Annotated in this window: 62 protein-coding genes, 3 tRNA genes and 1 other RNA gene (1 of these 66 only partly in view); 34 read left to right on the forward strand and 32 right to left on the reverse strand. The window is 59.0% G+C overall.

The genetic code is table 11. The annotated features are described in order from the left end of the window. Together ACZ42Y_RS08115 and ACZ42Y_RS08120 are read right to left on the reverse strand one after the other, a co-directional pair. Nucleotides 1-1,381 carry the 5' portion of a helicase C-terminal domain-containing protein gene (locus ACZ42Y_RS08115; protein WP_058370475.1) on the reverse strand. It extends 473 nt beyond the left edge of the window, so 1,381 of the gene's 1,854 nt are visible here — the first part of the coding sequence; the start codon lies at nt 1,379-1,381; the stop codon falls past the left edge of the window. Nucleotides 1,382-1,426: 45 nt separating this feature from the next. Further along, complete coding sequence (locus ACZ42Y_RS08120; RefSeq protein WP_058370474.1) at nt 1,427-2,095, reverse strand: cysteine hydrolase family protein; 669 nt, start codon at nt 2,093-2,095, stop codon at nt 1,427-1,429. 81 nt (nt 2,096-2,176) lie between these two features. On the opposite strand from ACZ42Y_RS08120, the gene ACZ42Y_RS08125 reads away from it, so the two are divergent. Continuing rightward, complete coding sequence (locus ACZ42Y_RS08125; RefSeq protein WP_338052270.1) at nt 2,177-2,395, forward strand: DUF5622 domain-containing protein; 219 nt, start codon at nt 2,177-2,179, stop codon at nt 2,393-2,395. A 121-nt stretch (nt 2,396-2,516) separates the two neighbouring features. Further along, a complete protein-coding gene (locus ACZ42Y_RS08130) occupies nt 2,517-3,152 on the forward strand; it encodes a DUF1028 domain-containing protein (RefSeq protein WP_464735458.1) in 636 nt (211 codons plus the stop codon). On the opposite strand, the gene ACZ42Y_RS08135 is transcribed toward ACZ42Y_RS08130, so the two are convergent. Together ACZ42Y_RS08135 and ACZ42Y_RS08140 are read right to left on the reverse strand one after the other, a co-directional pair. Next, the gene (locus ACZ42Y_RS08135) at nt 3,149-3,880 is read right to left on the reverse strand and encodes a DUF357 domain-containing protein (protein ID WP_058371359.1); all 732 of its coding nucleotides are present in this window, start codon (nt 3,878-3,880) and stop codon (nt 3,149-3,151) included. The genes ACZ42Y_RS08130 and ACZ42Y_RS08135 overlap by 4 nt on opposite strands. A gap of 96 nt (nt 3,881-3,976) precedes the next feature. Then, nucleotides 3,977-4,597 carry a YkgJ family cysteine cluster protein gene (locus ACZ42Y_RS08140; protein ID WP_058370472.1) on the reverse strand — a complete coding sequence of 207 codons (621 nt, stop codon included), beginning with the start codon at nt 4,595-4,597 and terminating at the stop codon, nt 3,977-3,979. 115 nt (nt 4,598-4,712) lie between these two features. On the opposite strand from ACZ42Y_RS08140, the gene ACZ42Y_RS08145 reads away from it, so the two are divergent. Further along, nucleotides 4,713-4,788, forward strand: a tRNA-Thr gene (locus tag ACZ42Y_RS08145). A gap of 132 nt (nt 4,789-4,920) precedes the next feature. On the opposite strand, the gene ACZ42Y_RS08150 is transcribed toward ACZ42Y_RS08145, so the two are convergent. The 3 genes from ACZ42Y_RS08150 to ACZ42Y_RS08160 all read right to left on the reverse strand — a co-directional run bounded on the left by ACZ42Y_RS08150 (nt 4,921) and on the right by ACZ42Y_RS08160 (nt 7,978). Beyond that, entirely contained in the window at nt 4,921-5,058 is a 138-nt protein-coding gene (locus ACZ42Y_RS08150; RefSeq protein WP_168371233.1) for a hypothetical protein, read from the reverse strand. A 981-nt stretch (nt 5,059-6,039) separates the two neighbouring features. Next, the gene (locus tag ACZ42Y_RS08155; protein WP_464735459.1) at nt 6,040-6,753 is read right to left on the reverse strand and encodes a hypothetical protein; all 714 of its coding nucleotides are present in this window, start codon (nt 6,751-6,753) and stop codon (nt 6,040-6,042) included. A 610-nt stretch (nt 6,754-7,363) separates the two neighbouring features. Further along, a complete protein-coding gene (locus ACZ42Y_RS08160; protein WP_464735460.1) occupies nt 7,364-7,978 on the reverse strand; it encodes a hypothetical protein in 615 nt (204 codons plus the stop codon). 252 nt (nt 7,979-8,230) lie between these two features. Between ACZ42Y_RS08160 and speE the strand changes: the two genes are divergently transcribed. Beyond that, nucleotides 8,231-9,160 carry a polyamine aminopropyltransferase gene (speE, locus tag ACZ42Y_RS08165; protein ID WP_236698106.1) on the forward strand — a complete coding sequence of 310 codons (930 nt, stop codon included), beginning with the start codon at nt 8,231-8,233 and terminating at the stop codon, nt 9,158-9,160. A 117-nt stretch (nt 9,161-9,277) separates the two neighbouring features. On the opposite strand, the gene ACZ42Y_RS08170 is transcribed toward speE, so the two are convergent. The 3 genes from ACZ42Y_RS08170 to ACZ42Y_RS08180 form a co-directional block, all read right to left on the reverse strand. Continuing rightward, nucleotides 9,278-9,697, reverse strand: coding sequence for a MarR family transcriptional regulator (locus ACZ42Y_RS08170; protein WP_058370468.1), 420 nt, complete (start codon nt 9,695-9,697; stop codon nt 9,278-9,280). A gap of 143 nt (nt 9,698-9,840) precedes the next feature. After that, on the reverse strand, nt 9,841-11,481 hold the full coding sequence (gene lysS / locus ACZ42Y_RS08175; RefSeq protein WP_058371358.1) for a lysine--tRNA ligase: 1,641 nt from the start codon (nt 11,479-11,481) through the stop codon (nt 9,841-9,843). 188 nt (nt 11,482-11,669) lie between these two features. Then, complete coding sequence (locus ACZ42Y_RS08180) at nt 11,670-12,605, reverse strand: transcription initiation factor IIB (protein WP_058370467.1); 936 nt, start codon at nt 12,603-12,605, stop codon at nt 11,670-11,672. Nucleotides 12,606-12,866: 261 nt separating this feature from the next. On the opposite strand from ACZ42Y_RS08180, the gene ACZ42Y_RS08185 reads away from it, so the two are divergent. Further along, a complete protein-coding gene (locus tag ACZ42Y_RS08185; RefSeq protein ID WP_058370466.1) occupies nt 12,867-13,376 on the forward strand; it encodes a hypothetical protein in 510 nt (169 codons plus the stop codon). A 71-nt stretch (nt 13,377-13,447) separates the two neighbouring features. Here the strand turns inward: ACZ42Y_RS08185 and yciH are convergent, their stop codons facing one another. After that, entirely contained in the window at nt 13,448-13,747 is a 300-nt protein-coding gene (gene yciH, locus ACZ42Y_RS08190; RefSeq protein ID WP_058370465.1) for a stress response translation initiation inhibitor YciH, read from the reverse strand. A 205-nt stretch (nt 13,748-13,952) separates the two neighbouring features. Here yciH and ACZ42Y_RS08195 point away from each other — a divergent pair, with 205 nt between their 5' ends. After that, complete coding sequence (locus ACZ42Y_RS08195; protein WP_058371357.1) at nt 13,953-14,099, forward strand: TFIIB-type zinc ribbon-containing protein; 147 nt, start codon at nt 13,953-13,955, stop codon at nt 14,097-14,099. A 17-nt stretch (nt 14,100-14,116) separates the two neighbouring features. Here ACZ42Y_RS08195 and speB read toward each other — a convergent pair whose 3' ends face one another. Then, entirely contained in the window at nt 14,117-15,055 is a 939-nt protein-coding gene (gene speB, locus ACZ42Y_RS08200; protein WP_070807812.1) for an agmatinase, read from the reverse strand. Between the two features lie 92 nt (nt 15,056-15,147). Between speB and glyS the strand changes: the two genes are divergently transcribed. From glyS to ACZ42Y_RS08215, 3 genes are all read left to right on the forward strand, one after another. Then, nucleotides 15,148-16,920 (forward strand): glycine--tRNA ligase, encoded by a 1,773-nt coding sequence (gene glyS / locus ACZ42Y_RS08205; RefSeq protein ID WP_058371355.1) that lies wholly within the window; start codon nt 15,148-15,150, stop codon nt 16,918-16,920. A gap of 81 nt (nt 16,921-17,001) precedes the next feature. After that, nucleotides 17,002-17,400, forward strand: a complete 399-nt coding sequence (locus ACZ42Y_RS08210; RefSeq protein WP_464735461.1) for a hypothetical protein — start codon at nt 17,002-17,004, stop codon at nt 17,398-17,400. Between the two features lie 169 nt (nt 17,401-17,569). Beyond that, nucleotides 17,570-18,007, forward strand: a complete 438-nt coding sequence (locus tag ACZ42Y_RS08215; protein WP_058370464.1) for a hypothetical protein — start codon at nt 17,570-17,572, stop codon at nt 18,005-18,007. Here the strand turns inward: ACZ42Y_RS08215 and ACZ42Y_RS08220 are convergent. Continuing rightward, nucleotides 18,004-19,572: a B12-binding domain-containing radical SAM protein gene (locus ACZ42Y_RS08220; protein WP_464735462.1), complete on the reverse strand. Its 1,569-nt coding sequence runs from the start codon at nt 19,570-19,572 to the stop codon at nt 18,004-18,006. The genes ACZ42Y_RS08215 and ACZ42Y_RS08220 overlap by 4 nt on opposite strands. Nucleotides 19,573-19,716: 144 nt before the next feature. Between ACZ42Y_RS08220 and ACZ42Y_RS08225 the strand changes: the two genes are divergently transcribed. The 3 genes from ACZ42Y_RS08225 (at nt 19,717) to ACZ42Y_RS08235 (ending at nt 21,556) form a co-directional block, all read left to right on the forward strand. Continuing rightward, nucleotides 19,717-20,412, forward strand: coding sequence for a DUF47 domain-containing protein (locus tag ACZ42Y_RS08225; RefSeq protein WP_464735463.1), 696 nt, complete (start codon nt 19,717-19,719; stop codon nt 20,410-20,412). A gap of 41 nt (nt 20,413-20,453) precedes the next feature. After that, a complete protein-coding gene (endA, locus tag ACZ42Y_RS08230; protein ID WP_058370461.1) occupies nt 20,454-21,002 on the forward strand; it encodes a tRNA-intron lyase in 549 nt (182 codons plus the stop codon). A 122-nt stretch (nt 21,003-21,124) separates the two neighbouring features. Beyond that, entirely contained in the window at nt 21,125-21,556 is a 432-nt protein-coding gene (locus ACZ42Y_RS08235) for a hypothetical protein (protein WP_058370460.1), read from the forward strand. A gap of 27 nt (nt 21,557-21,583) precedes the next feature. On the opposite strand, the gene ACZ42Y_RS08240 is transcribed toward ACZ42Y_RS08235, so the two are convergent. After that, nucleotides 21,584-22,192, reverse strand: coding sequence for a UbiX family flavin prenyltransferase (locus ACZ42Y_RS08240; protein WP_464735464.1), 609 nt, complete (start codon nt 22,190-22,192; stop codon nt 21,584-21,586). Then, nucleotides 22,083-22,964: a methyltransferase domain-containing protein gene (locus ACZ42Y_RS08245; RefSeq protein ID WP_464735465.1), complete on the reverse strand. Its 882-nt coding sequence runs from the start codon at nt 22,962-22,964 to the stop codon at nt 22,083-22,085. Before ACZ42Y_RS08245 ends, ACZ42Y_RS08240 begins: the two co-directional genes overlap by 110 nt. 150 nt (nt 22,965-23,114) lie before the next feature. On the opposite strand from ACZ42Y_RS08245, the gene ACZ42Y_RS08250 reads away from it, so the two are divergent. Next, nucleotides 23,115-23,660 (forward strand): class I SAM-dependent methyltransferase, encoded by a 546-nt coding sequence (locus tag ACZ42Y_RS08250; protein WP_058370458.1) that lies wholly within the window; start codon nt 23,115-23,117, stop codon nt 23,658-23,660. 2 nt (nt 23,661-23,662) lie between these two features. Here the strand turns inward: ACZ42Y_RS08250 and ACZ42Y_RS08255 are convergent, their stop codons facing one another. Together ACZ42Y_RS08255 and ACZ42Y_RS08260 are read right to left on the reverse strand one after the other, a co-directional pair. After that, nucleotides 23,663-24,418, reverse strand: a complete 756-nt coding sequence (locus tag ACZ42Y_RS08255; RefSeq protein WP_058370457.1) for a 5-formyltetrahydrofolate cyclo-ligase — start codon at nt 24,416-24,418, stop codon at nt 23,663-23,665. Between the two features lie 2 nt (nt 24,419-24,420). Beyond that, on the reverse strand, nt 24,421-25,128 hold the full coding sequence (locus tag ACZ42Y_RS08260; RefSeq protein ID WP_058370456.1) for a YraN family protein: 708 nt from the start codon (nt 25,126-25,128) through the stop codon (nt 24,421-24,423). Nucleotides 25,129-25,235: 107 nt separating this feature from the next. Between ACZ42Y_RS08260 and ACZ42Y_RS08265 the strand changes: the two genes are divergently transcribed. Further along, complete coding sequence (locus tag ACZ42Y_RS08265) at nt 25,236-26,219, forward strand: deoxyhypusine synthase (RefSeq protein ID WP_464735466.1); 984 nt, start codon at nt 25,236-25,238, stop codon at nt 26,217-26,219. Here ACZ42Y_RS08265 and ACZ42Y_RS08270 read toward each other — a convergent pair. From ACZ42Y_RS08270 to ACZ42Y_RS08305, 8 genes are all read right to left on the reverse strand, one after another. After that, nucleotides 26,216-27,403 carry a radical SAM/SPASM domain-containing protein gene (locus ACZ42Y_RS08270; protein WP_058370454.1) on the reverse strand — a complete coding sequence of 396 codons (1,188 nt, stop codon included), beginning with the start codon at nt 27,401-27,403 and terminating at the stop codon, nt 26,216-26,218. The two genes, ACZ42Y_RS08265 and ACZ42Y_RS08270, sit on opposite strands and share 4 nt — an antisense overlap. A 54-nt stretch (nt 27,404-27,457) precedes the next feature. Further along, nucleotides 27,458-28,471 (reverse strand): Lrp/AsnC family transcriptional regulator, encoded by a 1,014-nt coding sequence (locus ACZ42Y_RS08275; RefSeq protein WP_058370453.1) that lies wholly within the window; start codon nt 28,469-28,471, stop codon nt 27,458-27,460. A 48-nt stretch (nt 28,472-28,519) separates the two neighbouring features. After that, on the reverse strand, nt 28,520-29,791 hold the full coding sequence (locus ACZ42Y_RS08280; RefSeq protein ID WP_070807811.1) for a TIGR04053 family radical SAM/SPASM domain-containing protein: 1,272 nt from the start codon (nt 29,789-29,791) through the stop codon (nt 28,520-28,522). Nucleotides 29,792-29,945: 154 nt separating this feature from the next. Beyond that, the gene (gene aspS / locus ACZ42Y_RS08285; protein ID WP_058370451.1) at nt 29,946-31,274 is read right to left on the reverse strand and encodes an aspartate--tRNA(Asn) ligase; all 1,329 of its coding nucleotides are present in this window, start codon (nt 31,272-31,274) and stop codon (nt 29,946-29,948) included. Nucleotides 31,275-31,316: 42 nt separating this feature from the next. Next, nucleotides 31,317-32,291 (reverse strand): helix-turn-helix domain-containing protein, encoded by a 975-nt coding sequence (locus ACZ42Y_RS08290; RefSeq protein WP_464735467.1) that lies wholly within the window; start codon nt 32,289-32,291, stop codon nt 31,317-31,319. 43 nt (nt 32,292-32,334) lie between these two features. Continuing rightward, nucleotides 32,335-32,772 (reverse strand): DUF61 family protein, encoded by a 438-nt coding sequence (locus ACZ42Y_RS08295; RefSeq protein ID WP_058370449.1) that lies wholly within the window; start codon nt 32,770-32,772, stop codon nt 32,335-32,337. Between the two features lie 116 nt (nt 32,773-32,888). Then, entirely contained in the window at nt 32,889-33,605 is a 717-nt protein-coding gene (locus tag ACZ42Y_RS08300) for a fibrillarin-like rRNA/tRNA 2'-O-methyltransferase (protein ID WP_058370448.1), read from the reverse strand. 67 nt (nt 33,606-33,672) lie between these two features. Next, nucleotides 33,673-34,941, reverse strand: a complete 1,269-nt coding sequence (locus ACZ42Y_RS08305) for a C/D box methylation guide ribonucleoprotein complex aNOP56 subunit (protein ID WP_464735468.1) — start codon at nt 34,939-34,941, stop codon at nt 33,673-33,675. A 106-nt stretch (nt 34,942-35,047) separates the two neighbouring features. Here ACZ42Y_RS08305 and ACZ42Y_RS08310 point away from each other — a divergent pair, with 106 nt between their 5' ends. Further along, nucleotides 35,048-35,401: a hypothetical protein gene (locus ACZ42Y_RS08310; RefSeq protein ID WP_058370446.1), complete on the forward strand. Its 354-nt coding sequence runs from the start codon at nt 35,048-35,050 to the stop codon at nt 35,399-35,401. Between the two features lie 25 nt (nt 35,402-35,426). Here ACZ42Y_RS08310 and ACZ42Y_RS08315 read toward each other — a convergent pair whose 3' ends face one another. Continuing rightward, nucleotides 35,427-35,837, reverse strand: coding sequence for a hypothetical protein (locus ACZ42Y_RS08315; protein WP_058370445.1), 411 nt, complete (start codon nt 35,835-35,837; stop codon nt 35,427-35,429). Between the two features lie 148 nt (nt 35,838-35,985). On the opposite strand from ACZ42Y_RS08315, the gene ACZ42Y_RS08320 reads away from it, so the two are divergent. Next, nucleotides 35,986-36,720: a hypothetical protein gene (locus ACZ42Y_RS08320; RefSeq protein WP_058370444.1), complete on the forward strand. Its 735-nt coding sequence runs from the start codon at nt 35,986-35,988 to the stop codon at nt 36,718-36,720. Beyond that, nucleotides 36,695-37,342: a tRNA-wybutosine modification methyltransferase TYW3 gene (locus tag ACZ42Y_RS08325; RefSeq protein WP_168371227.1), complete on the forward strand. Its 648-nt coding sequence runs from the start codon at nt 36,695-36,697 to the stop codon at nt 37,340-37,342. Before ACZ42Y_RS08320 ends, ACZ42Y_RS08325 begins: the two co-directional genes overlap by 26 nt. 71 nt (nt 37,343-37,413) lie before the next feature. Here the strand turns inward: ACZ42Y_RS08325 and ACZ42Y_RS08330 are convergent, their stop codons facing one another. Beyond that, nucleotides 37,414-38,304, reverse strand: coding sequence for a geranylgeranylglycerol-phosphate geranylgeranyltransferase (locus ACZ42Y_RS08330; protein ID WP_083494451.1), 891 nt, complete (start codon nt 38,302-38,304; stop codon nt 37,414-37,416). A gap of 241 nt (nt 38,305-38,545) precedes the next feature. Between ACZ42Y_RS08330 and ACZ42Y_RS08335 the strand changes: the two genes are divergently transcribed. From ACZ42Y_RS08335 to ACZ42Y_RS08355, 5 genes are all read left to right on the forward strand, one after another. Continuing rightward, on the forward strand, nt 38,546-38,719 hold the full coding sequence (locus ACZ42Y_RS08335; RefSeq protein WP_464735795.1) for an SWIM zinc finger family protein: 174 nt from the start codon (nt 38,546-38,548) through the stop codon (nt 38,717-38,719). Between the two features lie 93 nt (nt 38,720-38,812). Further along, nucleotides 38,813-39,715 (forward strand): methyltransferase domain-containing protein, encoded by a 903-nt coding sequence (locus tag ACZ42Y_RS08340; RefSeq protein WP_058370441.1) that lies wholly within the window; start codon nt 38,813-38,815, stop codon nt 39,713-39,715. A gap of 68 nt (nt 39,716-39,783) precedes the next feature. Beyond that, on the forward strand, nt 39,784-40,608 hold the full coding sequence (locus ACZ42Y_RS08345; protein WP_058370440.1) for an S-methyl-5'-thioadenosine phosphorylase: 825 nt from the start codon (nt 39,784-39,786) through the stop codon (nt 40,606-40,608). Further along, entirely contained in the window at nt 40,575-41,507 is a 933-nt protein-coding gene (locus tag ACZ42Y_RS08350) for a MurR/RpiR family transcriptional regulator (protein WP_058370439.1), read from the forward strand. Before ACZ42Y_RS08345 ends, ACZ42Y_RS08350 begins: the two co-directional genes overlap by 34 nt. A gap of 71 nt (nt 41,508-41,578) precedes the next feature. After that, nucleotides 41,579-42,466: a RimK family alpha-L-glutamate ligase gene (locus ACZ42Y_RS08355; protein WP_464735469.1), complete on the forward strand. Its 888-nt coding sequence runs from the start codon at nt 41,579-41,581 to the stop codon at nt 42,464-42,466. A gap of 102 nt (nt 42,467-42,568) precedes the next feature. Here ACZ42Y_RS08355 and ACZ42Y_RS08360 read toward each other — a convergent pair whose 3' ends face one another. Continuing rightward, nucleotides 42,569-43,351, reverse strand: a complete 783-nt coding sequence (locus ACZ42Y_RS08360; protein ID WP_070807810.1) for a DNA polymerase sliding clamp — start codon at nt 43,349-43,351, stop codon at nt 42,569-42,571. Between the two features lie 124 nt (nt 43,352-43,475). Between ACZ42Y_RS08360 and ACZ42Y_RS08365 the strand changes: the two genes are divergently transcribed. After that, the gene (locus tag ACZ42Y_RS08365) at nt 43,476-44,342 is read left to right on the forward strand and encodes a polyprenyl synthetase family protein (protein WP_058370436.1); all 867 of its coding nucleotides are present in this window, start codon (nt 43,476-43,478) and stop codon (nt 44,340-44,342) included. A gap of 54 nt (nt 44,343-44,396) precedes the next feature. After that, the gene (locus ACZ42Y_RS08370) at nt 44,397-45,458 is read left to right on the forward strand and encodes an NAD(P)-binding protein (protein WP_464735470.1); all 1,062 of its coding nucleotides are present in this window, start codon (nt 44,397-44,399) and stop codon (nt 45,456-45,458) included. 430 nt (nt 45,459-45,888) lie between these two features. Here ACZ42Y_RS08370 and ACZ42Y_RS08375 read toward each other — a convergent pair whose 3' ends face one another. Beyond that, nucleotides 45,889-46,629, reverse strand: coding sequence for an HD domain-containing protein (locus tag ACZ42Y_RS08375; RefSeq protein WP_058371353.1), 741 nt, complete (start codon nt 46,627-46,629; stop codon nt 45,889-45,891). A 236-nt stretch (nt 46,630-46,865) separates the two neighbouring features. Here ACZ42Y_RS08375 and cca point away from each other — a divergent pair, with 236 nt between their 5' ends. The 4 genes from cca (at nt 46,866) to ACZ42Y_RS08395 (ending at nt 49,619) form a co-directional block, all read left to right on the forward strand. Then, nucleotides 46,866-48,296, forward strand: a complete 1,431-nt coding sequence (gene cca / locus ACZ42Y_RS08380; protein WP_058370433.1) for a CCA tRNA nucleotidyltransferase — start codon at nt 46,866-46,868, stop codon at nt 48,294-48,296. Then, nucleotides 48,236-49,009 carry a hypothetical protein gene (locus tag ACZ42Y_RS08385; RefSeq protein WP_058370432.1) on the forward strand — a complete coding sequence of 258 codons (774 nt, stop codon included), beginning with the start codon at nt 48,236-48,238 and terminating at the stop codon, nt 49,007-49,009. Before cca ends, ACZ42Y_RS08385 begins: the two co-directional genes overlap by 61 nt. A gap of 36 nt (nt 49,010-49,045) precedes the next feature. Then, entirely contained in the window at nt 49,046-49,468 is a 423-nt protein-coding gene (locus ACZ42Y_RS08390; protein WP_058370431.1) for a hypothetical protein, read from the forward strand. A 63-nt stretch (nt 49,469-49,531) separates the two neighbouring features. Continuing rightward, a tRNA-Leu gene (locus ACZ42Y_RS08395) sits at nt 49,532-49,619 on the forward strand. Nucleotides 49,620-49,622: 3 nt separating this feature from the next. On the opposite strand, the gene ACZ42Y_RS08400 is transcribed toward ACZ42Y_RS08395, so the two are convergent. Next, entirely contained in the window at nt 49,623-50,225 is a 603-nt protein-coding gene (locus tag ACZ42Y_RS08400) for a DUF367 family protein (protein WP_070807809.1), read from the reverse strand. 136 nt (nt 50,226-50,361) lie between these two features. On the opposite strand from ACZ42Y_RS08400, the gene ACZ42Y_RS08405 reads away from it, so the two are divergent. The 6 genes from ACZ42Y_RS08405 to ACZ42Y_RS08430 all read left to right on the forward strand — a co-directional run bounded on the left by ACZ42Y_RS08405 (nt 50,362) and on the right by ACZ42Y_RS08430 (nt 54,091). Beyond that, complete coding sequence (locus ACZ42Y_RS08405; RefSeq protein ID WP_058370430.1) at nt 50,362-50,607, forward strand: Lrp/AsnC ligand binding domain-containing protein; 246 nt, start codon at nt 50,362-50,364, stop codon at nt 50,605-50,607. Between the two features lie 35 nt (nt 50,608-50,642). Continuing rightward, nucleotides 50,643-51,884 (forward strand): TiaS agmantine-binding domain-containing protein, encoded by a 1,242-nt coding sequence (locus ACZ42Y_RS08410; protein WP_058370429.1) that lies wholly within the window; start codon nt 50,643-50,645, stop codon nt 51,882-51,884. 487 nt (nt 51,885-52,371) lie between these two features. Continuing rightward, complete coding sequence (locus ACZ42Y_RS08415) at nt 52,372-52,563, forward strand: preprotein translocase subunit Sec61beta (RefSeq protein WP_058370428.1); 192 nt, start codon at nt 52,372-52,374, stop codon at nt 52,561-52,563. A 110-nt stretch (nt 52,564-52,673) separates the two neighbouring features. Further along, the gene (locus ACZ42Y_RS08420; RefSeq protein WP_201783077.1) at nt 52,674-52,919 is read left to right on the forward strand and encodes a MazG nucleotide pyrophosphohydrolase domain-containing protein; all 246 of its coding nucleotides are present in this window, start codon (nt 52,674-52,676) and stop codon (nt 52,917-52,919) included. A gap of 73 nt (nt 52,920-52,992) precedes the next feature. Beyond that, nucleotides 52,993-53,403 carry a zinc-binding protein gene (locus ACZ42Y_RS08425; protein WP_058370426.1) on the forward strand — a complete coding sequence of 137 codons (411 nt, stop codon included), beginning with the start codon at nt 52,993-52,995 and terminating at the stop codon, nt 53,401-53,403. Then, nucleotides 53,348-54,091: a phosphoglycerol geranylgeranyltransferase gene (locus tag ACZ42Y_RS08430; RefSeq protein WP_058370425.1), complete on the forward strand. Its 744-nt coding sequence runs from the start codon at nt 53,348-53,350 to the stop codon at nt 54,089-54,091. The genes ACZ42Y_RS08425 and ACZ42Y_RS08430 overlap by 56 nt, the downstream gene beginning before the upstream one ends. Nucleotides 54,092-54,117: 26 nt before the next feature. On the opposite strand, the gene rnpB is transcribed toward ACZ42Y_RS08430, so the two are convergent. Next, nucleotides 54,118-54,439, reverse strand: an RNA gene (gene rnpB / locus ACZ42Y_RS08435) — RNase P RNA component. A gap of 179 nt (nt 54,440-54,618) precedes the next feature. After that, nucleotides 54,619-54,694, reverse strand: a tRNA-His gene (locus tag ACZ42Y_RS08440). Nucleotides 54,695-54,909 lie beyond the last annotated feature (215 nt).

Here is a 54,909-nt window from a genome sequence, read left to right on the forward strand (position 1 = left end):
CCTGCTCTAGACGTGCAAGCTGCTGGAGCTGGTCGAGGACCTGCTGCATGAACTCGTAGCTGGGGTACACCACCATTACCACCCTGGTGGTGGCCCGGTAGGCCTCTAGTATGTAGCGGGCGTAGAGGCTGTACATCTCACGGCTCCTGCTAGTATACCTGGAAGTCAGCTCCGCCGCCACCAGGGTGACCTGGTTCCGGGGCGGGAACACGGGGCCGTGCAGCAGCTCCACATCGTAGACGCGTAGAGGCTTCTCTATGCAGAGGAGGTCCCTCAGCAGCGTGGAGGCTGGGAGAGTGCCGCTGGCCAGCACGGCGGCCCTGGACTCGTTGAGAGGCCTGCGTGTGACAAGGCAGGGCTCTAGGGGGAGCACTGTGGCTCCGACGCGGCCGCCGCTCGTGTAGCTGTAGGCCCCCATGCCCTCTGCCGCGAGCATCTCGGCGAACCTTGCAACCCTGGTGAGGGCTACGCTCAGCCTAACAGGCTGGCCCTCCTCAAGCCTCTCCCTTATTTTGGCCATTCTCACCTCGTGGGCCGCGTCCCACCAGGCCTCGGGGTCGCCCAGGAGCCTTAGGAGCCTCTCCCGGTCCAGGCGGCGTAGCTTCCCCTCTCCGGGCCTGCTCCTCGAGACCAGCGAGGCTAGCTCCTGCAGGGCCTTGCCCATCTCCTCTGGGAGGCCGTACTCTTCCACCTCCCTCTGAGCGCTCCGGAGATCGTCCACCGAGACCCGGGCCTCGAGCAGCCCGGGTATGTTGAGAAGCGAGTGTGCCTCATCCACCACTACCACAAAGTCCCTATAGTCTAGCGGGTCGAATGTGCCCTGGAATATGTCGGGGCGGAAAAGGTAGGGGTACGTGGCCACCACGAACCTGGCCTCCGAGGCGAGCAGCTTGAGGGCAAAGAAGGGGCAGTAGCCCTGGCCGGCTAGGAGTTCCGCCACCCGCCTGGGCATCGGCCCCGCGTGCCCTATGGCCTCCTCCACGTCTGTGGCGCTGATCTCCTCGAGCCGGGCGTAGTAGCTGCACTCGCCTCTTAGGCGTAGGAGCCGGCATGTCTCCCAGAAGTCCTCGTGGCTAAGGCCCTCGCCGGCCAGGGCAGGGCACATTCTCCTGGCGCTGTAGAGGAAGCTGTACCCCTTCACCCCGAACCGTTTAAGCTCCTTGAGCACTGGCTGTATCTCGTTCCTCGTCCTCACAACGTACAGTACTCTCTCCACGCCGGCCTGGAGGAGCCCGTAGATGATGGCCGATGTCTTCCCGAAGCCTGTCGGCGCATGGAGTATGAAGACCTCTCCTCGAGACACCGCCTCTGCTATGCTCCTGGCCGCCTCCAGCTGGCCCCTCCTCGGCTTCTCGTAGGGGAAGCCCCCGTCCTCACCCATACCCTCTCTCCGCCACTACCGCTGCCCGGGGCCCTGGGGGCCTCCTTAGGCTGTCACCGCGCCGGCCTCCACGGCCTTTCCGCGCTTCCAGGGCCCCTCGCCTGTGAATCTTATCCCGTCCACGCTCTTCAATATGGTACCCCGGTAGAGGAACGATATCTGGCGCAGCGCCGCATGGTAGTCGAAGTCGTTAAGCGCGCTGATTCCGTCCATAGGCACGTAGACCTTGTACCAGCGTAGGGCCGCGCTCGCCGCCGTGTGGAGGACGCATATGTTGGCGACAGTTCCTACAACCACTACATGCTCTATGCCGTAAACCCTTAGGAGGTCGTCGAGAGGCGTACCGTAGAACGCGTCGTAGCGCGTCTTCTCAACAACTATCTCACCGTCGACAGGCTTGAGCTCGTCGATTATTTCCCAGCCCCAGGTTCCCCGGAGCACATGCTCGCCCCATATCTTGAACTCCGGGTCGCCGGTGTAGTGAGTGTCCTTTGTGAACACCGTCATTACTCCGTGGCTGCGCGCTCTCTCCAGCAGCCTGCGTATCGCTGGCACCGTGGCCTGCGCTGTAGGCACGTAGAGCTTGCCGCCAGGCTTAACGAAGTCGTTCTGCATGTCTACTATTATCACTGCTGTCCTGTCCGCCGGCAAGTCTACGGAGTCCGTCACCGGTATCTCCGGCACCTCGACCTTTACTCTACCAAGCGTTGTCATAACTGCTCCACCATCATATTATTACTCTGGGCTCCACGCTCTAAAGCTTATAGCCAGAGGCGACACGGGGAGACGCGCCGGGTGGCCTACAGGATGGGAGGGAAGCACGGCAAGTACGCCTACGTGCTCCGGAGCGACGGCTGGTATGTGAAGGTTCGCGTGCTTAAGAGCAGGAAGGAGGACGATGCCTCGAAGTATATAGTTGTTGGCCCCAAGAGGAGGGATGTACCGCCCTCCTTCCCCGTGATAAGGGAGGACGAGGTACCAGAGGAGGTGCGGCGCCAGGTATACGAGGCCTAGCCTCTCCCCGGGGTGCATGGGCCGCCGGGCTTTTACGCGTAGCCAGGTTTAACCTAGTGCACCCCTCCTAACACGCCCCGGTGGGCTCCTCGGGGGAGCCCTATCTCCCTGCTCGGGGCAGGTGGCGGTATTGACCTATAGCGTTCTGGCCTACGATCCCCTGCTGGGCCAGGCAGGGGTCGCAGTAGTCTCGGGAAGCATAGCGGTGGGCTCCAGGGTGCCCTGGGGGAGGCATGGGGTAGGCGTGGTGGCTACCCAGGCCTACACGAACCCGGCGCTTGCCCCCATGGTGCTGGAGCTCCTCACCAAGGCCTCGAGCGCTGAGGAGGCGCTGCGCGCCGCTCTGGCCCGCGACCCTAGTCCCGCCCACCGCCAGGTCGCGGTGATAGACTACCGGGGCGACGTGGCCGTCCACGACGGGGAGTGGGCGCCTAGCTGGCACGGCTACATAGTTCACCCGAGAGAGCCTCTGGTCTGCATAGCGAACCTCGTGAAGGGGCCCGAGGTCTGCAGGGCGGCTATCAACGCCTTCCTCTCGGCCAAGGGAGGGCTTGCAGACAAGCTGCTCGCCGCCATAGAGGCGGGGCACCGGGCCGGCGGGGACCGGCGCGGGGACCGGTCGGCGGCTCTACTCGTGGTGGGGCAGACTGAGTACACGCCCTACTACGACCGGGTGGTGGACCTGAGGGTGGACTACTCTGACAGCCCGGTGAGGGAGCTGAGGCGCATCTATGCCCTCTACACTGAGGGCTACTAGCCTTGAGAGCCCTGGCTCCCACACATGCCGTACCTCTCTACGATCTGGGCGGCTCTGCAGGCTATGCTGGTGGCGCTGCAGAGGCTGCACTCCTTCTTCTCGCTGAGCCTCTCTATCCTGGGGTTCAGCCCCTCCTCGGCCAGGCGCTTCCTTAACCAGTCCTCGCTGGCCCACTGGTCGGGGCCCAGGAGGATTATGTCAGGCCTCAGCTCGCGTATCGGGTCCAGCACGTCCCTCTCGCTGCCGAGGATGGCTTTATCAACGTAGCGTATGGCGGAGACGACCTCCAGCCTCTGCTCCTCCGGCACTATAGGCTCCCGGTTCTTGAACCTGCTCACCGAGCTGTCCCGCGCGACAACCACGTAGACGCGGCCCCTCAGCCAGGCCTGTCGCAGCAGCTCTATGTGCCCTGGATGGATGAGGTCAAACGTGCCGGCCACGAGCACCTTGGGGCGGGCTAGCAGCCTGCTCGCCGGCTCCCAGTCCAGCTCCACGAGGCCGAGCCAGCGGAGCGCGTCGACCAGCCCCTCAGCATAGGCCACATCCGCGAGGGCTGTGAACACGTCGCCACGCTGGAGGTAGTAGCGGGCATCACTGACATACATCCTTGCAAGCTCAAGCAGCCTAGCAGTCCTGCCCGCGAGGCCCCTGGAGCCAAGCTTCTCCAGGGCGAGCTCCACGTTCGCTATATAGGCCTCCACGCGCTCCCCAGGAGGCAGAGCTGACATGTCCTTCAAGGCCGCCGCCGCACCCTAGAAGCTCTTCACCACTCCGGAGCCCTCTCCCGCCCAGGCGCCGTTATAGGGTTCCCTCCCCTGGCACTGCTAAACTGAGCCCAGGCTTGCAAGGTAGTCCAGGTCAGCCCAGCGGGCCCCTCTCTCAGCCTCTTCCCAGGCCTCGTCAAGGGCACGGTAGAGCGCCTCAAGGGGCTCCATCCCCTCCTCCACCACCAGGCGGTGGAGGCGGCGGTAGTGCTCACGCCTCTCCCAGACATACTGCTCTATGAGCCTAGAGGGCGGCCTCCTCTCCGGGCCGCTCCCGACCCCGGGCGAGCGGGGGTCAAGGTAGAGGCTCGGCCGCAGACCCTCCACTAGCAGGGGGTAGAGACGGCATCTCATCGGCCTGGCCGGGTATATGACGCAGAGCTTCACCCCGTCGTGGCGCTCGGCCAGGAAGAGGCACCTACCCCTCTCGTCACCGCGGAGGAGCATGTGGGGCATTATATCAGCTATTATAACCTTCACGTAGCCCCGGAGGAACCCACGCCAGCTGATCCTCAGGAACCTGGCCATACGCACCGCGTCGAACACGGTAAGGGATACATTAGGCCCGCCGCTGCAGCACCGCCCGCACCTGGTGCAGCGGAAGCGGAAAGCGCCCCCAGGCTTCACTGGTATGAGGCGCCTCGTATACTCCTCCAGCTCATCGATACCCGGCGCATCCATGACCTGCCAGCCCCCAGAGCCCCGGGGGGCTTAGCGCCGCGTAACCGTTAAACACCCCGCCAGGGAGAGGAGGCCCCTCACGGACGCGGCCGCCCCCTAAAGAGGGCCGCCCGGTGCCGCCGTAGCTCAGCGGGCAGAGCGCCGGCCTTGTAAGCCGGTGGTCGCGGGTTCAAATCCCGCCGGCGGCTCCACCACGCTAGATCCCCACAGGATCCACACTACATGGTACATACCGCCGCTCCGGCGAGCCCTCAGCGCCCACACTCTGAGACGAGGGCGTACACGAACCCCTAAAGGAGCCACACACAACATACACCATGCTATCAGCTACACCATAATAGCATCCTTACAGCTACGCAATTACTGTATACCAGCGGCAGCTCCAACTCATCAACATCCAACCTATCCACATACACCAGGGCGCGGTGGAGGACTAGCACCAGCCTACCTAGCCTACACAAGACATTCTCCGGCTCTCTAAGGTTAAGGTTGAGGAGCAATAGCACCTATAGCATAGTCACCCGGATAATCTCCGGGCACAGTATGGTATGGTAGAAGAGGAGCCAGCCCCTAGCCCATATGGACGGGCGCCCAGACCCGCTTCACCCACTCATGCCTCCCAAGATGACCGGCACCGGCGTCACAACGGCTCTCTATATGATGACCCTCAAGCTCCAGGCTGTCCAGAAAAGCTGCCTAAACCCTAGGCGCTATGCCGTGCAGCACCGCGTACTTGCCCTCTATCTCCCAATACCACCCGGTTCTTGCAGGGCTTACGTGGAGGCAATACCCTAGGAGGAACCCACCTCCACCGCCTCCTTAGGAAGTCCTTCACGTCTATAGAGGTTAGGGCTACACGGAATAACAGTCATACTAGGCAGTATAAAATAAATCATATACATCCTGCCCCCAAGAATCATGAGCCGGGGATCCTCTGCGCCACCCCCTGCCAGCCCTGCCACCCGGCCCGGTCGAACCGAGAGGTCCTGAAGCGCTATGCTCGTAGACCGGGATGGCTAGACCTCTCTACCGCATGAAGCCCGCCTGTTGAAGAAGCATAGCCAAGCCTTGACACGCCGTCGCAGCCCATGACGCTATAGAGCATGTGTATAGAGTTCCCTAAGGCTAGTACGCTAGGGTTGAACGTGCTCCTGCACTCCCACCAGTGTGCCCTTCGGCCTGACTACTTTTATGACGGCCCCTCGTAAGGGCTTGTAACAATATACGCGCCGCTTAATCCCATACTTTGTATACTGCTTTAACTCTGGCTCATATTTTCCCGTCTAAAGCGTTCTACCTCTGCCTAAATTCACGCCTAGGACCATGCACGTCTATAGAACCCTTACTCCATTATCTACAGACATATGGTTTATATCGTATAATAGATTATAAAGATATATCACTACTTATTGAGGCTTATATACTCTAGCTAGTTGGATCCATTAGCTCTTTATGTATGTATATGTCTTCCCGTCCACAGTCACCTTTATGAGGAGCATGGGGCTTGGTACGCTAGTTTTGAGGGTCAGGGCCTGGCCCGGGAGAAGTACTTGCGGCAGCTTGCCCTCAGCAATCGAGCGGCCGTTGACTGCTACTTTCTCCAGTGATACGGGGTGAGACGCCACGTTTGTTATGTTTATTATAGCAGTGTACGATGCTAGGCCAGACTTCTCAAGGGTAACCGTCACCTTCACCGGCGGCTGGGAGGCTTCCTGGCCCTGGCTAGCGCCACCGCCAGTGCTAGTGCCATGTGTGCCGCTCTGGCCTCCCTGGGGCAGTATGCCTAGAAGGCCTGCATGTCCTAGTAGCTTTGTGAGCGCTGTGACCAGCCTCGGGGCCTCGTCGCATACCAATGTGTAGAGCTGCAGTATTGCAGCGGCCTGGCTACTCAGCTTGGGCACATTCACATTTGCTACAGTGATGTTGAAGGGGAGGGTGACTATCTTCCATGTTATCGTGTTGAACGCCTTTAGGTCCACCATTGCGAAGCCCTGCAGAGTGACAGTGACGTTTCTCCTCGTGGCGAGAGCCTTCGCTATACCGCACCCAGCCTTATCCACATCCAGTACCAGTGTTAATCTGTGCTCGCTCCAGCCGGGCGGCAGGGCCAGGTAGGGTATAAGCCCATCACCAGCATAGTAGCCCTGTATGTACACTTTGTAGTAGACTAGCCGGGCGAGGACTTGCTCCCCGGAGGGGTTGTAGATTTTTCACGAGGAAGGATATGCGTAGCTGAGTCGGGGACGCGAGGCCTATCCGGGGTACATCAACTAGCTCAGCCCTCCACCCGTGAGACGTCGTGTAGAGCTTGTATACGTATAAGGCGACTCCTATAACTATTATCACGTAGATGATATTCTTTATCAGGGATGTTCGTTGCATGCGGCGCAATCTTGACTCTATCTCTGCAACCCTCTTCTCTATATCGGGCGTCTCTTTATTATGCAACACTCTCGCCATGCGGCGGGTCCCACCCCTTGCCCATATAGGTACTGCTCATATAGGTAGCGGTAGCTAGACTCGCCATGCAGCATAGTGGTTATAGTTTAGATGCAGCATGACGCTTCCGAGCACTAGTTGATCAGCCGAGGGTACTCACCCCATCGCCCCAGGGCTCGGTCCTAAAGGCCTTCATCACGTGCACCGGAATGCAGGGATTGTACCGGGGGCGCGTGTACTCATGGACGCATCTCTCCCACGGTCTTAGCAAGCAATGATATCTACTACACAACATAAGGTTATTGTACAAGATGCTGTAGAGCCGATCTAGCCCGCTGCCTTCCTCCTATGCAGGTAGTGGTACAGGTACACCACTATGGCTAGTACTGAGGCTAGGAGCGCGCCTAGCAATACCCAGCGGAGCCAGGCTACAGCTCCCTCCCCTGCTGTAATATTAATTTCCTCCCGGATCTCCCTGACACCCAGCGATTGTGACGGCATGCTAGAATATATACGTGCCCTGTAATGCCTGAGTATGCCGTCAACGGTACTGTAGATAGCCTCTATGCTTATGCTTAACGGCTTCGTTGCGTTAGAGTAGGTTATGATTATGTTTCCATCTCTCCTCTTTATCTTGAATCCCCCCTCTAGTGACGCATTATAGAGTTTTGATGCATTACAGTAGAACTGGTCGAGGCTCGGCTGCAGCATAGCCCCTTTTTCTACAAGGCTGCATGACGCTGGGTCTATGCTTGCTTTCAGGGTTTTATTGGTGAATCTTATCGCGTTGGAGTAGCTGCTTGGACTAATAGTGACCTTCTTATGGGTTATTGTCGCATAGAGTGTTATATTACCTCCCTTTCCGTAGCGCTTAGTAATGGTTATGATTGTCACTGCGCTCGCCTTTATAGTTTGGTTTGTTGATGGGTTGACAAGCTCCATGCATGTTGACGCAGTGTATGAGTATGTATAGCGTTGAGCTGGGCTGGCTGATAGATAGGCGTAGGATAGTGCCGACAATAATGCTATGACTACAAGTGCTATGAGCCTATTCTTCCCAGGCGGCATTGGCTGCACCGGCTAGCCGGGGCGCTCTCCATAGTAAAAACCGCTAGTATCTTTGCCGCCGCGTGACGCCATGGAATCCCAGGGAGCTGCCTTGTCAGAGGGCTATCTGGGAGGAGTCCTCCGGCAATGTATTCGAGTCACATTAATGCTGCGGTAGCCTCTCAGCAGTTCCGGGCGGGAGCCATGGAGCTCGAGGAGTTTAGGCTTTCGCTATACCAGCCCGGCGGCCTCATGGGTACTATATATGCTGTTGATGAAGTGCTATATAACTCGAAGTCCCGCTACCAGCATATAATGATTGTGAAGCTGAGGGGATTCGGTAAGACACTGGTGCTCGACGGCCTAATCCAGAGCACCGAGAGTGATGAGCACATCTACCACGAAGCGCTTGTACACCCCGCCATGACAGTCCATCCAAATCCCAGGCGTGTCCTAATTCTTGGCGGCGGGGAGGGAGCTACACTTCGCGAAGTACTTCGCCACAGTACAGTGGAGAAGGCCGTTATGATTGACATAGACGAGGAGGTTATAGAGGTTTCCAAGAAGTATCTGCCAGAATGGCATCGAGGCGCGTTCGACGATCCGAGGACGGAGCTGCACATAATGGATGGCTTCGAGTACGTTAAGAGGGCCTCCGAGCGTGGAGAGAGGTTTGACGTCGTTATAATGGACCTCACTGATCCGTATGGATCTGATATAGCGGCCCAGCTGTATTCTCGTAGCGCGTTCGAGCTGATCTCCCGGGTGCTAAGTAGCGATGGCATAGTTGTGACTCAGGCAGGCTGCTCTACGCTCTTCCCGGACGTCTTTAAGCGTGTGTACAACGCTGCGCGCCAAGTCTTTCAGCACGTTAGAGAATACGCGGTATGGGTCCCCTCCTTCGCTTATGCTAACAGCTTCATAGCTATGTCTAACAAGTATCGTATAGACAGCGTCTCCAGAGAGGAGGTTGATCGTAGGCTCGCGGAGCGCGGTGTTAAGACAAGGTTCTACAACGGACTAAGGCACATAGCCATGATAGGTATGGCTGAGATGCATATTGAGATAAAGGCTTAGGGTCAGCCTTCGGGCAGGCAGCCAGCTTGTTAGCGATCCCGGTGAATCATATGCGGCTCCAAGAAATATTCCGGACAGCCTTGCGCGCTACTGGCATGCTGGAGAGACCGTCAGGGGCTAGCCGGCCCTGCTGCCGCCGTTCCGGTTATTGTTTACCAGCTCTATGACCTCGCCTACCTTCTCGCAGACCTCCGTGAGCGCGGCTACTATGTGGTCGGGCACTTCGTAGAAGTAGGCTCTGCCGCCGCGCCTTAGAGGGTAGGGCCTCCTTACCACGAGGGATTTAGCGTGTAGGCCGCGTAGGGCGCGGCGTACTACCTCGGGGTTGCGGCCTAGGGCCTCGGCGATATCCTTCGCTATGGCTCCACGGCCGCGGGTTATGAGGTATGATAGTACATGGGCCTCCTCCTCGTTGAGTGAGAAGGCGCACTTGAGTATGCACTTTAGGCGTGCAGCATTGGCTTTTGCAAGCATGCTGGCCTGCTCCACTCCGCTTCTATACCATGTGGCGTAGCCGGGGCGTGTTATAGTCTGCAAGATGTGGGCACACCTCCCAGCCGCTTTATCCCGCGTTAAAGGCTGCTGGCCTCTCTAATATCTTTGACGCTCGTTAATGATGGTTGTCGGGGGTGGCTGCACAGCTATCATCCATCGTAAATTGTTGGAAAAATTGTCGTACCTCATAACCCCAGGAGGCGGCTCAGTACAAACTCCCTGTCGAGCAGTGAGAGGAGCGGCGCCGCCCTAGGCCCGCTCTCCCTGCCCACGAATACCAGGTAGAAGTAGCGGTAAAACTCTCTCCGCTCCTTGCTGCTCCAGCCCCTAGTGTACTCCACCATAGTCTGCTTGATGGATTCCTCACTCCAGTCGACGAGCCGGGAGAGCCTCTCGCCGAGGCCGCGGAGCTTCTCGCGCATCCCTGGAGGTATTCTCTCCAGGATCTCGCCGGGCGGCTCCTCGAGGATCCTTATCCTCATATGCTCGGGGGCGTACTGCTCGGCCCACCTCTTGGCCCGGGGGAGGAGGCTCAGCAGCCTCTCGAGATCATGCTTGCTGGGCTTCTCGGGCAGATGGCCGCTCCTCTGGAGCCGGCGGGGTGCCTCCTCCCGCCACCGGTCCTCGGGGAGCACCTGGGCCAGTATTGCAACGTGGCTGTATGGCGGCTGGGCTGGCATCTTCTCCGGCGGGGCGCCTCGGGTGTAGCTAAGCTCGTAGCTGCGGGCTAGGAGAAGGTCTTCCTCTCTCCTCCCAGTAGACTCGGCCCGGTAGTAGATCCTCTCAGCCCGGTAGTACTGGTCGTAGTAGAGGGGCACATCGTGGAGCCCTAGGCTCAGCTTCCTCATGGGGGGCGTGCGGAGGATGAGGAAGCGGAGCACCTCTGGATGCGCCACCTCAAGCCACTCGCGGGGCGTGAAGCCTATGAAGTCGCTACTACTCATATCAGCCTCTCCGTCACGCGTCTTCACGGCGACCCACTCGTAGGGCAGCCCCTCCGGCGGCTCTATCCCATACACCTTCAGCGCCAGCTCGTTAGCACTATCCCTGCTCCCACCCGGGGTCGCGTGGTCCTTGCCGTAGGGCTCAAAATCTACGCCAAGGGCCCACCAGACGCCCACCCACTCTATGCGCCAGTTCAGCTTCCCGTCCCAGAGCGGGGCCCAGCCCTCGTGGCCGCAGCTGCGGCACCGGTAGCGGACCATACCCTTCTCCAGGTTCGCTTCGAGGGCCTCGGTCGAGTCTATCCTGCCGCACTGCTGGCACCGGGGCTCGAAGGGGATCCAGCCAGGCGGGTATGGCCGGCGGCCACGGTACTTGTTCACGACCTCACGTATCTCCTCGCGACGCTCTATAGAGAGCCGCACGAATTCCAGCAGCTTACCACGATACATGTCAGTGGTTTTTACCACCTCTATGCTCCCGTCTGTGAACTCGCCCAGGTAGGGGCCGAAGTCGGCCCAGAACCTGTCGACCCAGCTGGGGAGCTCGCCTCTGGGATCAGGGACATTTATCAAGGGCCAGCCAGTGTAACGCTTGGCGTCCTCGGGGTCCGGGAAGACCCTGCGCTGGCTCTCCTTGCCCTTCCACGCGTCCTGCGTGTACAGGGTTAGGTACTGCTTAACCCGGAGGCCCCTCGCCTCAAGTATGCGGCGGACAACCTCGGGGATAACCACTTCTCCCCGGAGCCTGCCCACATGCTGCAGCCCCGAGACCGAGAGGCCCCCGTTAAACACGTAGACGCTCTTACTCCTGCGGCGGAGCCGCTCCTCGAGCCAGTCTGCCAGAGCGTCTATCCAGTGCTTAAGCTCGCCGCGGGACTCCACCACCGGCTCGCGGAGGAATCTAGCCTTCCTCACGTCATCTATACCCTGCCCGGCCACACCTTAGCCACCGAGGACGTAGAAGCCCGGAAGGATATGGGTTAACAGCCCTTCCCTCGCCCAACGGCCGGTTGGGAGCCTCGGTAGGGAGGGGGAAAAGAGCCCGGGGACGGCGCCCCCGTGCATGGGGGCTACTGGGCTGGGAGCGGTATGTTAAGCTTCTGAACCAGCTCCTTGTAGCGGTTCCTAACCGTAACCTCTGTGACGCCGGCTGCTGCAGCTATCTCCTTCTGAGTCCTCCTCTCCCCAAGCTCCAGAGCGGCTATGTATATAGCCGCTGCCGCAAGCCCCGCTGGATCCTTGCCGGCTGTAAGCCCCATCTTACGCGCCTGGACGAGTATCTCCGCAGCCCTCCTCTCCACGGCAGGGCTCAGCCGGAGGGCCGAGACTATCCTGGACACGTAGCGGACCGGGTCAACTATAGGCATGCGGAGCTTCAGCTCGCGGACTATGAGGCGGTAGCAGCGGGCAACCTCCTTACGGCCACCCTTCACGACCTCCGCTATGTCGTCTATACTCCTGGGTATGCCGCGTATACGGCAGGCAGCATAGACAGCTGCCGCAGCCATCGACTCGAGGCTGCGGCCGCGGACCAGGCCCTTCTCCGCCGCCTGCCGGTAGATCATCATGGCGGTGTCAATAATGCCACGGGGCAGGTTGAGAGCCTCGACCAGCCTGGTTATCTCACGGGCCGCCTGCTCTATGTTCTTCTCTATACTAGTGGTTGCGCGAAGCTTCGCCTGGAGCCTGCGTAGACGGCTGGCCTCAATGCGGAGGCGCGCCTCGAGCTTACGGCCGTTCGCGTCACGGTAGCCGGAGATAGTGGTGAGTATACCATAGTCGGGGAGAGTGTGGGTAAGCGGGCTGCCCACGCGGCTTCTGCGGGTCCTCTCCTCAGGTGTGTAAGCCCTCCATTCGGGCCCTGTATCTATAACCGTCTCCTCAACTACCTCTCCCGTAAGCGTGCAGATGTACTCGCCCCTCTCCTCGTCGAACACTATATATTCGGGGGGACACCCTTCCTCCTTCTCCCCCGAGGCCCTAGGGGCCTGCTCCTTAGTCACCAAGGCCGGGCCACCTGTATATACGGCCTTAGAGGCTGAGGGCGGGCCGCAACTAAGATGCCCGCAACCCTTAAAGCCCCGCCCATACTATTCCGAAAAACATCCTTAAAAAATTTACTCCCAGCCTACGAGTTCCTCAAACAAGTCCAACCCTAAAGCTGTATCCTGTAAGGAGGCTAAGCCTTCACCCTGGGAGGGAGAGGAGCAATACCCACCGACCGGTTCATAGCGCTAAGGATAGTAGCCATACACCACCTGATCCGCATGTACGGCTCCAGGCCCATAGCATGGGCTATAACAGCCTGGCCCATGGAGCAGCTGGCAGGCGAAGATCTCGACGAGAAGCACTCGAAAGCACTCAAAACGCTGCGCAGAAATCTCTACGCCTACCTCTCCCGGAAGGGAGCTGAATGGACGGAAGTGGACGAGGAGACGGGAGGCTTCAACATACTACTCCCGGGAACCTACGAGGACGCGGCAAGAGCGCTCCAGGCGCTCTGGCTCAGCCTCCACCTCGTATACATGGTTAGCTCTAGAGAGCCTTCAGTATGGCCCGAAGCCACAGAGGTCTACGAGATACATAGGTCGTATCTTGAGGTGATTGAACATATAGGGGTGCGGCAGCTCACCTTCAAGCAGGCCAACCAGATTGTTGAGACCGCTTCATATATAGCGCTGCTGAGCACCCCGCTCTTCCCGGAGCTGTTCGAGCTGCTGGCACTCGATAAGCCGGTGGCCGTTGTGCTGCACGCGCTATCGCTCTACTCAAGCTAACCTCGGGGCGCCGGTACGGGAGGAGGACTGAGATGCTACTGGCTCAAGGAGGATGCGTACCTCAGAGAGCATTACTCCACTATTATAATGTTCTCTTCGGGGAACCCCATCTCAACCAGGATCTCTTTAACCCTGTGGCGGTGGTCTCCTTGAAGCTCTATACGCCCCTTCTTATAGGTGCCTCCCGTGGCTAGCTTTGACTTCAGCTGAGAGGCCAGCTTCTTGAGATCAACTTCTCGCTCGTCCAGACCCTCGATTATTGTTACCTCGCGCCCGTAGCGGCGTCTCTCGAGCTTTATCTTGATCACCTGCTGCTCGCGGGCCAGCTGCTCGCAGAGCTCGGGCGGGAGACCGCCACAGAGGGAGGACATATCTCCACTCATAGAGCCCTATCCCTTCCTTCTAGCTTTTCGCCTTCTATGCCTTCAGGGGGATGTGGCTCCATAGTGAGCTAGCTGGAGAGCTATTCTTATAAGGATTTCGCATGCCTGGAGGCCTCTTACCGGGCGAGGCTCTATGGAGCTTTACGAACCCCGCAATGGGGAGGAGGAGACGGGCGTCATAGAGGATAAGGCCATGATACGCTACAAGTGCGGCCGCTGCGGCATGGAGTTCACAGCCCTAGACCTGGAGTACATGCCTAGCGTTAAGTGCCCCTACTGCGGCTATAGGGTAGTCTACAAGGTTAGGCCGCCGGGCCGTAAACTGGTAAAGGCCATATAGGATCGCTTGGCCCTCCACTAGCCTCCCCTGGCCCCGCTCTTCTGGACCTGGTAGGCGGCGAAGAGCTCTAGCAGCGTTTTCGCAGCCAGTATTGAGGTAATCCCGCTGTAGTCGTAGGGCGGCGAGACCTCCACAACATCCACCACCCTTAGCCTTGCACCACTCTCAGCCACTACCTTGAACAGGATATCGAGGAGCATCCAGGGCTCCAGCCCCTCGGGCTCCGGGTTGGCTACACCCGGTGCGTAAGCTGGGTCGTAGCCGTCCATATCTACGCTTACATAGAGCGTCTTGCAGCCTACTCTCCTGATCCATCTGGCAGCCCGGGCGACAACCTCCCTGACGCCTAGCAGCCTCACGCTATGGCTAGTTACATACTCTATATGCTTCTCCCTAGCGTACTCTACCTCCTCCCCCGCAAAGGCCCTGACCCCTATGTAGAAGAGGCGCTCACTACCATAGGCCTCGGCGATCCTTCTCATCACACTAGCGTGGCTATACTTCTCCTCCATGTACTCGTCGCGGAGGTCGAAATGTGCGTCCGCCACCAGGAGGCATGGCTCCTCCTCCACGCGAGCCACGGCCGAGAAGGAGCCTAGAGTTATACTATGCTCGCCTCCTATCAACGCCACAAGCTTCCCTGGATACCTCCCCAGCACCTCAGCCACTACCGCCTCTATCCTCTTCACAGCCTCCTGCGGCCTCACCGGCAACACAATGTCACCGAGGTCCGCCACCCGGTACGCCTCAAGGTCAAGCCCCGCCCGGAGCGAGTAGAACTCTATGTTAGCTGCTGCCTCCCTAACCGTTCGAGGCGCGAAGCGGGAGCCTGGACGATAGCTCGAGGTTGCGTCATAGGGAATACCTATTACCAGCATGTCGGCCTTCTCCGGCTCGGTCTCTACACCGCCGAAGTAGAGAGGTGCTCTGGACACGTAGAGGTCTAGAAGACCCATGCCGAGCCCTCCCCCGGGCGACTGCAGCTGCCCGGGGGAGAACCACTATAACACTCTTCAGACGGGGCTATAGGGCCGCGAGGATGCAGGCTATGGCGGCGAGCAACACTATAGCGAAGGACAGGTATGATAGGGTAATAGAGCTGGCTAAGAGGAGGGGCTTCTTCTGGCCGAGCTACGAGATCTATGGCGGTGTCGCAGGCTTCTACGACCTCGGCCCGCTCGGGGTAAGGCTGAAGGAGAAGATAGTGGCTCTCTGGCGCGACTACTTCATACGCCGCCACAACCACATAGTTGTCGAGATAGAGACACCAGTCATAGCCCCTGCCAAGGTGTTTGAGGCCAGCGGGCACCTAGAGCACTTCACCGACCCAATTGTAGAGTGCCTCCGCTGCCGCCGGAAGTTCAGAGCCGACCATCTTATAGAGGAGAAGACTGGGATAAGGGCTGAGGGACTCACCCTCGAGGAGATGACGAGGATAATACGGGAGCACGATATAAGGTGCCCCGTGTGCGGCGGCCCCCTCAGCGAGGTAAGGGCGTTCAACCTCCTCTTCAAGACTACAATAGGCCCCTACAGCGAAAGCGTGGGCTACCTGCGGCCGGAGACCGCGCAGGGCATGTTCGTATCCTTCAAGAGGGTCTTCGAGGTCAGCCGGCAGAGGCTGCCTCTGGGCATAGCGCAGGTAGGGAGGGTTGCCAGGAACGAGATATCGCCCAGGCAGGGTATTATGAGGCTCCGAGAGTTCACTATAGCCGAGATGGAGTTCTTCTTCGACCCGGAGGATCCCTGGCACGGGGGCGTTCTAGAGGAGCTTCTAGGGAGTGTTGAGCACCGTAAGCTACGCATACTCCGCGCCGAGGCCAAGGCGCAGGGAGAGGAGAAGCCCGAGGAGTACGGGGTCCGCGAGGCCATAGAGGAGGGGGTTGTCAGAACCCCCTGGCTGGCTTACTGGATGGCTATAGCGCGCGACTTCGTCATGGAGTTGGGCGTACCCTACGGGGACATGTACTTCGAGGAGAAGGCGCCGGAGGAAAGAGCCCACTACGCCGCCCAGACCTTTGACCAGCTGGTTAGGGTGAGCAGGCTAGGCTGGGTGGAGGTCTCCGGCCATGCCTATCGTACAGACTATGATCTGCGGAGGCACATGCAGTACAGTGGACATGATCTCCGTGTCTTTAAGCAGTACCAGGAGCCCAAGATAGTCAGAAAGAAGATGGTGCTCCTAGACCGTGCCTGGGTTGGCAGGACCTTCCGGAAGCGTGCCCGCGAGATACTAGAGGCAGCCCGGTCGCTAGACCCCGAGACTGCCGAGAAGGAGCTGAGGGAGAAAGGCTACATAGAGGTGGCCGGCGAGAAAATACCGGCAGAGCACATAAAGATCATAGAGAAGGAGGAGAAGGTTACTGGGAAGCGCTTCCTACCACACGTAGCAGAGCCTTCATTTGGCGTGGAGAGGCTCATCTTCGTAGCCCTCGACCACGCCTACAGCGAGCGTGGCGAGAGGGTTGTGCTCCGCCTGCCCCGGAGAATAGCCCCGATCGAGGCCGCTGTGTTCCCGATAGTGCGTGAGGAGAGTCTTGTCAGGATTGCTAGAGACATATGGAGGAAGCTCCTGGAGAATGGCATGTACGCGATATACGATGATGATGGAAGCATAGGCCGCAGGTATGCACGTGTAGACGAGATAGGAGTGCCGGCCGCGATAACCGTAGACTACCAGACGCTCGAAGACAACACCGTTACGCTGAGGGATAGGGATACGTGGAAGCAGGTGAGGGTCCCCGTAAACCGCATTGCAGAGGCTGTGAAGAAGTTCATAGAGGGGGCTAGCCTAGAGGAGATCGGAACCCCCACGTCCTAGGGGGCTACTTGCACGACACACAAGCACGTTGTAGAATATAGAGTAGCTATTAAACCTGCTACGTGGAACTATCCCCACCTCTTGGAGGTAGAGGCTATGAGCGAGGAGGAGGCTAGGAGAGAAGAAGAGCAGCAGGAGGAGCTTCCCAAGAAGAAGATAGATGTGAAGACTGCGATCTCAATGATACCCCCTGCATCCCAGGTGCTTGGAAGGGAGAAGAGGCAGCGGGAGCGCAGGGTGAGACTACGCTTCCACAATGAGTTAAAGGAGGGTATAGCCAAGGTTAACCCGGAGCTTCTGAAGGAGATAGGTGAGGGCGAGTACATAGAGGTTGTGGTTGCACGCAGGCATAGATTCCGCTACCGTGTCGAGAAGGATGATAGTGTTCCTCCTAACGAGATATGGGTTAACGGCACTAACCTACCGGAGTACGGGGTCTCCGACAACACCATAGTGACTGTAAGGATAGCCCGGAGCTAGCTCCTAGGCTAGCCATCTTACGCGTTTTTGGGGACAGGGTGCTAGCTCAAGGCTACGCTGTGGAGAGGACGCCTGGAGAGGCAACCGCTTATAGACGAGAGGGCCGGCCCCGTTATAGGAGCCGGGGAGTCCCTTCCTCTCCTCCGGCGGCTCCCAGGGTGGCTTCGGCATGGCCGAGGCTGTAGACCCCTACAAGCTGCTGCGGACGCTTGAAGACGTGGCGGATAGACACGCCAAGATAGTGCGGTCGCTTAACCGAGCCCTCTCGAGGCTTAGGAGGGATACTGGAGACGAAGAACTGCAAGCGCTCGTTCTCACCTACCTAAGGCGGTTGAGGGTGCTGCGCCAGAGGCTAGAGAATAGCCTCCAGGGCCCCGTGAACCTGGACTCTGTGGCGTCAGAGGTTAGGGACAATATAGCGACGCTAAGCGAGTACATGATTATAGTCGGTATGGAGTATGAGCGCGATCTACTAAACAAGGCGCTTCTACTGGCGAAGCGTGGAGCCAGGCTGATAGAGGAGAGCCGGGAGCTGATAGAGGAGGACCTAAACAAGATAGAGGAGCTGGCCAGCAAGCTGCAGGTAATAGTCGACAAGTACTACTAGACGGCTCGGCCCACCATGTTCAGCATAGAGCCCTCTATTATCCTATCAGAGTAGACCCCGGTTATCCTGACATCAACTATGTCGCCGGGCTCTAGCCCCTCTTCCTCCAGCAGGACTACCGGGCCGTGATGCAGCGGGTAGGCTACCCATCTGTGAAGCCTGGGGTGCCTAGCGACCACTATTGCCCGGAGTTTCCAGCCAATCATCCTCTTCTTGGCCCTCTTGTTTATCTCAGCCGCCTTGAGCTTCACGGGGTGGTTGGGCAGGCAGTCTAGCTTTCTCCCGGCCAACTTGCCTAGGGCCGAGCCTGGCAAGGGTGTAAAGCGATAGGCCGTGATCTTCTCCGCGCCAGCACGGTAGAGGGCCTCCATTAGTCTCAGGGTTTTCTCAACGACTCTACCAGTCTCGCCAGGGAGACAATACATTATGTAAACATAGGGCCTCAGCCCATGGCGTCTGAGCCTCCTGACAGCCTCTATAGTCTCCCTTACAGTGGCTGGCCTCCCCAGCACCTCTAGCAAGCGCTGATCGCCTGTCTCCGCTCCTACATGGACCGGGGTGCCCTTGAGATACCTGCCGAGCGTTCTAGCCGCCTCCTCGGTGACAAGGTTAGGTTTCACATTCTCCACCATGATCGCCGCTTCTCCGGAGGAGATCTCCGGTATCGAGGAGAGCCTTGAGAGAAGGCTCTGTACCGCCTCGAGGTTTGGGCCAGGCCTCCTGGGGTCTACTAGGGGCCCCGGCTCGACCAGCCAGTCCCTTCCATAGTCGAGGAAGTCGGGGCCGCTCAGCACTATGCGGCGGACGCCCTGGTTTATCAGCTCCTTTACCTCCCTATATACTAGCTCGATGCTGCGGCTTCTCGCATAGCCCCATAGGCTTACTACGCTACAGTAGGCGCAGCCCGGCACGGGCCTCGCGGGGAGCAGCTCCTCGGGCAAAAGCCCCTCTAAGCGGGGTATAGTGTAGTTGCTACACCCGCGCACGACTTCCACGTAGACGCGGGCGGCCCAGTAGAAGGGGTAGCCTCGTATTAGACGGGTGCTGGGGAAGTATTTTTCCCAGACCCGTCGCGGCATTACTGGGCAGCGCTTGTTCACCACTACCCTGCCCTCCTCCCGGTATGCTACCCCGCAAAGGCTCCGCAGCTTCTCCTTGTAGAGCACGCCAGAGTCTATTGCTCCCTCGGTGAACAGCTTCTCCACGACGGGCTCGGCCTCGCCGTGGACTCCCACGTCAGCTCCAACACGGGCCAGGAACCATGGGTCGCTGGAGATAGGGCCTCCAACCACTACGGGCCTCCTCCCGCGCCGTCGGCGCCAGGCCTTGACTATCCTGGCCACGCTACCCTCGTCAACACTCATAGCACTTATCATGAGAACATCATAGTCTTCCAGCATACTCGGCTTATCCAAGACGGTTTCAGCAGTAGTTAGCTCAACACCTATTCCGAGCTGCTCGAGTACTCCTGCAACAGTGCGGGGACCCGCACCTATAGCGTCGACTGTAACTATTCTCCTGCCGTAGCTGCCCCTGGCAAGAGCGTCTACCACTAGAACGTCCATGGAGCTGCTACCCTCTGAGCCTGAGGCACTCTCACGAGAGTTGCACGGCCTGGAGCCCTAATAGCGCGTACTACACACGAGGCCGGGGAGCATTATTGTTCTAATACCCCATCCAGTCTAGCTAGGAGGGCACGGGGCCTCCATATGGCAGAGGACTACTATGACTACGACATGGAGAGGCGGCGCCGCCGGTCGCTAGCGGAGGAGAGCCTCAACGAGCAGCTCCTAGGCATAGCGAGGGCCTTGTCTGACAGCATTATTGGGCTAAGGGAGGTGGTAACAGCCCTAACAAACGTCGACGATAGGAGGCTGAGAGAGCTGCATCGGCGTGTAAAAGAGGCTAAGGAGCGCATCGAGTCTATGAAGGAGGACGCTTTAATGTACCTTGCCCGGCTAGGAGACCTGCTTAACACGGGCACGCTCTACAGGGATATATTCCTAGCTCTCACGCGCGTGGCGCAGATGGCCGAGGGAGTAGCATACCGGTCCTACCTCCTAGCGTCTAACACCAATATGTCCAGCTCTACTGTAAACGAGCTACTATCATCTATGGCCGAGAACCTGCAGAAGGAGTTCAACCAGCTCGAGGCAGCTATACAGTCGCTGACGTCCAACCCCAAGAAGAGCTACGAGAATGCTCAGCTCGTGACCAGCGTCGAGGACGATGTGGATAACCTCTACCGGCGGCTCACACTAGCCATGTATAGGGAGCTGCGCGGCGACACCGTGGCGCTCATGCTGCTACGCGACATAGTGGATATGATAGAGGATATAGCTGACATGCTGAGAGATGCCGCGGAGAATGTGAAGTTCCTAGCCCTCTACCGGGTGGCACACTAGCCCCGGTGGTGCCACCGCAGGGTGGTACAGGGGTACAAGGTATGGTGTTCCACGGTGTCCTGCTGGGCTTGCGTGTTGTGGTATTTGATCCCCGGGAGGCCCGCGAGCTGTATAGGCTGGGGTTCTACGGTAAGCCCCTGGGCATCCCAAAGCCCGGGGGCGCTGAGTTCGATGCGCCGCTTGAGCTAGGGCTAGTGGAGGCTGTATACCTGGCCGAGAAGGGGGTTCTAGAGGTCAGGGATGAGGAGGGGAGGCCTGTCGGCCCGGGAGAGCTTGCTGCGCGGGCACGCTCGGCAATACCCCGGTTTGGCCTCGTGTACAAGGTGTATCGAGAGCTACGCGATAAGGGCTATATCGCGCGCTCGGGGCTGAAGTATGGCGCAGACTTCGCAGTCTACGAGAAGGGGCCTGGGATAGACCATGCCCCATACCTGGTGCACGTGGTGGAGGCGGGCGGGGAGATAGACCCGTTAGAGATAGTGCGCGCCGGCAGGCTAAGCCACAGCGTCCGCAAAGCCTTCATCCTGGCCGTGGCGGGGCCCGGGGAGACACCGGTGAGATACCTCATGTTTAAATGGAGTAAGCCCTAATAAGATGCCCTCGTGCCACTGAGCCTGGCGTGAACAACCCCCTCCGGGAGGGGCCAGCGTAATGGCACGCGCCGGGCCGCGCCAGGTAGCCAGCCCTGCACCCCGCTACGAGGTGGCAGGCTATGTCGTTCCGCCGGGGCCGTGCACCGCCTAGAGAGCCCGGGAGGCCGCGTAGGGAGCCCAGAGGCGCCCACGGCGGGAAGCCGAGGCCCATGCCGCTCCCAGACGGCAGGTGCAACCCGCTGTGCCCCCACTTCCGCTGCCTGAACAACGCGCTGACCGTGGTCAGGAAGCCCGTGCACGGCAGGATGCAGCGCGCAGCCTACTGCCGCTGGATAGGCGACGAATGCATAGGCGGCGCCTGCCAGTACGCCGCATGCACGCTGAAAGCTCTGCTGCCGGACGGCACATGCCTCTACGCCAGGGAGAAGCGGCAGAAGGAGGCCGGGACAGAGGATCTAGAGAAAGAGCTCGAAGCCGAGGAGGAGGCCATGCAGCGCGTGGAGAGGCTAATGAGGAAGAAGGGCTACAATATAGACGACGAGCTGCTCTAACCCATGCCAAGACACCTAGCAGAGGTTTCAGCCCCCGCCCAGAGGCCCAGGCTCCCCCAAACGCCACCTCCTGTACAGCCCGTGCTCAATCCCAAGGGCATCCAGAACCTTACCTACTATAAACATCACCATATCCTCTATGGTTCTGGGCCGGTGGTAGAAGGCCGGCGAGGCAGGGAGCACCGTGGCCCCGTTCTCGGCTGCCAGGAGCATGTTGCGTATCTCCGCCAGGCCGAGAGGGGTCTCGCGCACCACTAGGACGAGGCGGCGGCGGAGGCGGAGGGTTGCCAGCGCCGCCCGCGCCACCAGGTTATCGGCGATTCCGTGGGCAACCGCTGCCAGGGTGCGGGTGCTGCAGGGGGCTACGGCCATACCCCCCGCCGGGATCCTGCTACTGCTGGCGTATGGCGCATCCAGCTCGTCATCACGGTAGACTGGGGCATCGAGCCCCCCGAGCAGGTCTACCAGACTACGCCCCATCTCCTCTCTCGCCACGAGCTCCGCGCTGCGCGTATATATCACCGCTTCAAGCATCTTCATCGAGTTGAGGGTTTCCGCAAGCCTTACCCCGTATACTATCCCGCTGGCCCCCGTTATAGCTACCAGCACCCTCCTCGCCGAATATTGCTGCGACATACCCTAATCCTCCGAGCATATACTTGCGCATATGCACAACAGCAGCTCTATTTAGGCTCTGCGAAAGGTGCTCCACGTAGTGCCCAAGCTCCTCTACATCGCACCACCCCCTTATGGTTATGCATAGCCCCCGGTACAGGCCCCAATACCTCCTAGCGAACACGAAGGCGAGGACCGGGACAGCCCAGCATATCCAAGACCTCACAAGTAGCCTCCGAACCAGCTGGCGCGGCAGGAACACGTCTCCTATAACTACGGCCCTTCTAGCAGCAGATATCATCGAGTACAATGCGGAGGATAGCGACCTGAAGTCCCGCGAGGCGTAGAAGCTCGTTACAAAGTCTGCGCCGCCACTACGTACTGGCAGACTCTCCGCTACCGCGGCTACGCGGTCGCAGAGAGGCCCGGTGCACGCTGAGGCTAGAAGCTGGACGGAGGGATCAACGGCTACTACGAAGCTGTAGGGGAGCATCCTACGTATGACTCTTACCGAGGAGCCGGGCCCGCTACCTACATCCACTACAACAGGCTGGCTATGCGCCTCCACGCCTCCAAGCAGCCGGGCTACAAGGTCTACAGCATCATGTCTAACCCTGTCCTCAATGCCTAGCGACATTATCTTATTCATGTAGTCGTATACCTGCTTTATCCTTTCTATCTGGTTTATTATAAGCTGCCACGTAGCGTTGTCTAGACGCCTTTCCTCAATCCTCTCAATCGGATTTGACAGGCTTGTAGCAAGACGTCCCTCGCGGCTACCGGGCTTGCCCAAAGCCGGCCCTCCCAGCACTCAGACAGCGGGGTACACGTTAAGGAATACTAACCCGCTTCTGCGTAATATGTGGGGGCAGCCACATAGCTAAGCCCCTGCTGCGAATACAATATCAGCGGCTCGGATGATCTAGAGTCGGCGGGGAGGGGCATGGTTCTAGGCGTATTCGCTGCGCTGCCACTACCCCTGATAGGGGTCTATGACGTCCCCTGGGTGCCCACAAGGCGGCAGCTGATAGGCCATGTTATGCGCGTAGCTAAGGTTGGAGAGAATGACGTGTTCTACGACCTCGGATGCGGGGATGGTAGAGTCGCGATAGAGGCCGCCAAGAGGGGGGCGAGGGCTGTCTGTGTCGAGATACGCCGCGACTTGATAGAGAAGGCTAAGGAGAATGCTAGGAGGGAGGGCGTATACGATAAAATAGAGTTTATCAACGATAGCTTCTTCAACGTCGAGCTTAGGGACGCCACGGTGGTGTACATGTACCTCCTCACCAGAGTTAACGCCCAGCTTAGGCCGAAGCTAGAGGCCGAGCTGAGGCCCGGGGCACGCGTCATCACGCTAGACTTTGCAGTGCCTGGCTGGAGGCCTGTTCATGTTGATAAGTACCATGTGGGAGGGCTGGCGAGGGTGATCTACCTCTACATAAGAGGTGTGAGCGACCTGCCCAGAGGCTGGCAGGGCCCGCTCCCGTAGAGCTATTCTCTGCAGGGTTTCTCCACACCCAGCCTCCCAGCCAGCTCCTGGAGCACCGGTATCTCTCGGAACTTCTTGCAGGGCAGCATGTCCCAGATTATGCCTGGAGGCTTCTCAGCCGCCTCGAAGCGTATGAGCCTGGTGGGCGTCGCCACTATATCCACCGCTAGGTCGTAGGGCTCCCTGGGTATATGGCTCACCAGCTGGAGGTCGTGTATAGTTGTGGCCACCGGGGTATTCTCGTCTATAAGCCCGAGCCCCCTCATTACGCCATATTCTATCTCGGCATAGCCCTCCCCCTTCCCGACGCGGCGGCCTCTCCGGTCCACCGCCACAGAGCCTGCAACTACGAGGTCTATGCCACCCATTGATCGTAGCTCGTCTATAGTAATCCTTCTCCCGAGCTGGAAGGCGCCTCGTATGGTGGCGGCCTTCTCGTAGAGGGTGCTGGGTATCTCCCCCGGGTCTAGGAGGAGGAAGCCCTCGCGGAGCCTCGGACTAGCCATTACGACTAGCTTGCCCTCGCGGAGAGCCGCGAGCCGGACCCACTTCTGGGGCGCGTCCGGGTTAACCTTCACCACCCGGGCGCGCTTCCACTCCGGGGTCTCGGCCAGGCGGGCGGCAGCCTCCCTGGCGCCGAGGAAGTTTGGTATACGGCCGTACACAGGCCTGGGGAAGGCAGCCACACCGCGCTCCTCGAGCAGTCTCCACACCTGCTCCCGTATCTTCTGCTTCTCCTTGGACGCTGTGGATGCCACGCCTAGACCCCTAGTCTCCCGAGGAGCGCCTCTATCCTTTCAGCACTACTGCCGAGGCTGTCGAGCAGGGCCTGTAGACGGGACCTCTGGAGGAGTATTGCGGCCGCCAAGCGGGCGCCGCGGTAGCCTCTCCGGGCTAGCGGCGTGAGGCGGCGGAGCCACTCAAGCACACCTGCGACCTCGCGGACGCTCTTCCCAAGCATTGAGGCCGCCTCGGCAATGGTCGGGGCCTCAGCCACGGCCCGGAGTAGTTCAACCTGCTCAGGCTTCACCCGGATCGAGGGGTCTAGGAGGAGTCTAGCAGCCTCAGCCACGGCCTCCATGACGGCCCCATAGACTATGTCCTCAAGCTCCTCGGCGTCTACCAGGAAGATGTCCTCAAGCTCTATAACCTCGACGCCTAGCTTCTCTGCCAGCACGCGGGCGGACTCGTCAGCAAAGCCCTTGCAAACCACCAGCGGCCTGGCGTCCAGGAGCACGGCGTTGCTATAGACCTGGCGTACGCCGTGGACGTCGAGCCGGCCGGCCTTAACCTCCACCACATAGAGCTGGCCGTCGGGGCCCTCAGCCACTGCATCGACCTCGCCGACCTCAACGCCGTCTATGATAACCCGCTTGTGCGTCTCAAGTATCTTGTAGCCCCTCTCCTCGAGCAGCCTGAATGCTATCCGCTCACTAGCCATCCACCGCCTAGCGCCGCCGCGCGCCACGGCCTCTGCACCAGGAGAGCCCCCAGCCTCTACCCGCGCCCGGTCTCCAGGCTGGCCTCTAACTCTTAACAGCTGAGCCTGTACCCCTAGGCGCTGGGGGCCCAGCAATGAGCGGGGATCGGGAGAAACTGCTCACAGAGCCGGTAAAGGATGTGGAGATAAACCCGGACCAGCCCCTCTCCAGCATAGTAGAGCTGCTGGACAACATACATGGATTCATGGCAGGCCACGTGGCTAGGGCCATACGCATACTCTCCAGGTGCCTCCCCGAGTCGGATCTACGCGTGATATCCTTCACAGCGAACCTTGTAGCAACCGGCCTGCGCGGTGTGCTAGCCCAGCTGATAAGGGAGGGCTTCTTCAACCTCATTGTAACCACGTGCGGCACCATAGACCATGACGTTGCCAGGGGGACCGGGGGCAGATACTACAAGGGCTTCTTTGAAGCCGACGACCGCATGCTGCAGAGGATGGAGATCCACAGGCTGGGCAATGTATTCATACCGGTGGAGGACTACGGGCCCCGTGTGGAGAAGACGGTCTACAAGGTCCTTGACAGGCTTGACCGCGGCAGGGAGTGGGGGGTCTACGAAATACTCTGGGAGATAGGCAGAGAGCTACGCAGCGACAGGGGGAGCATACTAGCGGCAGCAAGTGAGACGGGCACACCCATAATAGTGCCGGGGTTCCTAGACGGCGCCTTCGGCACAGCACTCTTCACCTACCTGCAGACCCACCGGGACCTCAGAGTAAACCCGTTCAAAGACGAGGAGGTCATTGCCAACAAGTTCTTCACAGCCAAGCGCGCCACCGCCCTCATAGTGGGGGGAGGAATAAGCAAGCACCACACAATCTGGTGGGCCCAGTTCCGCGAAGGGCTAGACTGCGCCGTCTACATGACCACAGCTATAGAGTACGACGGAAGCCTCAGCGGCGCGCATCCGCGTGAGGCGATAACCTGGAACAAGCTTCGACCAGAAGCGGAGAGCGTCGTGGTCTACGGGGATGCCAGCATCCTTCTCCCAGTAATAGCCGCGGGCCTACTAGCGGGTAGAAAGAGCAGAGGCTCAGGAAGGGAGGAAAGAGGCTAGAGCACAGCCCGGGGGTCTATCCCCCTCCTCTTCACTATATTCTCTATGTCAAGGAAGCAGAGCGGATCATCGCCCCACGGGTCGCCAGTCATGGCCAGGGCTCTGCCGCGGCTCCCACCGCCGCAGATACGGCGGAACGGGCAGCTGCCGCATCTGGGGCCGCGTAGGTACTTCTCCGCCTCCAGGAATGGCTTGAGCGCCGGGTTATCGGGGGTCAGTATCTCGCGCAGGCTCTTCTCACGCACATTACCCAGGGTCACCCAGTCTATGAACTGGCAGGGCTTAACAGTACCCTCCGGGTATATGCTTATACTCTTCCTGCCACAGTTGCCCTGGGCGTCAAGCATCTTTATGTAGTCGGCGAACTCCTCATTAGACTTAGCAAGCTTGTCTGCTATATATATGCCCAGGAACTGGCCCCTCACTATGAGTATCTCGAGGCTGTCAGCATACTTTCTCGCTTCGTCTATCAGCGTGTCGGCGAGCCACTTGAGCTGCTCGTGCGTTGGGAGCCAGTCCTTTATCCAGGTGCCGCGGCCGACGGTGTCGAGTAGATAGAGGCTAACCCTCTTTATACCCATGTCGTGGGCCCAGCGGAGTATCTCTGGTACCTCTTTCACGTTGTACCTGGTTATTGTGGTCCTTATGCCTACGTCGAGGCCGGCATCAATACTGTTCTTTATACCCTTGACGGTTGCCTCGAAAGCGCCTGGGACACCGCGGAACTTGTCATGCCACTCCGGCTTTATGCTGTCTATAGATATGCCTACATAGACGAAGCCATAGGAGGCGAGCTTTTCAGCTACGTCACGGGTTATTAGGGTTCCATTGGTGCTTAGGGAGAGCTTTGGCCTCCGCTTGTTAGCCATGGGCTCCATTATCTCCCAGAAATCCTCCCTTACCAGAGGCTCGCCCCCCGTGACAACCACCAGCGGGATACCTATCTCAACCATCTCTTCTGCCAGTCTACGCGCCTCCTCAGTGCTCATCTCGTCAGGCCTCTTGTTAAGCATGGCGTTTATGTAGCAATGAATACACTTTAGGTTGCACTGGTATGTTATATTCCAGAACACTATTGGGCGCAGCGCGTCCGAGAACCTGGAGGGTCTCTTGGGGCCGTAGTGGCCCTTTATACGCGTCGAAACGGTGCCCCTGCCGGTGACCATTACAGTGACTGGTATCATTTTACTCGGCCCCTCCTACGAGGATCGCCAGCTAACCATCCTAATAAATAATGCTTATCTGATCACGCCGGGCAGTAGGTCCTCAAGACTCTTGATCACCATGTAGTCGTCCATGTAGGGGCACCCGCTGAGGCGCTCGAGCACTGGCTTCACCCTTTCCTCGTCCACAGCATGTATCATGAAGTAGCATAGATGCCTCCAGCTGCCCGGCGGGGTGGCAGAGCGCTTGACAACATGGGTAGCCTCCTCGATGTTGTCTACAACCCAGCTGCAGAGGTCCTCCAGCTGGTCCATGTTACGGGGAGCTATGGTCACCATTCCGTTGAATATGAAGCCCAGCCTATGACCGTCGAGAGCGGCGCCGGGGTCGCCTAGTATGCCCTTATCCAGCATCTCCTTCATAGCGGCCACTACCTCGTCTTCCGACATGTTGAATTGCCTTGCTATCACAGCATAGGGGTGTGGCTCCAGCGGCAGAACCCTCAATGCGCGGGCGAGGGCCGTGGTATAGCCGAGGTCTTCCGGCCGAGGCGGACGGAGCGCCACCTTGCTCATAGGCCCGGCCCTGCTAACGCCTCTTTCAAGGTCATACTTCACGCTGAGCCGTAGCGTCTTCTCGCCCCAGAGTACCAGCCACCGGCCGGTGCCGTAGAGCTCGGCGGCGCGCCTGGCAGCCTCCACTATCCTCTCCGGGTCCCTATGCTTACCCACAACCCATAGGTTGTATACTGGGTGGTCGCGGAGATAGCTATGCGTGACATCCTCTAGCATCTCCAGGAGGAGCCTGGTGGCCTCATTCGGCCTACTGGTCTCAATCGCTATGAGGGCTCCGCGTTTGCGGGCCGCGCGGTAGTTGAAGTAGAAGCCGACCCGCTTGAGTATCCTCTTCTCCCTAAGCTCCCGGAGCACCGCCAGCAGCCTCTCCACGCTGACGCCAAGCCTGTCGGCGACGTCACAGTAGGGGGTCGCTGTCAGCGGGAAGCGGTACTGGAGCTCCATGAGCGCTTCTGCCGCCAGCTCGCTCCCAAGCCTCTCGAGGACGCCTGGGGCGAGGCCAGCCAGTGCCATGGAGTACCACCTCCTACGAGCGGCCGGCCATTTATACGCGGGGTAAGGCTAGGAGCCCGGAGATTCGCCGGGTAGGGGAGGGAGCACGTGCCTCAGCCCCTCTATCTCCTCGACAGCCCTCCGGGTGTCTAGGCCGAGCTTTTCAATGAGCCTGGCGAACTCTCCAGGAGTGTAGGGGCACGCGGGGTCCTCACCCAGGGGGTCGGCGCGCAGCACGTAGGCGCGGGCCCTACTGCCACCGCAGATGTCGCGGAACTCGCAGGCGCCGCACCTCCCCCTGAACTCGGCGGCGCGTATCTTCCTGAGCACCGGGTTCTCCCGGTAAATCTTTACTATGCTCTCCCTCCTCACACTCCCCACGGGATAGGGCATGAAGCCGCTCGGGTAGACCAGGCCGTCATGAGAGATGAATATTATGCCCTTGCCGTCGCGCGTGCCGGTGGTCGAAGCCAATGGCTTGCCGCGGGGCTCCCCAAGGAGGCTGCGAAGCCTGGAGACTAGGCGCCGGTAGAGCGGCCCAGGCTTCAACACCTCGTCGGGGTCATAGCCGTGGAGTTCGAGTAGCCTGCGCATTATAGCTACGCGCCTGAACATGGGGCCCTCCGTCGTACGCACTACTATGCCGTACTTAGAGGCCTCGTAGAGGAAGTGGCTTACATCCTCCCACTCCTGGGGTGTTAGATCAAGCTCCCTCTGGGCACGGCCGACGGGTATGAGGTAGAAGACTTCCCAGACGCGTATACCAAGGTCTAGCAGGAGCTTAACCATGTCGGCTAGATCCTCCACGTTGTCACGCATGACGGCCGTGTTTACCTGCACACGTAGACCAAAGCCCATCATCTTCTTTATGACCTCTATGCTCCTATTGAAAACACCTGGAATACCGCGTATGCTGTCATGTATCTCCGGCTTACTCCCATCAATACTTATGCTCACACCGTCAACGCCGAGCTCAACCATCTTACTTATAGCCTCGTTTGTGAGCTTCGGGCTCACAGCAGGAGCCATAGCAACTCTTATCCCGCGCTCCTTGGCCCTCGCTACAAGGCTCCATATATCCTTCCTCATCAAGGGATCTCCACCGGTAAACACTAGTATCGGGGAGGGCTTGCCGAAGCCAGCTATATCGTCGATGAGCCTCACCGCCTCCTCGTGGCTAAGCTCTCCGGGCAGGGGCTCAAGGATCGCGGAAGCACGGCAGTGCTTACAGGCTAGCATGCAAGCCTTAGTAGTCTCCCAGAATATTAGCAGGGGTTTCTCCTCGAAGGGCCAGCGCCGATGAAGCACCACGTGGTGGCTGCTATGCGATTGCCCCATCATTAACCCCGTTTAAATAAGACTGCTCCCGAATAATCATTTATAATCATTCCTCCGTAGCATCCAGGCCGGCGTGATGAGGCTAGACGACGCAGAGGCCAATACCGCCCCGATGAAGAGGCGCTGGGGGCTGACCCAACCCTGCTAGAAGGGTGGACTATGGCACCAGCCTCTCCGGGTCACGTGGAAGCAGCCGTGCCTCACGTATGTTCCCGAGGCCGAGCAGCTGCATTACAACCCTCTCCAGGCCTATCCCCGCGCCTCCATGGGGCGGGGCTCCGAACCGGAACATGTTGAGGTACCATTCGAAGCTCTTAGGGTTCAACCCCTTCTCCTCTATCTGCCTCAATAACACCTCGTAGCGGTGCTCTCGCTGTCCGCCGGTAGCTATCTCGAGCCCACGGAAGAGCAGGTCGAAGCTAAGCGTCCACTCCGGGTCATCAGGCTTTCTCATCGTGTAGAAGGGCCTGGCGCGCCACGGGTACTCGGTAACGAACACCATGGGGGAGCCGTACTCCCTTTCTATTATCTCGCCGAGCCTCCTCTCCGCTTCACTACTCAAATCCTCCCCCCATTCAACCGGTACACCAGCTGACTCCAGGAGCTTGTACGCCTCACGTATGGTTATCCTCGGTATCTCCTTAGGCTCCTCGAGCCTGGCGTCCGGGAAGTACTCCCTTATCCGGTCACCGTAGACCTCTATAACCCGCCTCACCATAGCCCTCACAACGCCTTCAACAGTGTCCATCACGTCCTCAAAGCTGTCTATGAAGCCCATCTCCAGGTCGAGGCTAGTGTACTCTGTCAGATGGCGCGTCGTATGATGAGGTTCGGCACGGAAGGCCGGGCCTATCTCGAAGACGCGTTCGAAGCCAGATATGACGCCCATCTGCTTGTAGAGCTGGGGAGACTGCGCGAGAAAGGCCGGCTTATCAAAGTAAACCAAGCTGAAGACCTCGGCACCGCCCTCTGTAGCTGCGCCGACTATCTTGGGTGTGAATATCTCCACAAACCCGTGCTCGTAGAACCAGTCCCTGGCAGCCCTGGCCATCTCTGCCTCCACTAGGAATATCAACATGTTCCTGGGGTTTCGCAGATCGAGGAATCTCCAGTCAAGCCTCTTCGCCAGTGTAGTCTTCCGATAGTCCCTTATATCTATGGGTAGCGGCTCGGCCTCGGAGTAGACAACTAGCTCGCTAACAACGAGCTCGCGGCCGCCTAGGGCGGCCTTGCTCTCCACCAGAGCGCCTCTCGCAGCTATAACACTCTCCGGGTTCAAGCTCTTGGCGATCTTCCATGACTCCTTTGAGACATTCCTCTTGACGACAAGCTGCATCTTTCCAGTGCGGTCTCTGAGGATAATGAAGACGATGCCTCCATGAGCTCTAACCGTGTCCACCCAGCCGGCTACGGTATACTCTTTCCCCACCTCACCCTTACCGAGGAGATCGGCTATATAAACGCGGTCACGCAGCCTTATCGCCAACCAGGGCTCCCAGGGGGAGCCGACGGGTCGGTAGCCTTCTTTTTAAGAGCTATTACCTATAGGTCGTTCGTGAGCCTCACCGGGCTCCCCAGATTCAACCTCGGAAGCGAACTCCTCGAGGCTCCTATACACCTGGGCGCCATATTCCTCTAGGCCCGAGGCACCGCTCCTCCTGGTTATGGCTATCACTCTGGCAAGTACCCTGGAAGCAACCTTGGCTGCCTCGTAGACCCTCTTCTCCAGCCTGCGTTCCCTCTTACGCTCTATAACTATCAGCATCTTGTCAGCTCCTATCCTGGCAACCACGTCCGGCGGTATACGCTTAGTCTCCACAGCGTCGCCGCCAGCTCTCGCTATAGCCTCCAGCGCCTTGCCTACATCGCCGTGGGGGCTTCCATGCCTCACTAGCATGTGCCGTCTCGGTTCGGGCTTCTCGCCAAGTATCGGTATAGGCTTGAATACCTCCTCACCGAATATTTCCATAAGCTTCAGCGCCGTGCTCAGCGATACATCCACCTCTTCTTGCTCGTACATGTAGACGCTTCTGCGGCTTACGCTCAGCAGCGATGCTAGGTCGCCTAGGCTGTATCCCTTCCGGGTGCGCTCCTCGCGCAGTCTTTCGCCGTTTATCCTCATGTAGTAGTTGCCCTGCCTCTTCACTACATAGACGGAGTTGTCTAGAGCTGCTTCAAGCCCCTCAGTGTTCACCACGTAGACGCCGGACCTCTCGTGGGCAACCATGTAGTCTAGCTCGGTATCGCCGTCCCTGTCGGCAACCACTAGGCTCGCTGCGTCTAGTAGTAGGCTGCACCCACGAAGCTCACGGAACTCTCTGGGCTGGAGGCTTGCAGCATCCTCGACTACCTTCACCAGCAGCGGGCTGCCGCCGCTACGAGAGGCCACTATGTCTATGCTGCGTCTCCTAGGGTCTTCAGGATACACTATCTTCTCTACGCTATAGCCGTGGGACTGTAGCGTCCTTATGGTCTCCCACATTACCTCATCCAGGCTCCGCATTGACCCCATCCTCCTTACAAGCCTCCCTTGCTTTACCCAGCACTCATACTGAAATTGATAGGGAGACGATTATAAGGGTTTTAAACGAGGAGAGCAGGCGGGCCATTTCACTCCTGGTAAGCCTCCACTTCTCGACGGTTATGTCGCCGGCGAGGAGTAGGCCCAGGGCCTTGGCGGCCCACTTGTCCGGACCCGCCAGCCGGTATTGGCCCACTTCGCCCACGCGCGAGTATATGAAGTAAAAGGGAAGCTTTACCAGGCTGTGCATGTACCAGGGGAGCCGCTGGCGAAGCCTCTCGAGGTCATCCCGGTCGAGCACGTGGCGGCTGCCTGACGCCAACCGCACGCTGGGCTTCTCCTCCTCGAGCAGGACGCTGAGGGGCTTGTACTCCACGGGGCGAATAGAGCTGAAGAACTGTTTATCCATATGTATCCTACGGTACAGATGGAGATAGAGCTTGTCTGCGGCTGTAGAATCCATAGTCATAACTCCCGAGGCCCCCCGAGGGGTGGCAAGGGCGTAGCAGGTGCTTGGAGGCTACCACCATACAGATAGCAACCTAGTGGTGCCTCCATGCTAAAACCTTGAGGGGCCTCCTAGGCCCCCTGCTTCTGGGGCCTATACCTTGCATACACCATTGCGTGGTCCCTATCGAAGGGTTCCAGGTGCACCATATCTATTATCTCGAAGCCCCTGTTCTTCAGCTCGTCTATCTGGCTACGGAACACCTCGCTCGGCTCCTTGGTCACATCAATGCTCCTAGCCTTTATAGCCATTAGCAGGTAGCCTCCCTCCCTCAGGAAGTAGTCAGCATTGTCCGCCACTATGGTTGCCTGGTCAGGCTGGGCTACGTCAGCATATATCCCGTCTACGAGTTCAACTATGTGGCGGTACTCGTAGGGCCTCCTAGCGTCGGCGAGCAAGGGGAACATGTTGGGCCTGGTCTCACAGACGGCTATAAGCTCCCTCATTACACGTGGCGCTACATCGAGCGCGTAGAGCTTGCCTCTGGGGCCCAGTAAGTCGGATACATGGCTGGGTGTTGTACCGGTAGCGGCGCCTAGGTAGAGTATCTGGTGCCCAGGCTTTATCGGGAGCTCCTCGATGCCCTTAAGCAGGGCTGCGGCAAGCTTGCTGCGGTAGGGGTTCCACTCGCGCAGCTCCTTGTCTCCCCACTTGAAGAGCCTCTCTCCATAGACCCTCTTCCCTGGAGCTAGGTTGACCGTGGCAAGCCTCGTGGATCCGTCCTCCAGCTCGACCACGTAGACGTTCTTGTAGCGGTCATGCTCATATACATTGACGACCTCAACCATTCCTCTACCACCTCATACTACTCCACGATGGAGCCTGCCCCTGGGCTAGCCGGGGCGTGCAAGGGAGCTACCTCCCCTTTCTTCCCCCCTTCCTGCCCCTGCCCTTACCACCCTTTCCGCCGCGGCTGGGCCGTGCCGGTTTAGCGGGTCTAGCAGGCTTTGCAGGCTTTATCTCCTTCCTCTTGGGCGGCTTCTTATATATCCTCTTTATCTCCTCTATCCTCTTCCTCAGAGCCTCCTTCAGCTTATCGCCGATGTACCTGCCCGTGAAGTAGTCCACCTTAGCTGCTATAGCGAGCTTAGCGGCGAGAGCCCTAGCTATCTTACCACGCTGCCAACGGGGGCTACGATGAATGTCGGGATACTGGAATATCACGCCATGCTTCGGCGGCTTCCCTCCCGTGCGTAGGGCGCGGAAGAGCGCCTTCTCGGCGCCCAGCACCTGGATGGTGCTGGCTGGCATATAGGCTAGCTCCTCCAGGCTGCCTGCAAGGCTTATGAGCCTCGCGCCTAGCAGTGGGCCGACTAGCGCTGTTACATTGGGGGCTACTTCCTTCATTACCTGGGCTATGTAGTCTGAGAGGTCTCTACGCAGCTTATAGAGCTCAAGCGTGATCCTCGCCAGTCTCTGCATAGGCTGTATGTCGAACTCCGGGTAGTCGGCGCCCATGCTCTTAGCGGCCGCCTCTGCAATCTTCTTGGCCTTCTCCTCGCTGAAACCGAGCTTCACTAGGTTTTCAACAGTTATATTGTCACGGTGGCCCAGCTCAGCCACTATCTTCACATAGTCTTCATGCTCGCGGACTAGATCGTCTAGCTCTGGGAAGTGGAGGCTGTACCACTCGCGGAGCCTTGCAGCGAACAAGTTAGTCGTCTTATCTATATCGTCTATGGCTCTTATAGCCTGGGCTGCTAGGAGGTCACGCTTCTGAGCGGCGCGACGTAGCTTTCTCCGGGTCATCTCAATGGTGAATTCATGCAGGAGCTTATAGTACTCGTCTACATCCTTAACGAACCCGGTGCTGGAGGCTATCTCGGCCGCTTGGTTCCTAAAGTGGCGGGCTATCTCATTGGCAGGCCTAACCTCAACCTCAAAGCCCTTGCTAGATGCCACCTTGGCCATCTCAGTGGTCTCAACGACTACGGTGGCGATACCCCTCTCTTTAAGCTTCTCAAGAAGCCTAAGATACGCTGCCGTCGGCTCGCCTCGCTCCACCTTGAGTGCCTCCTCTACTATATCGTCAAGGCTTTTTGACACATGCTCGTATGCCACTAGTTCCCTATCCTCATTGAGGGCGTAGCTGCCGGTAAAATGGTCAACAATATAAACCTTCATGGCCGAAATTACCTCCCTAACGACACCCCTTTAGGGCTAGCCCTACAGAGGAGACTATTTAAGTATTCCATTCCACTATCACCGGGTAAAATCGGTGGTTGGAGCTATGGGTGAGGAGCGTAGAAGCCAGGACACCGGTAATAGTGGGGAGAAGAAACTGGCAATATTCCAGGGGGAGGCACGTATAGGAGAAGTAATGCAGGGCATCCAAGCTATACAGCTGAAGCCGGAGGACTTCAGCAGCCCCGTCGCACTACAGATGGCACTAAGCAGAATATACGACGCTGTGCTCAAGGTGCTTGAGACGGGACCTAAGAAGCGGTACATAGCCGAGGTAAGATTCACGGACAGTATTGGTAACAACGTGGTCTTCGCAGTGGACCTGGGAGAGTCCCCGCCCCCGTTCTCCAGGGACAAGGTGAAGGCACGCATAATGGTGGAGATCTACGAGGAGGACTAGAGCTGAAGCCCCTGGCCCCTGGAGGCTACGGGCACTCCAGCTCTAGTCCGCTCCTCGGTATTATTTGGGCTAGCTTCCTACAATACTCCCTATCCATAACTAGTATGGCTGGCTTGGAGCCGCTGGCAGTTTTGACCTCCGCCTCTACCCCACGGCGGCGTAGCCTCCCGGCAATGTAGCGGGTAAGGGCTTCGTCTAGAAGCTCCTCGAGGCTGCGTATACAGTACACCATGGGCCTGGCCCTCTGAAGAAACCCCTTCCTTACTAGCTGCCGGAGCAGCGATCTCGCAAGCCTCTTGCTCCCAGTTAGTACTGTCAAGACGTCAACCGCTTCTCCCGCGTTTATACACGTGTCCTTGGAGCCGCTCTCTCCCGCATACTTCAATAGCAGGTAGTAGGCTAGGAACTCGCGGCGCTTCGGCCACCGCCTCATCAAGGCTTCTAAGGCCCCAGAATTAGCTGCTCAGATAGGGCGAAGGGTAGATAGAGGCTAGGCTCTCTCATAGCAACTGCCCGATGAGGACCCATGTAAGGGCTGAGCGACGCGATGAAGTGTAACCAGGCTGCTGAGGGGTGCCGATGCCATGCCGCAGATACCTGCTGGCAGCGTTGTATACCTCATAGAGCATCTGCTCTCGGAGCCGGGGAAGCTCAGGGAGGTACTCTCAATAATATCTGGGGGCAAGTGTAAGTGCATGATTGCGGACATGCCGTTCACCGCTGTTCTGGAGAATAACGGGTTCACCGTGGAGCAGGTAGTAGGCGTGGGCAGCATCATATGCCCGCCCGGCTGCGGCGATAGCGGAGTGACAGTCCATGCATCAACATGGGGGTATGGTAGGCTGGTTCCCGGGGATAGGACGTGCATTGTAGCAGCGTCGGAAGAGGTTGCCGCCCTCATACGCTCGCCAGGCATCCGGGTTGTTGAGGTGGATTATGAGGAATTCTTCGAGAACGTGGTAAGGAAAGGCCTGAACGGGGTAATGGTAGTATCCAAGGACTATGGTGGACTCGAAGTGCAGGAAAGGGGTGGCATATGCGGCAACCTGTATTCGCACAACCCGTTGCACCCGGCGGGTGCTGTTGGGAAGCCCAGCCCCAGCTGCTGCATAGAGAATATATACGAGATAGTGGGACCCAGGGCAAGACTTATTAATAAGATACTGTCCGTGAATGACGTCAGCATAATAGGCGAAGTCAAGGGCATTGGGGAAGGGCTGATACTCTTCTTCAACCCCGTAAGGGCCAGCGGCTACGCCTCACTAGCCGCATGGCTAGGTGTAATGTATGCATGTGGCTCCACAGCCGAGTACATGTAACACCGCTGAGTGGCGAGGCCTGCGTAGAAGACTCCTTGAAAGCCTCCGTGAGGCGTCTACAAGAAACGAGCTAGACCAAGACATCATGGATGTTCTTGAAGCTCTGAACTCTATACCATGCATAGCAACATCCAGCTCCTGCAGTGGCCGCATAGCCGTGTTCTCCGCACCCACGCCCGGCGACAAGAGGCATGGAGGTATTGTACGAAAGTGGCATAAGCCCATAGGGCCACAAGAGCTTGAGGAGGCCGTCAGAGAGGCCATGAACGCTAACCATAGCTACCTCTGGGCAGCCGCACAGCCCCCAATACTGGCGCTCCACACATGCAGCATTGCTATGGCAGAGCTTCTAGCCAGCATAGCTGTCAGGGCTGGCTATAAGTATACGGGGTACCGCTATACATCCAGGTCCTACTACATGTTCATATTCGGCACCGAGCGGATAGACATACCTATAATGTTCAGGGGAAGGTTCGTAGCCACGCGGAATTATAGCTTGCTGGCTGAGCTCCTCAACTCCTACCTAGCATTGGGGAAGCGTAAACTGGATAGGCTGCGTAGGGCTATAGCATCGATGCTGGACGTGCTACGCACGGGCTGTGAAGAGGCTACCCTATCCTGAGGCGGTTTATGCTGAGCATCGACCTCTCAGAGCCCGCTTCCTAGGGCCGTAGGTCTCCTCAGGATAAAGGGCTAGAAGAGGCCCAAGGCGAAAGCGAGGCCCCCGGCGAGTAAGCTTATCTTAAGGAGGCTCCTGGCTCTCCTGGAGGCCTCTACTATATGCCGAGCCTCATGACCATTGTAGAGTGCATGTATCGCTAAGATAATGCTCGCGTCCACGACAAGCGCCAGCGCTAGGTAAGCCAGGTTGTACGGCCCTAGCAGAGCTGGCAATGGGCTTATAGCAACTACTACGAGCAGGAGTAGTGCAGCAACACTTCTAGCGCAGTGGACTCCACAGCTGACTGCAAGAGTCATTGCTCCTATGCGCTTATCCCCCTCCACGTCCTCTATGCCCTTCACTATCTCCCTTCCCAGTATGAGCAGGAAAGCATAGAGTGATGGTAGCAGGACGAGGTAGGGTACCGGGGAGTTAGCGTCGAGACTCCTTACGAGGCCTCCGAAGAGTATGGTTGCAGCGGAGTTCAGTGCCACTAGCAGATTGCCTAGAAAACCGGTCTTTTTAACCCAACGCGAGTACTCGTGTGTCAGCACCGCGTTTAGCGCTGCAAATACCGCCGGCCAGAAGCCTAGGACAAGGGAGACCACCATACCAGCCAGGTATAGTATATATGCTAGGAGCCTTGCAGTGGTTGGCGCTACTATGCCAGTCACAAGAGGCCTCCAGGGCTTTGACACCCTATCCGTCTCTACGTCATAGTAATCGTTTATTACATAGCCAGCCGCAGCTACAAATACGACTACAGCTGTAGCGTATATGAATGATGAGGATAGTAAGGGGAGCCCATATATCCTGGACACTAGGCCGTAGCCTATGAATGTAGTGATTATAGCCACAAACAAGTTATGAGGCCTGGTGAGCATTAGGACCCCTTTGAGGGTATTCAAGCTGGTAACTGACATGCTTAGTTACACCCGGGTCCCTTAGGGCTCAGCCTCACTTTCACACGTCCTCCGGGCTACCGGGTATGCAGCAAGTTGTTGCAGCCGATAGGCCGGGTGGGTCCGAGAACAAGCCAGAGAGCTCTAAAAAGAGACTGCTGCCAGAGGCTGCTCGTATAGTAAACCAGGGAAGAATAATATACATGAGGATTGTAGCGCCCGGGACGTACGCTGCAACAGTCAGGGGAAGCACGGCATATACATCGTCTACTACAGTCCAAGGAGAAATTACCTACGATGCACATGCCCAGCATCATACTATGGAAGGCTATGCAAACACGCGCTAGCAGTAAAAACCTACATAGACGCCCTACTGGAGTCCAGGAACAAGGGTCAGCCGAAACCTCCATCACCATACGGCAGCGCGTCAGAGTGAGTCGTGCACATCATCCCCTAGCCTGAGGTAGACACGCCAGGGTAAACACGGGAGACCACGGATCCTCTAAACCCTCGGGTGCCAGGGGAGCCCTTGGAGCCCACGACCTACGGGTTGGAGGTTTATAGGTTTCAGCCACGCAGAGCCGCTGTGCCAGGCTACCTGCTGGTTGACGTGGCAGCAGAGTGCAGTGAGGGGAGAAATGAGCGCATAGAGTGGGGGTACTCCACCGTATCATGTTCCGACGGGGTACTAGAAGTAAGCATCAATGGAGCTATATCAGTAACACTCGATAGTGCTGAGGCCAGGCTCCTGCGGGAAGACTACATGTACATGGTTACGGGAAAGGGGCTCATACCTATTGAGGTTAGGCGGCCAGGAGCCTACATGAGGCTCCACAACCCTCGAGGCCTCAAAACCCCCACATTGATTATCAACGGCATACACATGCACCGCATAGTAGGCATGGACCCCGTGAGCGATGCTAGAGCCAAGGTTGCCGCCGCCCGGGTAAAACGCGGGCACGTGGTTCTTGATGTATGTACAGGCCTAGGCTATACCGCCATAGCCTCGCTAGAGAGGGGAGCAAGCAGAGTCTACACAATAGAGGTTAGCAGGGAAGTGCTGGCACTGGCTGAGTTAAACCCGTCGAGCAAGAGGCTAGCCGACAGGAGGGCGGTAATCATTCTGGGCGACGCCTCCCAAGTAATAGGGCTCCTGCCTGACAACAGCTTCGACCGCGTGATACATGACCCTCCAAGGTTCAACGTGGCCGGGGAGCTATATAGCAGCGTATTCTATCGCGAGATCTACCGCGTACTGAAGCCCGGGGGCGTGCTCTTCCACTATACAGGAGAGCCCATGAAGACCAGAGGCCACGGCCGCGGCCCCATCGTAAGGGGCGTTGTTGAGAGACTGAGGGCCGCAGGGTTCACCAATATACACTTCAACGACAAGGCTCAGGGCGTAGTAGCCCGTAAACCGCGGAGCCTGTAGCCAGAGCCACTGTTAACCATTATATTCCTCCGGTTACTGTCCCCAACGCCTCGACATGGTGTATAAGCATGGCAGAGTTCCCCCCTAAGCCCGAGGCTGTAGCAGACATCGGCATAATAGGTGGCAGCGGCCTCTACGACCCGGGAATAGTTGAGAATCCGAAGGAGGTCAAAGTATACACGCCTTATGGGGAGCCAAGCGACTACATTATAGTTGGCAGCGTGAAGGGGAGGCGCGTAGCTTTCCTGCCGAGGCATGGCAGGGGGCATCGCATACCGCCACACCGCATAAACTATAGAGCCAACATATGGGCGCTCAAGAAGCTGGGAGCCAAGTGGATAATCGCCGTCTCCGCCGTTGGCTCCCTCCGCGAGGACTATAAGCCTGGTGACATAGTGGTTCCAGACCAGTTCATAGACATGACTAAGAAGAGGGATTACACATTCTTCGAAGGCCCCGTGGTAGCTCACGTGAGCATGGCTGAGCCGTTCTGTGAACACCTTAGGCAGGAGATCATAAGGACGGGGAGAGACCTAGGCTACACTATACATGAACGTGGCACGTACATATGCATAGAGGGTCCAAGGTTCTCGACGAAGGCTGAGAGCAGGGTCTGGAAGGAAGTATTCAAGGCCGACATAATAGGCATGACACTGGTGCCTGAGGTAAACCTGGCATGCGAGGCCCAGATATGCTATGCCACGCTAGCACTCGTGACAGACTACGACGTCTGGGCGGAGCGCCCTGTAACCGCCGAGGAGGTAACCAGGGTCATGAGGGAGAACACCGAGAAGGCCCGCCGGCTCCTGTATGAGCTTATACCGAGGCTTCCCGAGAGCCCCGACCCGGCGAGGTGCAGTTGCTGCCGATCCCTCGAGACAGCGCTGCTCTGACGCAGGCAACGCTCTCCAGGATAGAGGCTGATAGCGCCAGCAAGGCTAAGGAGTTAGTAGAGCGCCTGGGCACGTTGAGAACTATATACGTCGCCTTCGCCGGCAGTTTCTACGCCCAGGCCTCGGCTCATCTCCTCTACTGGATTCTACGGCAGCTCACTGACCACAACGTGTACATAGACCCTATAGAGGCGGTAATATATCACACCCTCGCCTATCATGAAGAATCTCCTCTAATAGTTCTCTTCGCAGAGCCCGGCACGGAGAACATTGTAGCGCGAGCAGCCGATGCTGCACGCCTTACCGGCGCTAGGCTAGTGGCCGTAACCCCGCCTCTGCCAGGAATAATCGCTAAACATGTAGGCCGTGACAGCCTGGTGGAGGTTGCCTCGCAGAGGCCATCCCTACACTATTTGCTGATCGCCGCCAAGACTGCAGCAAGCCTGGCGGATAAGCTGAGCAGCATAAAGGTGCGGGTCAAGAGGCTCATTGATGAGGTATCAAACATATCCGCCATATACGAGAGCCTCATAGACGCATACAAGGATACCATAGAATCGATCCGAGAGCTCATAGGAAGGGGGGAGCTGGATGTATACGCGTCAACAACAATGCTCCCAGCTGCCTACATCCTTGCAGGCTATCAGAAGAACACACGCATCTACCCCCTCTCCAGCCTCCTAGTACACCTCTCTACACGGGCACTAGGCCCCCAAATACTAGCCATGCTAACTGATGTAGAGGAGGATGTAATGAGAGAGGTAAGATTCAAAAAGTCCATGTACATGAATGAGGAGGCGCGCGTGATAGAGCTAGTAATGCATACAGATCCCCTGACGGCTCCCATCTATGGCTCCATTATAATAGAGAAGGTGGTTGATGCAACAAGGCGCGGGTAGAGCTGCGGGCTAAAGGAGCGGCGAGGAGAAGGCCCCGGCCGCCTCCTCTAAGGATGATGGGGGATTGGGGCGTGACTAGAGTAGCCATCCTCCACAACTCTCCACAGCCTACATGGAGCTCTAGGAGACTAATGAAAGCGCTCTCCGAGCTAGGGGCGAAACCAGTCTACATGGTATGGGGGCATACTGGGGTGGGAGTAGGCTCACAATGCCCCCTACGCTACCGCGGCCGGTGCCTCGATGTAGACGCTATAATCGTGCGTGGCTTCGGCCGCGGACTCAGCGTTGAGAAGTACATGTATCGCCATGCGTTCCTGAAGGCAGCCGAGTCGGAGGGCATTCTCGTAGTTAACCCCGCAGACGCCATATTTACTGCCCGTGACAAGTTTACAAGCCTCCGCCTGCTCAGCAAGCATGGGATCCCGGTCCCCTACACGGTTGTATCCGAGAACCCCTCCGAGGCCTTGATGGAGGTGGGGAGGCTAGGAAGGGCCGTACTAAAGCCTATCACTGGAAGCCTGGGCCTCGGCTCCTTCATGGTCAGCAGCATTGATACCGCATACTATATTGTGAACTTGCTCCTCTCACTCAACCAGCCCATATACCTGCAGCGCTACCTGGAGAAGAAGGGCAACAGAGACCTCAGGGTATTTGTTGTGGAGGATAGGGCAGTAGCAGCCATTTACCGGGAGGCCCCCCACGGGTTCTGGAAAACCAACATAGCGAGAGGCGCTAGGGCCGTTCCAGCGTCGCCACGGAGCGAGATAGTGGAGGCCGCAGTAAAGTCCTCCCAAATCCTAGGCCTAATATATGCTGGCGTAGATATTATAGAATACGAGGAGGGATTTGCAGTGATAGAGGTGAACGCATCACCCCTCTGGAGGGGACTACAAAGCGCCACGGGCATCGACCCGGCCAGGCACATAGCGGAAGCTGTCCTGAGAAGGGCTAGAAGGTAGGCAGGTGCAGGGGTCAGCTGTCCTGGCCCTCTGCATCCCCCAAGCCATACCGCACCGAGGGGCTACGTCGAGCCGGTGGAGTCTCATCAGCCCCTGGGGCCGTTAAGCCGCCTTGGGCGCTAGGAGGTAGGTAACACCACCACCCGCAGGAAGCTGGAACTTTAGCCGAAGCGGCATGTTCTGCGAGAACTCTATAGTTATGGTATCGGCTACCCTGGTCAGTGATAACACGTGCTTCAAGTACTCGATGCTATAGGCTGACTTGCCGGGCTCTTCCACATGGAACTCCACAACCGCCGGGGAGTCGCTCCTTATCTTCGCCTCAGCGGTGGCAGCACCGACACCTCGTATAATGAACGTGTTTTCATCGGGAGCCTCGAGCTCCACTGTATCCCCCACCGCCTCGGCATCCTTAAGCGCGTTCTTGAACGGGTCTACAACCATTGCAATCCTTATCTTGAACTCAAGCTGTGCCTCGGGCACCTCGGGAACCGGCACATCAAGGTTTAGAAGCCTATAACGCTTTATAGTGGCACCAACTATAGACCATGTTACCCTCTCCTCGTCAACCTCTATATCCAGCTTGTCACCCTTCTTGCCCCTCTTGACTATCTTAGCAGTGTTAGCCACATTGAAACCCAGCTTTACCTCTCCATCCTCAACCTCGTACTCGATGAAGCTCTCGGGGGGCAGCTCTATATTTATAAGTGCTACATGCGCCGGGTCCAGGGCTACCGCCCTCACGCCATCACTTGTTATTATCATAGTTATCTCGTCGACTATCTTGGATATTGCGTCAAGCATGTTGTAGAACGACTTAGCATCGGGGTATGATAGTCTCGCCCTTGCCACTACCCGGTACACCCCAAGCTCTAGGCTAGACATGCGGAAAAGGGTATAAGAGTGCAGGCGCAGGACAGTGCATGCAGAAATGGGCTATATGCTCCTTAGAAACTGCATAGAGAAGCCTACTTGTAAATATCCTTGAGGCCGTAAAGGTAGAGCAGGTATGCGAGATCATAAGCTGCTCGAGCTGTGGCGTACCACTCGCCACGTCATTGACAGGGCTATTGCTAGCTGGCTGGCTAAACTACCCGAGGCAAGTATAATCGAGGCTGCAAAATATATAGCTATGGGCGGTAAGAGGCTGAGAGGCTTCCTAGCAGTAGAAATGGCCAAAACCCTCGGAGCATCAATCGAGGACGCGATAGATGCAGCAGTGGCAGTTGAGCTGGTACACGCAGCAAGCCTAGCACTAGACGACATAATAGACGAGGACTATATTAGACGGGGCAGCGAAGCTGCCTGGGTGAAATATGGGCTTAAAAAGACCGTGATGGTATCCAACATACTCATACCGTTTGCGCAAAGGATAGTCGCTGAGCGCTACGGTGAGCGGGCGCTACGCCGCACAGTGAAGGCCTGGCTTGACATCTCCCGCGGCGAGGTTATAGACGCGTTCACCGTGCCCGAGGAGCTAAGCCCCGACACCTACCTGGATATGATAAGGCTCAAGACAGGTGCTCTCTTCCGCCTGGCCGCGGAGCTAGGCGTTATAGCGGCAGGCCACTACTCTATAATGGATATTGCATCCCAGTATGGCGAGATAATAGGTATTGTATACCAGATAGCAGACGATATACGTGACAGCCGGGACAGTGAGAAAGCCCGCAAGGAGCCGGGGCTACGCCTCTTTCTACGATGGCTTAACGGAGGAGGCATGAACAAAGCCTATAGTGTCATAGAGAGCATGCTGGCCAGGGCTACAGAGCTGTCGGAGAAAATAGCGGGCGGCGCGAACGATTCAGTACTACACTACATTCCACGCTTCATAGTAAACGCCATGCTTGAAGAGGCTGCGCTCGGCCAGAAGTAGAGCACGAGGCTGCATACGAGCACCGGCTTGGAGGCCGCCCGGGGGTCCGGGGCGTTGGAGGAGAAGCCGGACTTCATAGTGGTTGGGGCAGGGCCCGCTGGCGCGGCCTTCGCGTACTACGCCTCTAGCAGCGGCTACCGTGTAGAAGTCTATGAGGGCTCTGAGCCGGGCTCGAAGCCTTGTGGATGGGCCGTCCCCGTCCAGATAGAGAAATACGTGAAAGTGCCAGGTGACACTGTGCTCACAGAGATACGTGGGTTCCGAGTCTACCTTGACGGCAAGCTTGTACACGAGCACTACGGCTCGCTCTGGGGCTACATCATCGACAAGAGGCTGTTCATAACCCGGCTCCTCGAGGGCTCTACGCTATACAAGAGGTATGTAGACATATCAAACCCCTACTCGCCCCGGATAGGCTCCTCGAGGCTGGAGGCACGGGAGAGAGTAGTGCTCGCCCCCGGCCTCGTAGGCCTACCGAGAGCCGCCCGCGAGACCATAATGGCCGTCCAGCAGATATTCCGTACAAGAGACGTGGTAGAGGAGGATGTTGTAGAGATCTGGTTCGACCGAGAGCTTGTCGGCTACTACTGGGTATTCCCCCGCTCGGGGGGAGTAGTCGATATAGGAGTAGGCGGCTATGAGGACGTAGATTCTCTTCGCCGGAGGCTCACTCACTTCTCCAAGAAGAGGCTTGGGGACGGCGCCGAGCCCCTCACCCCCGTGAAGGGGGCCAGGATAAACATGTCCGGCGTAGACGAGTCTATGCTGCGCAGAAGCGTGCCCGTGATAGGTGAGGCGGCCGGCTTCGTATATCCACTGACCGGGGAGGGCATACGCCCCTCTGTAGCTTCAGCCTACGCCCTCTTCACCGGGATAATCAGGGGGCATGACCCCGCAGGGGAGGCTCGCGGAGTGATACGCTGGATAGCCGTGCAGCACAGGATACTCGAGAAGGTTAAGAGCGCGTCACCCGAGTCGAGGGCGAGGATAATAACCAGCCTGCCTACAGACGCCTTCACCTCCCTCGGGCTCGGCGAGCTCAGTGTGAGCACGCTGCTACGCCTGCTCCCCAAGCTGCCTAGAGGCATAGCCTCAATACTGAAGGCTGCACTCTAACCCTCCAGCCGTGGAGGGGCTGTGAGGAGTAGCAAACCATGCGACCCCGCCGGGGGATGTGCGAGAGCTCTCACCCCGAGCCCCCAAAGAGGCTGTGAAGACGGTGAACGGTCTGCTGAGCCCGTCAAGGTGATGAAGCCGGACCCCTCTCAGAGCCTACACACCGCTTCCAGCTGCACCTACCATGAGTGCAGTGTATTGTGCCTCAGCATATGCCTCAGAGGAGCCAGGGGATAGTTCATCGCCCTGCCTGCCGTAAGGCTCCTCCACGTCCGACGGCTCTTCATCGGCCTAGTGTTGCGGGGCTTCGGCAAATCGACCCCTCTTCATCCACGGAGCCGTGTACGCATATGTCGGCTTCCACACTGCCCCGGTGGAGCCCTCTCCCGCCGGCTGAGGGATGTATGTTTCCCCAATCCCAGGGGACGGCCTAGCCGCCAAGCCCCAGGAGCTTCTTGATGTGCTCTCTCAACGCGTCACGGCCCCTGCTATAGTATAGCCTGGCGTACTCGAATATAGGCGCCCTCCTCATAGCCTCATTGAAGATCTTTACAGCTTTTACATTGCCCAGCTCCAACTCTATGTCGAGACATACACGCCATATTACATCCTGTATCTGCGAGACCATCTCTGAGTCGGTGGAGTCGGCCTGATGCACTATCTGAGACTCTATAGTGGTGAACGGGACGGTTCCATGAGTCTCGGCCACGGCCCTTATCAGCTTCTCCGGGGCGCCCCTCACCGACAGCTCAGCAACCATTGCGAAGTCGTGGCTGAAGTACCAGTCACTCCTAGGCCTATACCCGCCGGTTAGAGGATCCCGCTCATACTGGTAGTACTTGAAGAGGTCGTGGAGCAGTGCCGCAGCCACAACCAGGTCGCGATCCACGTTGGCCCCGTAGATGCCCTGGTAAACCTCTACGAGCTTCTCAGCTATCTCGGTGACACCTAGCGTGTGGTCTAGGAGCCCGCCAGGATAGGCGTGGTGCTTCTTAGGCGCTGCAGGGCTCTCGTAGAAGCTTATCCTAGGCTCCGCCTTGGTGAAGGTTATGACAGGGTTCTCTAGGAGGCTAAGCGTGACCGAGCGAAGCTCCTCATCCCGTATACTACGGGCTTTGCGGAGCAGCTCTTCGTGAACCCCCCGGGCACGCTCCATGAAGTAGTCCGCCATACCCAACCCCGGAGGGGCTCCAGCCCCTGCCCCAGCTTAACCACAGCGCCCGCAGCATATGACAGCCGTCACGCAGGCCTAGAGCGGGGCTCGGTGCTGGTGTCCATCATCATCGAGGCCCTCTAGGGCCTCTCTGCAATACCAGCCCTCCTCACAGCCGCGGTCCCAGGCTAGCCCGGCGGAGCACGCTCACCCCTATAGGGCCGTAACCGCGACGCCTCTCCGGGGCAGCGGTAATGGGTGCTGCATGCATACTCGGCAGTGTGGAGGAGGATGTTCTAAGGGAGATAAGACCCTCGCCAGAAGAGAGGGACAGGCTAAGAGAGGTTGCCGGCAGGGCAGTGAACCTCGTGCAACACGCGCTCCGGCAGCTGGGTGTAGAGGCGAGGGTAACAATCGAGGGAAGCTACGCCAAGGATACCTGGCTCAGGGGCGACGTTGATCTAGACGTGTTCCTCCTCCTACCGGAGGAGACGTGCCTGGAAACCATAGAGTCGGGGCTCGTGGAGAAGCTCGCCGCACTACTCTCCTCAACGGGGGTGAAGGTGGAGCTACGCTATGCCCAGCACCCCTACCTCCGCTTCATGGTCGACGGCGTCTGGGTCGAGGCTGTGCCCGGCTGCTCGGTAAGCGACCCCTCGCGGCCGCTCACCGCCGTGGACCGCACCCCGTTCCACCGCATCTACGTGATAGAACACACCACCCCCGAGATGAGAGACGAGATAAGGCTGCTCAAGTCGTTCATGAAGGGGGTCGGCGTCTACGGGGCCGAGCTGGCTGTCAGGGGGTTCTCAGGCTACCTGACAGAACTCCTGGTGATACACTACCAGTGCTTCCGCAGAGTCCTGGAGGCGGCCCTCACCTGGAGGCCGCCAGTGATTATAGACGTTGAGGGCCGCCATGGCAGGAGGGAGTTGTTGAAGAAGTTTAGGGGCGCTGCTATGATAGTGCCTGACCCAGTGGACCCGGGACGCAACGCCGCCGCCGCCGTATCGAGAAGGAGCATAGCCCTCTTCATAACAGCCGCCCGGCTCTACCTAAGGGAGCCCAGCAAGAGGTTCTTCCGCGTCCCCGGCGAGGCCCGCGTCTCGCCGCCCCTGCTCCCCGGGAGCGTGGTAGCCGCCTACGGCCCCAGGGCATCCAACACGGTAATCATAGCTATGGAGCCCGGGAGGACTCTGCCCCCCGACAACATGTGGGGTATTGCGCTGAGGGCACTACGCCAGGCCCGGGGCCTCCTGGAGCGCTGGGGCTTCAGAGTGCTAGCAGCCTCCGCCCACGCAGGCGGGGAGGGCAGGATAGCACTGGCGATAGAGCTTGAATCTAGGCTGCTCCCGCGCTACGAGCTCCACCTGGGCCCCCACGCCTGGAACGGCGAGAACGCTGAACGCTTCCTGGAGAAATACCGCCGCGACACCGAGGCCCTAGGGCCCTGGGTCGAGGAGGACGGCCGCCTAGCCGTGGCTAGGCCGAGGCGCTACCGAGACGCCGTGGAGCTGCTTCGCGGAAGGCTAGCCGAGTGGCTCCCAGGCTCCGCGAGAGGCTACAGGGTCGAGATAGCGCCGCTCCCAGCGGCAGCCAGCGAGCTGAGGGGGGAAGAGCTGGAATGGCTAGCCAGAGAGGCGGCGAGAGCGCCGAGCTGGCTGAAGCCAGGGCTATCGAGCTGAGGAAGGCTACACCTGCAGTCTGCTACCCAGACCCCGGCAGCAGGCTCTGCAGAGAACTGCTCGAGGAGCTAGAGGAGGCCGGCGTGACCCACTACGTGAACGCGGGGAGGATACGGCTGCCCGGAGGGTACCAGCTCCTGGGAAGGGGATGGGCCGGCAACGTGTTCCTCGCAATCTGGCGCGGCCGAGTCGCCGCGGTCAAAGCCCTTCACCCGCAATCGCGCCGCAGCACTATACTCTGGGAGGCCGCAGCCTGGGCTGCCGCCGCCTGGCTGGGCGCCGCCCCGAGGCTCTACACCGCAGGCCGCCTCTACCTGGTCGCGGATGCCGTGCTGGGCCCCAGGCTGGACGAGGTGAATGAGATAGGCTGCGGCGCTGCACGGCATCTAATACGCCGCCTCATCTGGAAGGCCTACCGGCTGGACCGCCTAGGCCTCCGACACGGGGAGCTTGCAAGACCCGGGGGCCAGGTCCTGATCGACGAGAAGAGCCTCGAGCCCTACATAGTCGACTACGACTCCAGCACACTGAGCAGAAAGCCTGGCAACCTAACCCAGCTCCTAGCCGGTCTCCGGCGCCTAAGCCTGACGAGGAGATGCACCCGGCTCAGCGGCTCCGGCGAGGAGTTGCGGGAGGCCCTGAGGAGCTACAAGCAGGCCCCCACGCTGGAGTCCCTGGAGAGAGTGCTCTCGGCGCTGGGGCTCGACCCCTAAGAAGGGGCTCCCATAGTGAAGAGGAGAAGACCAGGTGTGATTGTGGAGGCGCATGCGCTCTGCAGCGCCCTCTCCCAGCTGGACCCCGCCACGAGGAGGAGGCTGGTGGAGATCGCGCTGGAGAGCGGCTACGCCGCCAAAGACCTGGCCGAGATAATGGGTGTGAGCCCGGCTGCAGTGTCGCGCTACACCCATGGCAGCCTTAGCCCGGGCGCCCAGGCGGTCTGCAGGCTCATAACCGGCGTGGACCCAGATACCCGTGTGAAGCTACTCGCCGAGGCAGCTAGAAGGGTATGGAGCATGCTGGAGAGCCTTCTCGACGCCCTGCCAGACACCATGGAGAAGCTAGCGCTGGCCGAGCAGATAGCAGATAAGGTATCCGTGATGCTTGCCGAGGCAACCGTCGGGGCCGGAGGCGGGGCACCGGAGAGACCCAGGCAGGGACATAAGCGCATTTAAGCCCCTACCCGGCTCCATGGTGGCGCTTGGGAGGAGCCCCAACCGGGCCCATCACGCCAGGGCGCGGGGGTGCCCGAGCCAGGTCAAAGGGGGCGGGCTTAGGACCCGCTGGCGTAGGCCTGCGTGGGTTCAAATCCCACCCCCCGCACCACCCCTACCTACCCTCCACCTCGTAGCTCTCCACAACCCGCTTATACATCTCGAGAAGTCTGCTGGGGCTGCAGTCGCCCAGCTCAACGTCATACCTTGAGCGGAGAATCCTGCACTCAGCCTCCAGGACTTCCCCCTGCGTCCTGCCACGATACTCCTCGAGTAATCCCCCGTTGATATCGAAGAATGCTGGACCCCACTTGAATACCGAGAGAAGCCTCCACGCCAGCCAGGTGAACCCGGTTATGTAGAGTGCTGCCGCGAGAGCCTCGGCGCTGCTCAGCAGGAAGGGCCTTCCATAGTTGACCGGGTTAGCCGCAAGGAGCAGGGGGAGCCTCCTCCGAACCCCGGAAAGGCGCCGGAGCACCCGGGAGACCCTCCTCCAGGACCCGTCGACAACGCAGACGCCGCCCGTCTTCACTATGCCCCGGTCGCTACCTGAGACAGGGTAGGGGGAGAGGGGATCGAGAACGAGGCTGCCCGGCCGGGGCCTCCTAACCTCCTCGACCAGCCCGAGCCGTATGAGCTTGGCCACAGTGTTGTACCGTGGATTGTCATGCCTCATGTACACGGCATAGAGCCTAGGGCCCCGGCCAACACCATCCAATACACGCGCACGCCCCGGGGGTAGAGCCAAATGCGTGGGCCAGACAGGACACCCTATATACCTATATACCATGCCCTAGTCCCTCCAGGCTACCCGTGGCCCCGCCGCAGCAGGGCCCCAGGGGAGAGTGAGGCATATGCCCAAGGCCATAATACTCATAAACACCGAGATGGGGGCCGATGAGGAGGTATTTGAAAATCTGAAGAGCATGCCGGAGGTCAAAGCAGTCTACATGGTCTACGGCCTCTACGACATAGTGGCTATAATAGAGAGCGAAGACATGAACAAGCTCAGGGACATAGTGTATAAGAGCTTGAGGAGCTCCCCCAAGGTGCGCTCAACACTGACAATGATAGTTGTTAAGGGGCACGAGTCGCGCTAGCCCTTTCCTCTCCACACGGGAGGGCACAAATACAGTTGATAGCCGCTATAGGGCTCGACAGCTTCGACACGGCATTCGCCGGCTGCACCACCCACTTCGCCTCCATAATCCTCCACCAGGCCCTCCGGGAGGGCTACGAGCCCGTAGACTACCCCTGGCTCATCCGCCTCAACCCAGCCGTGCCCTGGAAGACCCGGGGTAACGGCGCGGTAGCACTCCTCCTCCACGTGGACTCACGCAGCGATGCTGAGAGGCTGGCCCAGCTGGTGAGGAAGGCCTCCCGGCTGTACGCCACCGCCCCGGAGGGCAAGGCCGCCTACGTTATACTGGTCCTCGAAGACGCCGAAAGGCTCGAAGACTACATGGAGCATAGGCCTAGGTGCCTAGAGCGCCTCTACCTCAGAGCGGTCCATGAGTCAGTGCCGCTCCGCCTGGCAGAGAAGTGCCTCCGGGAGACGGCCACCCTGACCGCTGGCTATGGAGGGGCCGGCTCCCGCGGCCTCGTAGGCTCCCTAGCCGCGCTTGGAGCTGTACTGAGCGACTACACTTTCGAGCTCCTAGCCTATAGGAGGCTGAAGAACTGGGCCAAGCCCAGGAGGATAGACGAGGAGAGCGTAATAGAGTATGACTTGAAGACAAGGCCCTACACCTTCATGAACTACGACTACGAGGAGGGCAGAGTACTCATAGCACCCCACGGATACGACCCCGTCCTCTATGGCGTCCGGGGGGAGAGGCCGGACATCCTCCTCAAAGCCCTCGACACTATAGAGGCCGGGGAGGAGCCCAGCCACTGGACCATCTTCCGCAGCAACCAGGCCACCGGGGCACACCTGAGAAGGAAGCCGGTAGCCAGGGTGAGGCCATACGACAACCCTGTAGTGGAGGGCAGGATAGAGGACGTCAAGAGGCTCCCGGGGGGACACGTCCTAGCACGTATATGCGACGAGACAGGGTGTATAGACACTGCGTTCTACAGGGAGACGGGAAGGCTCCGCCGGATCGTCCTGCGCCTACCCAGCGGGAGCCTAGTCGAGGCCGGGGGGCAGGCCAAGCCGCATAGAGGAAGGCTGACATTAAACGCGGAGTACCTCTGCGTCCGCGAGACCCCGCCTGTAGAGGCTGGCTGCAGGGCCGCTGAGTACAAGCTCCTAGGGTGCTACACTCCACCCCTCTCCTCCTACCACCACCTGATGCCCCCGCCGGGCCGCGCCCCTGGGGAGAGAAGGCTGGAGCCTCCCCGCACCCCCGTAGCCAGCCCTAGGATTAACCTATAGGTAAACGACCCCTCTGCTTCCACTGGAGCCCACAGTGAGGCCACCGGCCTGGAGAGACACGTGCCGTCCAGCAGCACAGAGCCGCCGAGACACGGCCCCGGGGAGACCCCGTGGTTTCCACTCCGCAAACACTCCAGACGTCATGGGTAGACCGAGGTCGGAGTGGAAAACAGCAAGTCTACATGCTATGAATAGTCTTATATTACCGTTAATTCTATTCCAATAAAGTGTTTGTCTAAATCAAACATTCTAATCCATAAACGTGCCGCCACCCGGAGAGAAGAGCAGCAAGACCCCCGATCCAGGCTCCAGTAGAAGAGCAGGGGTACCTCCCCCCAACAAACATAGTATTGTAAGCAAACAAGTGTACCAGTTAGTCATACAACCCCTAGGGTTCCTGTGGAGCCCACCAGGGAGGCGCCCCCGGAGGGAAGAGGATAAGTTCACAGCCCAGGGCCCACCCCCAGGGGGCCGGAGGCTCGGAGCCATGGCACGCGGCTCCAATAAGAAGAAGAGCAGCAAGGAGGAGAAGTCAAGGGATACCTCGCCTACAGTGTTCACAGCAGCCGGGCTGCTCGCATTCAGCGAGGAGGAGGCACTAGTAAAGCTGAAGCCCACCCATGTTGTAATCATAACGGTAGGCTTCATAGCCGCCGTGGTGCTCCTCAGTATAATCTAGTGCAAGCCACGCTCGGCCACAATTTCCCTGGCGTGCATACCAGGCTTCCATCACGCCCTGAGGGAGGGCTGAGGGGCTGTCTCTTGGACATATCATGTATACAGAGAGCTATGGGAAAGGCTTTCGGCCTCAGGGACGCAGGCAGAGGGGTCTACGCGACCTTTACATGGCTTGTTGAGGAGGTGGGCGAGCTCGGCGAGGCCCTCCTCAAGGGGGACAAGCGCCAGGTCTCCGAGGAGCTCGCCGATGTCATAGCGTGGGTGCTTAGTATAGCATCCCTTGTGGGCGTCGACGTGGAGGAGGCGCTCAGCCGCAAGTATGGCTCAGAGCTGCGCGAGGCGGGCTGCACGGGGTAGGCAGCCTGCACGGCGCATAGCGAGATTATAATTACTTGTACCTGTGCTGTCCGCTGGGAAGTGGTGTAGGAGAGTGGGCAGGCGGAGGAAGAGGAGAAAGCCACAGCTGCTGAGGGCTCCAAGAACCCTTCCAACCGTGTTCGAGTGCCCCCATTGCGGCGCTAAGGCGCTCACCGTGGAGATAAACAAGAAGGAGAGGAACGAGAAGGGCGAGGTAAAGGCGATTATAAGGTGTGGCCGCTGCGGCCTGTACGCCGAGATGTGGGTGCCCGAGATATTCCACCCAGTCGACGTCTACTCGAAGTTCCTCGACGCGTACCTGGAGGGCAAAATAGAGTACAGCTTCACCAAGGAGGAGGCATCAATATCCCTTAGTGAGCTCGCCTCACAGGAGGCCGGTGAAGAGGAGGGCGAGGAGGCGGTCGAGGGTGGCGAGGCCGGGGAGAGTAGAGAGGGAGCTGAGAAGGAAGATAGAGTCTGGTGAAAAGCTCTTCCTACTCCTGTCGGACCCCGAGAAGCCTCTAAGTTTAGAGATCGTGGCCCGCTTCGAGGAGGCAGGCGCCGACGCGCTGCTGGTAGGGGGCAGCCTGAACATAACGCCCTACGATATAGATGAGTATATTGGAAAGCTCCGCAGCGGCGGAGTAAGGCTCCCTACGATACTCTTCCCCGGTGGCGTTAACAACGTGGCTAGAAGCGCTGACGCTATACTGTTCATGTCGCTGCTCAACAGCCTGGACCCGTACTGGCTTATCGGCGCCCAGGTGTCGGCAGCCCTCCTGGTGAAGAGGCTAGGCCTCGAAGCTATACCAACAGCCTACATAATAGTGGGGCATGGGGGCGCTGCAGGCCACGTTGGCAGGGCGCAGCCGATACCACTGGACAACATATATGTGGTATCCTCCTACGCGGCGGCGGCGGAGTTGCTCGGCTTCCACGCTATATACGTGGAGGCGGGCTCAGGCTCTCCGCGCCCGGTGCCGCCGGAGGCTGTGCGCTACGCCAGGACAGCGGCTGAGGAGCCCATACTGATAGCCGGAGGCGGGGTCCGAGAGCCCGAGCACGCCAGGCGCCTAGTGGAGGCAGGCGCCGACGCCATAGTCGTGGGCACGCTCGCCGAGAAGCAGCCCGAGAAGGCCCTCAAGCTGCTTTCGTATGTGAAGAGGAGGTGACCCCTTCCCGGGAGGGGCTCCCCCCGGGGCCCCGGCTATAACCCGCCTTCTGTACCTTCGGCCGCATCCGACTAAGCGGACCCGGCGCGCCGCTCGCGCGGCCCTCATCGGCGCGCCGCCTTGCTCCCCGGGGGACGGCCGTTTCAACGCACCCGCCCAGGTCCTCTGCGGGTTACTGGCCCGCCGTCGCCGGCGGGCCCTCGCCGCTTCACCGTCCTCCCTGGGCGGGCGTGCCGTTTCTGTGCCGTTGCCGCGGGTATCACCCGCGCCCCTTGCGGGGCCCCGGCGCCGCGGGGAGGGCGGAGTTTCCCCGGGCCTCTGCGGCCCGTCAGCGGCCAGCCGAGGCCTCCGGGGGAGCCCCCGGGTATGACTGGCAGGGGGGCCGGGGATAAGCATCGAGGCCCTCCGGCCCCCCGGGGCTCATGCAGCCCCTGGAGCGCCAGGAGGGTTGGCTAAGGGCGGTGTGTGCCCAGGAGGCAGTGGATTGTAGAGAAGGGCCGGGGGAATCCGCTGGGAGGCTGCCCGAGTGGGGCCGCCGCCGGGATTTGAACCCGGGACCTCGGGGTCCACAGCCCCGCGCTCTACCAGCTGAGCTACGGCGGCCTCTCACACGTCACAGCGCTGCTCCGACGCGAGGCCGCTGAGCCTCATTGCCCGCCCCTCGCCGGGCGGGCTCCCCGGAGGCGGCCCATCCCCGGGACGCGGCGTATGGGGAAGGGCTGGCCTAATATAGGTCTCCGTGCCCAGGGCTCCAGTCTCCGGGAGGTCCCTGCTCCCAGCCCCCGGGGCTGTGACGAGGGAACCCGGGTTGCTCCCTG

The organism is Pyrodictium brockii, from assembly GCF_055379715.1.

Bases quoted from the DNA above. Each gene is read 5' to 3' on its own strand.
- ACZ42Y_RS08120 (WP_058370474.1), bottom strand. From the start codon at position 2,095: ATGACAACGCTTGGTAGAGTAAAGGTCGAGGTGCCGGAGATACCGGTG.
- ACZ42Y_RS08135 (WP_058371359.1), bottom strand. From the start codon at position 3,880: ATGTCAGCTCTGCCTCCTGGGGAGCGCGTGGAGGCCTATATAGCGAAC.
- ACZ42Y_RS08140 (WP_058370472.1), bottom strand. From the start codon at position 4,597: ATGGATGCGCCGGGTATCGATGAGCTGGAGGAGTATACGAGGCGCCTC.
- ACZ42Y_RS08160 (WP_464735460.1), bottom strand. From the start codon at position 7,978: ATGGAGCTTGTCAACCCATCAACAAACCAAACTATAAAGGCGAGCGCA.
- speE (WP_236698106.1), top strand. From the start codon at position 8,231: ATGTATTCGAGTCACATTAATGCTGCGGTAGCCTCTCAGCAGTTCCGG.
- ACZ42Y_RS08185 (WP_058370466.1), top strand. From the start codon at position 12,867: ATGTACGGCTCCAGGCCCATAGCATGGGCTATAACAGCCTGGCCCATG.
- yciH (WP_058370465.1), bottom strand. From the start codon at position 13,747: ATGTCCTCCCTCTGTGGCGGTCTCCCGCCCGAGCTCTGCGAGCAGCTG.
- ACZ42Y_RS08195 (WP_058371357.1), top strand. From the start codon at position 13,953: ATGATACGCTACAAGTGCGGCCGCTGCGGCATGGAGTTCACAGCCCTA.
- speB (WP_070807812.1), bottom strand. From the start codon at position 15,055: ATGGGTCTTCTAGACCTCTACGTGTCCAGAGCACCTCTCTACTTCGGC.
- glyS (WP_058371355.1), top strand. From the start codon at position 15,148: ATGGCGGCGAGCAACACTATAGCGAAGGACAGGTATGATAGGGTAATA.
- ACZ42Y_RS08215 (WP_058370464.1), top strand. From the start codon at position 17,570: ATGGCCGAGGCTGTAGACCCCTACAAGCTGCTGCGGACGCTTGAAGAC.
- ACZ42Y_RS08220 (WP_464735462.1), bottom strand. From the start codon at position 19,572: ATGGACGTTCTAGTGGTAGACGCTCTTGCCAGGGGCAGCTACGGCAGG.
- ACZ42Y_RS08225 (WP_464735463.1), top strand. From the start codon at position 19,717: ATGGCAGAGGACTACTATGACTACGACATGGAGAGGCGGCGCCGCCGG.
- endA (WP_058370461.1), top strand. From the start codon at position 20,454: ATGGTGTTCCACGGTGTCCTGCTGGGCTTGCGTGTTGTGGTATTTGAT.
- ACZ42Y_RS08235 (WP_058370460.1), top strand. From the start codon at position 21,125: ATGTCGTTCCGCCGGGGCCGTGCACCGCCTAGAGAGCCCGGGAGGCCG.
- ACZ42Y_RS08240 (WP_464735464.1), bottom strand. From the start codon at position 22,192: ATGTCGCAGCAATATTCGGCGAGGAGGGTGCTGGTAGCTATAACGGGG.
- ACZ42Y_RS08250 (WP_058370458.1), top strand. From the start codon at position 23,115: ATGGTTCTAGGCGTATTCGCTGCGCTGCCACTACCCCTGATAGGGGTC.
- ACZ42Y_RS08265 (WP_464735466.1), top strand. From the start codon at position 25,236: ATGAGCGGGGATCGGGAGAAACTGCTCACAGAGCCGGTAAAGGATGTG.
- ACZ42Y_RS08270 (WP_058370454.1), bottom strand. From the start codon at position 27,403: ATGATACCAGTCACTGTAATGGTCACCGGCAGGGGCACCGTTTCGACG.
- ACZ42Y_RS08275 (WP_058370453.1), bottom strand. From the start codon at position 28,471: ATGGCACTGGCTGGCCTCGCCCCAGGCGTCCTCGAGAGGCTTGGGAGC.
- ACZ42Y_RS08280 (WP_070807811.1), bottom strand. From the start codon at position 29,791: ATGATGGGGCAATCGCATAGCAGCCACCACGTGGTGCTTCATCGGCGC.
- ACZ42Y_RS08290 (WP_464735467.1), bottom strand. From the start codon at position 32,291: ATGCGGAGCCTGGATGAGGTAATGTGGGAGACCATAAGGACGCTACAG.
- ACZ42Y_RS08295 (WP_058370449.1), bottom strand. From the start codon at position 32,772: ATGGATTCTACAGCCGCAGACAAGCTCTATCTCCATCTGTACCGTAGG.
- ACZ42Y_RS08300 (WP_058370448.1), bottom strand. From the start codon at position 33,605: ATGGTTGAGGTCGTCAATGTATATGAGCATGACCGCTACAAGAACGTC.
- ACZ42Y_RS08305 (WP_464735468.1), bottom strand. From the start codon at position 34,941: ATGAAGGTTTATATTGTTGACCATTTTACCGGCAGCTACGCCCTCAAT.
- ACZ42Y_RS08310 (WP_058370446.1), top strand. From the start codon at position 35,048: ATGGGTGAGGAGCGTAGAAGCCAGGACACCGGTAATAGTGGGGAGAAG.
- ACZ42Y_RS08320 (WP_058370444.1), top strand. From the start codon at position 35,986: ATGCCGCAGATACCTGCTGGCAGCGTTGTATACCTCATAGAGCATCTG.
- ACZ42Y_RS08330 (WP_083494451.1), bottom strand. From the start codon at position 38,304: ATGTCAGTTACCAGCTTGAATACCCTCAAAGGGGTCCTAATGCTCACC.
- ACZ42Y_RS08345 (WP_058370440.1), top strand. From the start codon at position 39,784: ATGGCAGAGTTCCCCCCTAAGCCCGAGGCTGTAGCAGACATCGGCATA.
- ACZ42Y_RS08360 (WP_070807810.1), bottom strand. From the start codon at position 43,351: ATGTCTAGCCTAGAGCTTGGGGTGTACCGGGTAGTGGCAAGGGCGAGA.
- ACZ42Y_RS08365 (WP_058370436.1), top strand. From the start codon at position 43,476: ATGCGAGATCATAAGCTGCTCGAGCTGTGGCGTACCACTCGCCACGTC.
- ACZ42Y_RS08375 (WP_058371353.1), bottom strand. From the start codon at position 46,629: ATGGCGGACTACTTCATGGAGCGTGCCCGGGGGGTTCACGAAGAGCTG.
- cca (WP_058370433.1), top strand. From the start codon at position 46,866: ATGGGTGCTGCATGCATACTCGGCAGTGTGGAGGAGGATGTTCTAAGG.
- ACZ42Y_RS08385 (WP_058370432.1), top strand. From the start codon at position 48,236: ATGGCTAGCCAGAGAGGCGGCGAGAGCGCCGAGCTGGCTGAAGCCAGG.
- ACZ42Y_RS08405 (WP_058370430.1), top strand. From the start codon at position 50,362: ATGCCCAAGGCCATAATACTCATAAACACCGAGATGGGGGCCGATGAG.
- ACZ42Y_RS08415 (WP_058370428.1), top strand. From the start codon at position 52,372: ATGGCACGCGGCTCCAATAAGAAGAAGAGCAGCAAGGAGGAGAAGTCA.
- ACZ42Y_RS08420 (WP_201783077.1), top strand. From the start codon at position 52,674: ATGGGAAAGGCTTTCGGCCTCAGGGACGCAGGCAGAGGGGTCTACGCG.